This is a genomic window from Streptococcus sanguinis, from assembly GCF_026781265.1.
Lineage (GTDB): Bacteria > Bacillota > Bacilli > Lactobacillales > Streptococcaceae > Streptococcus > Streptococcus sanguinis_T.
On the sequence record NZ_JAKUVC010000009.1, the window covers coordinates 57510 to 115180 of the forward strand.

58 protein-coding genes (2 of these 58 cut by a window edge) are annotated in these 57671 nt (G+C 45.1%); 49 read left to right on the plus strand and 9 right to left on the minus strand.

Annotated features, from left to right (window positions below; genetic code table 11):
- From MK370_RS09465 to MK370_RS09490, 6 genes are all read left to right on the plus strand, one after another.
- On the plus strand, positions 1–25 hold the 3' end of the coding sequence (locus MK370_RS09465; protein WP_002898777.1) for a carbohydrate ABC transporter permease. Its footprint begins 860 nt before the window's first position; only the last 25 of its 885 coding nucleotides appear in the window; its start codon lies off the left edge, out of view; it ends in the stop codon at positions 23–25.
- Positions 25–858, plus strand: coding sequence for a carbohydrate ABC transporter permease (locus MK370_RS09470; RefSeq protein WP_002898776.1), 834 nt, complete (start codon positions 25–27; stop codon positions 856–858). The genes MK370_RS09465 and MK370_RS09470 overlap by 1 nt, the downstream gene beginning before the upstream one ends.
- Positions 859–930: 72 nt before the next feature.
- Positions 931–2034, plus strand: coding sequence for a Gfo/Idh/MocA family protein (locus MK370_RS09475; RefSeq protein ID WP_002894435.1), 1104 nt, complete (start codon positions 931–933; stop codon positions 2032–2034).
- Positions 2035–2096: 62 nt separating this feature from the next.
- Positions 2097–3014 carry an N-acetylneuraminate lyase gene (locus tag MK370_RS09480; RefSeq protein WP_268685064.1) on the plus strand — a complete coding sequence of 306 codons (918 nt, stop codon included), beginning with the start codon at positions 2097–2099 and terminating at the stop codon, positions 3012–3014.
- A 33-nt stretch (positions 3015–3047) separates the two neighbouring features.
- Positions 3048–3932, plus strand: coding sequence for an ROK family protein (locus tag MK370_RS09485; RefSeq protein ID WP_268685065.1), 885 nt, complete (start codon positions 3048–3050; stop codon positions 3930–3932).
- 45 nt (positions 3933–3977) lie between these two features.
- Positions 3978–4307, plus strand: a complete 330-nt coding sequence (locus tag MK370_RS09490; protein ID WP_002922726.1) for a hypothetical protein — start codon at positions 3978–3980, stop codon at positions 4305–4307.
- Between the two features lie 59 nt (positions 4308–4366).
- Here MK370_RS09490 and MK370_RS09495 read toward each other — a convergent pair whose 3' ends face one another.
- A complete protein-coding gene (locus MK370_RS09495; RefSeq protein WP_268685066.1) occupies positions 4367–5218 on the minus strand; it encodes a MurR/RpiR family transcriptional regulator in 852 nt (283 codons plus the stop codon).
- Between the two features lie 415 nt (positions 5219–5633).
- Here MK370_RS09495 and MK370_RS09500 point away from each other — a divergent pair, with 415 nt between their 5' ends.
- The 12 genes from MK370_RS09500 (at position 5634) to thrC (ending at position 18218) form a co-directional block, all read left to right on the plus strand.
- Positions 5634–5957, plus strand: a complete 324-nt coding sequence (locus MK370_RS09500) for a hypothetical protein (protein WP_002894440.1) — start codon at positions 5634–5636, stop codon at positions 5955–5957.
- A complete protein-coding gene (locus MK370_RS09505; RefSeq protein ID WP_268685067.1) occupies positions 5947–7902 on the plus strand; it encodes a V-type ATP synthase subunit I in 1956 nt (651 codons plus the stop codon). The genes MK370_RS09500 and MK370_RS09505 overlap by 11 nt, the downstream gene beginning before the upstream one ends.
- 133 nt (positions 7903–8035) lie before the next feature.
- The gene (locus tag MK370_RS09510) at positions 8036–8515 is read left to right on the plus strand and encodes a V-type ATP synthase subunit K (RefSeq protein ID WP_002898768.1); all 480 of its coding nucleotides are present in this window, start codon (positions 8036–8038) and stop codon (positions 8513–8515) included.
- 10 nt (positions 8516–8525) lie between these two features.
- Entirely contained in the window at positions 8526–9116 is a 591-nt protein-coding gene (locus MK370_RS09515; protein ID WP_268685068.1) for a hypothetical protein, read from the plus strand.
- 10 nt (positions 9117–9126) lie between these two features.
- The gene (locus MK370_RS09520) at positions 9127–10140 is read left to right on the plus strand and encodes a V-type ATPase subunit (RefSeq protein WP_268685069.1); all 1014 of its coding nucleotides are present in this window, start codon (positions 9127–9129) and stop codon (positions 10138–10140) included.
- The gene (locus MK370_RS09525; RefSeq protein ID WP_002898763.1) at positions 10127–10447 is read left to right on the plus strand and encodes a V-type ATP synthase subunit F; all 321 of its coding nucleotides are present in this window, start codon (positions 10127–10129) and stop codon (positions 10445–10447) included. The genes MK370_RS09520 and MK370_RS09525 overlap by 14 nt, the downstream gene beginning before the upstream one ends.
- A 7-nt stretch (positions 10448–10454) precedes the next feature.
- Positions 10455–11150 (plus strand): GNAT family N-acetyltransferase, encoded by a 696-nt coding sequence (locus MK370_RS09530; protein ID WP_268685070.1) that lies wholly within the window; start codon positions 10455–10457, stop codon positions 11148–11150.
- A 175-nt stretch (positions 11151–11325) separates the two neighbouring features.
- Positions 11326–13116, plus strand: a complete 1791-nt coding sequence (locus MK370_RS09535; protein WP_268685071.1) for a V-type ATP synthase subunit A — start codon at positions 11326–11328, stop codon at positions 13114–13116.
- A complete protein-coding gene (locus MK370_RS09540; protein WP_002894454.1) occupies positions 13103–14497 on the plus strand; it encodes a V-type ATP synthase subunit B in 1395 nt (464 codons plus the stop codon). Before MK370_RS09535 ends, MK370_RS09540 begins: the two co-directional genes overlap by 14 nt.
- Positions 14494–15117 (plus strand): V-type ATP synthase subunit D, encoded by a 624-nt coding sequence (locus MK370_RS09545; protein WP_268685072.1) that lies wholly within the window; start codon positions 14494–14496, stop codon positions 15115–15117. The genes MK370_RS09540 and MK370_RS09545 overlap by 4 nt, the downstream gene beginning before the upstream one ends.
- Positions 15118–15550: 433 nt before the next feature.
- Positions 15551–16621: a LysM peptidoglycan-binding domain-containing protein gene (locus MK370_RS09550; RefSeq protein WP_268685073.1), complete on the plus strand. Its 1071-nt coding sequence runs from the start codon at positions 15551–15553 to the stop codon at positions 16619–16621.
- A gap of 112 nt (positions 16622–16733) precedes the next feature.
- A complete protein-coding gene (thrC, locus tag MK370_RS09555) occupies positions 16734–18218 on the plus strand; it encodes a threonine synthase (protein ID WP_268685074.1) in 1485 nt (494 codons plus the stop codon).
- Positions 18219–18261: 43 nt separating this feature from the next.
- On the opposite strand, the gene pulA is transcribed toward thrC, so the two are convergent.
- Together pulA and MK370_RS09565 are read right to left on the minus strand one after the other, a co-directional pair.
- Entirely contained in the window at positions 18262–20337 is a 2076-nt protein-coding gene (gene pulA / locus MK370_RS09560) for a type I pullulanase (protein WP_268685075.1), read from the minus strand.
- Positions 20338–20460: 123 nt separating this feature from the next.
- A complete protein-coding gene (locus MK370_RS09565; protein WP_268685076.1) occupies positions 20461–21444 on the minus strand; it encodes a LacI family DNA-binding transcriptional regulator in 984 nt (327 codons plus the stop codon).
- A gap of 435 nt (positions 21445–21879) precedes the next feature.
- On the opposite strand from MK370_RS09565, the gene malQ reads away from it, so the two are divergent.
- The 4 genes from malQ to nrdI all read left to right on the plus strand — a co-directional run bounded on the left by malQ (position 21880) and on the right by nrdI (position 26932).
- Positions 21880–23391, plus strand: a complete 1512-nt coding sequence (malQ, locus tag MK370_RS09570) for a 4-alpha-glucanotransferase (protein ID WP_268685077.1) — start codon at positions 21880–21882, stop codon at positions 23389–23391.
- Between the two features lie 31 nt (positions 23392–23422).
- The gene (glgP, locus tag MK370_RS09575; RefSeq protein ID WP_268685078.1) at positions 23423–25684 is read left to right on the plus strand and encodes a glycogen/starch/alpha-glucan family phosphorylase; all 2262 of its coding nucleotides are present in this window, start codon (positions 23423–23425) and stop codon (positions 25682–25684) included.
- 178 nt (positions 25685–25862) lie between these two features.
- Entirely contained in the window at positions 25863–26381 is a 519-nt protein-coding gene (locus MK370_RS09580) for a lantibiotic ABC transporter permease (protein ID WP_268685079.1), read from the plus strand.
- Positions 26382–26443: 62 nt separating this feature from the next.
- The gene (nrdI, locus tag MK370_RS09585) at positions 26444–26932 is read left to right on the plus strand and encodes a class Ib ribonucleoside-diphosphate reductase assembly flavoprotein NrdI (protein WP_268685080.1); all 489 of its coding nucleotides are present in this window, start codon (positions 26444–26446) and stop codon (positions 26930–26932) included.
- A gap of 31 nt (positions 26933–26963) precedes the next feature.
- On the opposite strand, the gene argS is transcribed toward nrdI, so the two are convergent.
- On the minus strand, positions 26964–28652 hold the full coding sequence (gene argS / locus MK370_RS09590; RefSeq protein ID WP_268685081.1) for an arginine--tRNA ligase: 1689 nt from the start codon (positions 28650–28652) through the stop codon (positions 26964–26966).
- Between the two features lie 300 nt (positions 28653–28952).
- Here argS and argR point away from each other — a divergent pair, with 300 nt between their 5' ends.
- Complete coding sequence (gene argR, locus MK370_RS09595; RefSeq protein WP_268685082.1) at positions 28953–29390, plus strand: arginine repressor; 438 nt, start codon at positions 28953–28955, stop codon at positions 29388–29390.
- A 77-nt stretch (positions 29391–29467) separates the two neighbouring features.
- The gene (mutS, locus tag MK370_RS09600) at positions 29468–32017 is read left to right on the plus strand and encodes a DNA mismatch repair protein MutS (protein WP_268685083.1); all 2550 of its coding nucleotides are present in this window, start codon (positions 29468–29470) and stop codon (positions 32015–32017) included.
- 48 nt (positions 32018–32065) lie between these two features.
- On the opposite strand, the gene MK370_RS09605 is transcribed toward mutS, so the two are convergent.
- Together MK370_RS09605 and MK370_RS09610 are read right to left on the minus strand one after the other, a co-directional pair.
- The gene (locus tag MK370_RS09605; RefSeq protein WP_268685084.1) at positions 32066–32536 is read right to left on the minus strand and encodes a DUF3021 domain-containing protein; all 471 of its coding nucleotides are present in this window, start codon (positions 32534–32536) and stop codon (positions 32066–32068) included.
- Positions 32533–32973, minus strand: a complete 441-nt coding sequence (locus tag MK370_RS09610; RefSeq protein ID WP_268685085.1) for a LytTR family DNA-binding domain-containing protein — start codon at positions 32971–32973, stop codon at positions 32533–32535. Before MK370_RS09610 ends, MK370_RS09605 begins: the two co-directional genes overlap by 4 nt.
- 184 nt (positions 32974–33157) lie before the next feature.
- Between MK370_RS09610 and mutL the strand changes: the two genes are divergently transcribed.
- Positions 33158–35104 (plus strand): DNA mismatch repair endonuclease MutL, encoded by a 1947-nt coding sequence (gene mutL / locus MK370_RS09615; RefSeq protein WP_268685086.1) that lies wholly within the window; start codon positions 33158–33160, stop codon positions 35102–35104.
- Between the two features lie 35 nt (positions 35105–35139).
- Here mutL and MK370_RS09620 read toward each other — a convergent pair whose 3' ends face one another.
- Together MK370_RS09620 and MK370_RS09625 are read right to left on the minus strand one after the other, a co-directional pair.
- On the minus strand, positions 35140–35661 hold the full coding sequence (locus tag MK370_RS09620; RefSeq protein ID WP_268685087.1) for an RDD family protein: 522 nt from the start codon (positions 35659–35661) through the stop codon (positions 35140–35142).
- The gene (locus tag MK370_RS09625) at positions 35645–36148 is read right to left on the minus strand and encodes a helix-turn-helix domain-containing protein (RefSeq protein WP_268685088.1); all 504 of its coding nucleotides are present in this window, start codon (positions 36146–36148) and stop codon (positions 35645–35647) included. The genes MK370_RS09620 and MK370_RS09625 overlap by 17 nt, the downstream gene beginning before the upstream one ends.
- Before the next feature lie 169 nt (positions 36149–36317).
- Here MK370_RS09625 and ruvA point away from each other — a divergent pair, with 169 nt between their 5' ends.
- Together ruvA and MK370_RS09635 are read left to right on the plus strand one after the other, a co-directional pair.
- A complete protein-coding gene (gene ruvA / locus MK370_RS09630; protein ID WP_032908259.1) occupies positions 36318–36908 on the plus strand; it encodes a Holliday junction branch migration protein RuvA in 591 nt (196 codons plus the stop codon).
- 9 nt (positions 36909–36917) lie between these two features.
- The gene (locus MK370_RS09635; RefSeq protein WP_268685089.1) at positions 36918–37490 is read left to right on the plus strand and encodes a DNA-3-methyladenine glycosylase I; all 573 of its coding nucleotides are present in this window, start codon (positions 36918–36920) and stop codon (positions 37488–37490) included.
- Positions 37491–37499: 9 nt separating this feature from the next.
- On the opposite strand, the gene MK370_RS09640 is transcribed toward MK370_RS09635, so the two are convergent.
- The gene (locus MK370_RS09640) at positions 37500–38348 is read right to left on the minus strand and encodes a helix-turn-helix domain-containing protein (RefSeq protein WP_002917851.1); all 849 of its coding nucleotides are present in this window, start codon (positions 38346–38348) and stop codon (positions 37500–37502) included.
- A gap of 598 nt (positions 38349–38946) precedes the next feature.
- Between MK370_RS09640 and MK370_RS09645 the strand changes: the two genes are divergently transcribed.
- From MK370_RS09645 to MK370_RS09750, 22 genes are all read left to right on the plus strand, one after another.
- Positions 38947–39225: a bacteriocin immunity protein gene (locus tag MK370_RS09645; RefSeq protein WP_223310420.1), complete on the plus strand. Its 279-nt coding sequence runs from the start codon at positions 38947–38949 to the stop codon at positions 39223–39225.
- A 409-nt stretch (positions 39226–39634) separates the two neighbouring features.
- Positions 39635–40891 (plus strand): competence/damage-inducible protein A, encoded by a 1257-nt coding sequence (locus tag MK370_RS09650; RefSeq protein WP_268685090.1) that lies wholly within the window; start codon positions 39635–39637, stop codon positions 40889–40891.
- A gap of 57 nt (positions 40892–40948) precedes the next feature.
- Positions 40949–42097 (plus strand): recombinase RecA, encoded by a 1149-nt coding sequence (gene recA, locus MK370_RS09655; protein WP_002931868.1) that lies wholly within the window; start codon positions 40949–40951, stop codon positions 42095–42097.
- A gap of 85 nt (positions 42098–42182) precedes the next feature.
- Positions 42183–42581: a transcriptional regulator Spx gene (gene spx / locus MK370_RS09660; protein WP_002894078.1), complete on the plus strand. Its 399-nt coding sequence runs from the start codon at positions 42183–42185 to the stop codon at positions 42579–42581.
- Between the two features lie 135 nt (positions 42582–42716).
- Entirely contained in the window at positions 42717–43289 is a 573-nt protein-coding gene (locus MK370_RS09665) for an SP0191 family lipoprotein (protein ID WP_268685091.1), read from the plus strand.
- Positions 43290–43394: 105 nt separating this feature from the next.
- Complete coding sequence (locus tag MK370_RS09670; protein ID WP_268685092.1) at positions 43395–43937, plus strand: hypothetical protein; 543 nt, start codon at positions 43395–43397, stop codon at positions 43935–43937.
- Between the two features lie 177 nt (positions 43938–44114).
- A complete protein-coding gene (locus MK370_RS09675; protein ID WP_002894075.1) occupies positions 44115–44381 on the plus strand; it encodes an IreB family regulatory phosphoprotein in 267 nt (88 codons plus the stop codon).
- Entirely contained in the window at positions 44381–44800 is a 420-nt protein-coding gene (gene ruvX / locus MK370_RS09680; protein ID WP_268685093.1) for a Holliday junction resolvase RuvX, read from the plus strand. Before MK370_RS09675 ends, ruvX begins: the two co-directional genes overlap by 1 nt.
- A 24-nt stretch (positions 44801–44824) precedes the next feature.
- Positions 44825–45136 (plus strand): DUF1292 domain-containing protein, encoded by a 312-nt coding sequence (locus MK370_RS09685; protein ID WP_002894073.1) that lies wholly within the window; start codon positions 44825–44827, stop codon positions 45134–45136.
- Between the two features lie 181 nt (positions 45137–45317).
- Positions 45318–46550 (plus strand): bifunctional folylpolyglutamate synthase/dihydrofolate synthase, encoded by a 1233-nt coding sequence (locus MK370_RS09690; RefSeq protein WP_268685094.1) that lies wholly within the window; start codon positions 45318–45320, stop codon positions 46548–46550.
- A 56-nt stretch (positions 46551–46606) separates the two neighbouring features.
- Positions 46607–47086 (plus strand): SP_0198 family lipoprotein, encoded by a 480-nt coding sequence (locus tag MK370_RS09695; RefSeq protein ID WP_002920422.1) that lies wholly within the window; start codon positions 46607–46609, stop codon positions 47084–47086.
- Positions 47087–47278: 192 nt separating this feature from the next.
- Positions 47279–48814 (plus strand): cardiolipin synthase, encoded by a 1536-nt coding sequence (cls, locus tag MK370_RS09700; RefSeq protein ID WP_268685095.1) that lies wholly within the window; start codon positions 47279–47281, stop codon positions 48812–48814.
- A gap of 177 nt (positions 48815–48991) precedes the next feature.
- Positions 48992–49135 (plus strand): hypothetical protein, encoded by a 144-nt coding sequence (locus MK370_RS09705; RefSeq protein ID WP_268685096.1) that lies wholly within the window; start codon positions 48992–48994, stop codon positions 49133–49135.
- Positions 49136–49173: 38 nt separating this feature from the next.
- On the plus strand, positions 49174–50721 hold the full coding sequence (locus MK370_RS09710) for a heme transporter CcmD (protein WP_268685097.1): 1548 nt from the start codon (positions 49174–49176) through the stop codon (positions 50719–50721).
- A 221-nt stretch (positions 50722–50942) separates the two neighbouring features.
- Positions 50943–53138 (plus strand): anaerobic ribonucleoside-triphosphate reductase, encoded by a 2196-nt coding sequence (nrdD, locus tag MK370_RS09715; RefSeq protein WP_268685124.1) that lies wholly within the window; start codon positions 50943–50945, stop codon positions 53136–53138.
- A 1-nt stretch (position 53139) separates the two neighbouring features.
- Entirely contained in the window at positions 53140–53280 is a 141-nt protein-coding gene (locus MK370_RS09720; RefSeq protein WP_002894059.1) for a hypothetical protein, read from the plus strand.
- Between the two features lie 52 nt (positions 53281–53332).
- Positions 53333–53830, plus strand: coding sequence for a GNAT family N-acetyltransferase (locus MK370_RS09725; RefSeq protein WP_268685098.1), 498 nt, complete (start codon positions 53333–53335; stop codon positions 53828–53830).
- Positions 53831–53839: 9 nt separating this feature from the next.
- Positions 53840–54358 (plus strand): GNAT family N-acetyltransferase, encoded by a 519-nt coding sequence (locus MK370_RS09730; protein WP_268685099.1) that lies wholly within the window; start codon positions 53840–53842, stop codon positions 54356–54358.
- The gene (nrdG, locus tag MK370_RS09735) at positions 54355–54954 is read left to right on the plus strand and encodes an anaerobic ribonucleoside-triphosphate reductase activating protein (protein ID WP_268685100.1); all 600 of its coding nucleotides are present in this window, start codon (positions 54355–54357) and stop codon (positions 54952–54954) included. Before MK370_RS09730 ends, nrdG begins: the two co-directional genes overlap by 4 nt.
- A 203-nt stretch (positions 54955–55157) precedes the next feature.
- Entirely contained in the window at positions 55158–56666 is a 1509-nt protein-coding gene (locus tag MK370_RS09740; protein WP_268685101.1) for an LCP family protein, read from the plus strand.
- A complete protein-coding gene (cps4B, locus tag MK370_RS09745) occupies positions 56663–57394 on the plus strand; it encodes a capsular polysaccharide biosynthesis protein Cps4B (RefSeq protein WP_268685102.1) in 732 nt (243 codons plus the stop codon). The genes MK370_RS09740 and cps4B overlap by 4 nt, the downstream gene beginning before the upstream one ends.
- A gap of 7 nt (positions 57395–57401) precedes the next feature.
- Positions 57402–57671: the 5' end (the start) of a Wzz/FepE/Etk N-terminal domain-containing protein gene (locus tag MK370_RS09750; RefSeq protein ID WP_268685103.1), read on the plus strand. Its footprint extends 426 nt past the window's final position; the window shows 270 of its 696 coding nt (coding positions 1–270); its start codon is at positions 57402–57404; its stop codon lies off the right edge, out of view.

Consider the following 57671-nt stretch of genomic DNA (forward strand, 5'->3'; position numbering starts at 1 on the left):
ATGGGAAAAGGAGGGTAGAAAATAATGAAGAAAAAATCAAATTTCTACTTAGATATCGGAGCTCATTTGGTTTTGATAATTGCAACAATTGTTGCAATCTTCCCGCTTGTATGGATTATTATATCTTCAATTAAAGGAAAAGGGGAGTTGACACAATTTCCAACTCGCTTCTGGCCTCAGACTTTTACGCTAGACTACTTTACACATGTTATTAATGATTTGCATTTCGTTGATAATATCCGAAATAGTTTAGTAATTTCTTTGTCCACAACAGTTATTGCAACGATTATTTCTTCCATGGCTGCTTATGGTATTGTTCGTTTCTTCCCTAAACTAGGAGCAATAATGTCACGGCTTTTGGTAACAACTTATATTTTCCCACCTATTTTGCTAGCAATACCTTATTCTATTGCAATAGCAAAAGCAGGTTTGGGCAATAGCATCATTGGCCTTATCATCATTTATTTGTCATTTAGTGTACCTTATGCGGTATGGCTGCTGGTTGGCTTCTTCCAAACGGTTCCAATTGGGATTGAAGAGGCAGCCCGTATTGATGGAGCAAATAAATTTGTTACTTTTTATAAAGTGGTATTACCAATTGTTGCTCCAGGAATTGTTGCAACAGCGATTTATACCTTTATTAATGCGTGGAATGAATTCTTATATGCATTGATACTGATCAACGATACAAGTAAAATGACCGTTGCAGTAGCACTACGTTCATTGAATGGGTCAGAGGTGCTAGACTGGGGAGATATGATGGCGGCATCTGTGATTGTTGTATTGCCTTCTATCATCTTCTTCTCAATCATTCAAAATAAGATTGCAAGTGGTCTTTCAGAAGGATCTGTAAAATAGACATTTCGAAACAACATTAGTCAATATATAAGTTAAAAATAGCATATTGTATTAAACAACAGGAGAATAAAAATGGTTAAATATGGCGTTGTAGGAACAGGATATTTTGGAGCTGAATTGGCTCGTTATATGCAAAAAAATGATGGTGCAGAGATTACGATTGTTTATGATCCAGAAAACGCGGAAGCAGTAGCTGAAGAGTTAGGAGCGAAAGTTGCAGCTTCGATAGATGAATTAGTGGCTAGCGATGAAGTTGACTGTGTTATTGTAGCTTCTCCAAATAATCTTCATAAAGAGCCGGTTATCAAAGCAGCTCAGCATGGAAAAAATGTTTTTTGTGAAAAACCAATTGCTCTTTCCTATGAGGATTGTCGCGAAATGGTAGATGCTTGTAAAGAAAATAATGTGACCTTTATGGCGGGGCATATCATGAACTTCTTTAATGGTGTTCATCATGCCAAAGAATTAATCAATCAAGGTGTGATTGGGGACGTTCTGTATTGTCATACAGCTCGTAATGGATGGGAGGAGCAACAACCATCGGTATCTTGGAAGAAAATCCGCGAAAAATCTGGTGGTCACTTATATCACCATATCCATGAATTGGACTGTGTTCAATTTCTTATGGGCGGGATGCCTGAAACTGTTACAATGACTGGCGGCAATGTAGCTCATGAGGGAGAAAACTTTGGTGATGAAGATGACATGATTTTTGTTAATATGGAATTTTCAAATAAGCGTTTTGCTTTGCTAGAATGGGGTTCTGCTTATCGCTGGGGTGAACACTATGTCTTGATTCAAGGGACAAAAGGAGCGATTCGTCTGGACTTGTTCAACTGTAAAGGAACTCTCAAATTAGATGGCCAAGAAAGTTACTTCCTAATCCATGAGTCACAGGAAGAAGATGATGATCGTACTCGTATTTACCATAGTACCGAAATGGATGGAGCGATTGCTTACGGAAAACCTGGTAAACGTACCCCATTGTGGTTATCATCTGTTATTGACAAGGAAATGCGTTACCTTCATGAAATCATGCAGGGAGCACCGGTAACAGAAGAATTCAAAAAATTATTGACAGGAGAAGCAGCTCTGGAGGCTATTGCAACAGCAGATGCATGTACTCAGTCTATGTTTGAAGATCGTAAAGTTAAATTATCGGAAATTGTAAAATAAAAGATGTGGGGATGAAACAATGATTTTCGTCCCTCTCATTTCTAAAACATTAGGAGAAAACTATGTCAGATTTAAAAAAATATGAAGGTGTCATTCCTGCTTTCTATGCCTGCTATGACGAGGAAGGTGAAATCAGCTCGAAGCGGACTCGCGCTTTAGTGGAATATTTCATCGCCAAGGGCGTGCAAGGTCTTTATGTCAACGGTTCTTCGGGCGAGTGTATCTATCTGAGTGTAGAAGACCGAAAACGGGTTCTAGAAGAAGTGATGAAAGTTGCTAAGGGACGTCTGACTATCATTGCCCATGTAGCTTGCAACAATACCAAGGATAGTATAGAGCTGGCTCGTCATGCCGAAAGTTTGGGTGTGGATGCGATTGCGACTATTCCACCGATTTATTTCCGACTACCGGAGTATTCTGTAGCTCAGTATTGGAATGACATCAGTGCGGCAGCGCCTAATACAGATTTTGTGATTTACAATATTCCTCAGCTGGCTGGTGTAGCCTTGACTCCTAGCCTTTATAAGGAAATGCTCAAGAACGAACGTGTGATCGGTGTGAAGAACTCTTCAATGCCAGTGCAGGATATTCAGACCTTTGTAGCTCTTGGGGGAGAAGATCATGTAGTCTTTAATGGTCCAGATGAGCAATTCTTAGGTGGCCGACTCATGGGGGCTGCAGCTGGTATCGGTGGTACATACGGAGCTATGCCAGAGCTCTTCCTCCAACTCAATCAACTGATTGCTGACAAGGAATTGGAACGAGCTAAGGAATTGCAATATGCGATAAATGCGATTATAGGAAAATTAACCAGCGCCCGCGGCAATATGTACGCGGTTATTAAGGGTGTTTTGGAAATTAACGAAGGCTTGACCATCGGATCTGTCCGCTCTCCTCTGACACCGCTACAGGAAAGTGAACGGCCGATTGTGGAAGAAGCAGCTCAGTTGATTAGACAAACCAAGGAGCAATTTTTATAAGCAACAGGATAAACACTAGAGAGAAGGTGTGCTATGAAACACTATGTTGCTATTGATATTGGCGGTACCAATATCAAGTATGGCTTAATCAACGAGGTGGAAACCTTGGTGGAAGCACATGAAATGCCGACGGAGGCCCACAAAGGCGGTCCGGGAATTATGCAAAAGGTTGAAGGAATTGTTGCAGCCTATTTAGAAAAAGGACCTCTGGCTGGGATTTGTATTTCTTCGGCTGGTATGGTGGATCCAGACAAGGGTGAAATTTTCTATGCTGGGCCACAGATTCCTAATTACGCTGGGACCCAGTTCAAAAAAGTGCTGGAAGAAACATTCTCCCTGCCTTGTGAGATTGAAAATGATGTCAACTGTGCTGGTCTGGCGGAGGCTATGTCGGGTAGTGGCAAGGGAGCGAAGATTGCCCTTTGTTTGACAATCGGTACAGGTATTGGAGGCTGTCTGGTCGTAGATGGTCAGGTCTTCCATGGCTTTAGTAACTCTGCTTGTGAGGTCGGATACCTGCATCTACCAGACGGAGCTTTCCAAGATGTGGCATCTACAACAGCTCTGGTCAATTATGTGGCTGAGCTACATGGAGAAGACGCAGAGCATTGGAATGGCCGTCGGATTTTCAAAGAAGCAACTGAGGGCAATAAACTCTGTATCGAAGGCATCGATCGTATGGTTGGCTATCTGGGTCAAGGAATTGCTAATATCTGCTATGTTTTTAATCCGGAAGTTGTTATTTTAGGAGGCGGCATTATGGGCCAAGAAGCTATTCTTAGGCCGCGTATTCAGGTGGCTTTGCAGGATGCTTTGGTTCCAAGCATTGCTGACAAAACCAAACTGGCCTTTGCTCATCATCAAAATACTGCAGGTATGTTTGGAGCCTACTATCATTTCAAAAATAGACAAGTTTAACCTGAGATTTTTCTCAGGTTCCTTGTCTTTGAAGAGGAAAATCAAATGGCAGAAAGAAGTTTCATTCAGGAAGCTGCTCAGCTTCTAGGTTCTTTGATGGAAGATTTTCAAAAGAAGGCAATTCGGTCAAGAGATGAAATCCGCTTTTACGAGTGCTTAGCAGAAGTTTTAAGGAGCTTGGAGAAAACAAAGGCCCTGGATAACCGTCTTCTCATTGCTCTTGAAAGCTTCCATAAAAGTGCTAGTTTTTTAATTGGTCTTAGTAGCCTCAAACTGGATCAGCCTACTTATCAAAAGTGGCGTGCCTACGATGCCTTTCATATGGAAAAAGTTCAGCCCCAATTAGAAATCTATGGGCCAATCCTCCCCTTGTGAAAGAAAGAGGAAAAATTTAGACCAAAAAAGAAAACGAGTCAGAAAATCCTGATTCGTTTTTATCGTTTGTGGGTATTGCGGCGGTAGTAGCCATTTAGTTTTTGATTCTCCCAAAAGCTGTTAAAGATTCTTTCTTTCTTTTCACGGTTAATCTCTAGGAAAAAAGCATAGATGAGGTCAATCATGAGAATCATGGGGAATTGTGCGGAAATCCGCAAGATAAACTCAGGCTTGCTTTGAAGAGCAACAGGAACGACTTCAGTGAAGTCTTCTTGAATCTTTTCAGGTTGTCCAGTCACCAAGATGGTTTTTGCTCCCATATTTTTAGCGTCAATCAAGCTGTCAATGATGGACTGGGTCTGTCCGGATAGAGAAAATCCGATAACAAGGCAGTTCTTGTCCAGAATACTAGTTGTCCAAGCGAATCCATCTTGGTCAGTTAGGGCTTCACAAACGACTCCCAGCCTCATGAAGCGCAGCTTCATATCACGTGCTACTAAGCCCGAGCTACCTGTTCCAAAGAAATAAACTCGATCTGCCTCTTCTATGATTTGAGCCACTCGCTCCAGCTTTTCCTCCTCTATCAGTTCTTTTGTCTGCTGATGGATTTGGTTGTAGTTGTACAAGACATGACGGGATAAGCTGCTTTGCATATTATCCGACTCGGTTTGCGCCTTTTGTAGGTCCTGTAGATATTGAAAACTAAATTCCCGATAACCTTTAAAGCCGCATTTTTTGGCGAAACGGGTCAAGGCTGCTTGAGAAATGTGCAAGGTTTGGGCAACTTGCAAAGAGGATAAATCCTCTTGAATACTATTTGGATCCAAAAAATAGTGACCAATCCTCTGTTCCAAGTCGGTCATCTTGTCAAGATGGCTCTCAATGATGGCCAAGATATTCTGCTGACTCATAAAATCACTTTCTTCATGGGATAATGTTTAGTAAAAGTTTAAGGGCTGTTCTGGCTGGAAATTACATTTGAAGCCACTTTTACTTTTCTGATATTCTATATTTGTCTTAGAATTTGTTTATATTATAACATAGTTATAGACAAATAAACCGTTTGCAAGACTGAAACTTATCAAGAGTGTACAGCTGATACTGATTTGTAAGTATTGAAATGAATCAAATCTATATCGGCTTTTCCTATCAGTTGGAGATAGATGTTTAGCAATCTCTGACTGTTTTTCTGAAAATATGATATAATTTATGCAAGTACGAAGCTGTATTCCTGAAGATAACCTTGCCAGATGGTTGGCTAGTCAGCCAGGAATGCAGATTTTAAAATCCGTTTTCGAAGGTTTTTGAAAACGAGGGGGTGAATAGATGGCCAATGAAACACTTGAAAAAATGCAGGAAATTGAAACTGCTGCAGAAGAAGTTTTGATGGGCTACAGGACGCAGGCTCAGGAGCTGCGACAGCAGGTAGATGAAAATCTCAGACAGCTAGGTCTGACTTATGACGATGAAACGCAGAAGCTGGCTGAGGAATTAACCGCGACTTCTCAGCAAAAGTTGGTGCACCTGCAGCAAGATTTGGAGCAGACAACCCAGCAAAATGAGGACAAGGTTGCGGCTGCGCTGACAGACAAAAAAGCAGACTTGGCGCGAGCTATTGTAGAGAAGGTGGTAGAAGCCTATGGCCATTAGTCAAATGCGGCAGCTGTCTCTGCTTCTGCCCAAGGAACTGCTGGATCAGCTTCTCTTTTACCTACAGGGCTTAGAGTCGGTTCAGATTCATGACTTGCGGCAGGAAGAGGACTGGCAGGCAGCCTTTGAGCAGGCTTTAGTTGGCCGGCCAGATCGGCAGCTATCTCAGCAGGATTTGCTCAGACGCCAAGAAAAGCTCGAGAGACTGATTGCAGAGCTGGAACCCTTTATGCCCAAAAAGAAACTGCTGGAAGCCTTAAAAGAAGAACCTTTGGAGTTGTCCTTTACTGCTTTGGAGCAGGCGGGGAAAGCCTGGGATGAGATTGCGCTGTTAGAAGGAATCAGCAAGCAGCTCAACGTCTTGCAAGAGGCCAAGGATCAGATAGAAGCTGACCGCTTGGAAATGGCTGCGCTGGAAAAGTGGGAGTCGCTGGAGCTAACACCGCAAGCAGCTGCGACTTTCAGTCATCTGGGAGCGTTGATTGGGACGATTCCCAATACAGATGACGATGCTCTGCGCCTGACTCTGGGAGCACATCCTGACCTGAAGTTTCAGGAAGTCTTTACAGATGATACGGAGCACGGGATTCTTATTTTTTATAAGACAGGCTCTCTGGAAGCAGTTCGCAAAATCTTGAAAGAGTATGGCTTTAAGTCTTTTGAGTATGACTATGCGGAACTGCCTGCTGATCGGGTAGCCCAGCTCAAGGCCAATATTCGACAGCAAGAGGCTGTGGCAGAAGCTATGACAAAGAGTCTGGCAGCGTCTAAGAACGAGTTGGACCATCTCAAGGTTCAGCTGGACTATCTCTGCAATCTCTCCTCCCGCCAAGAAAGTAAGAATCAGTTAGCCAGCACGCAAAATCTAGCAGCCTTGGAAGGCTGGATCGAAAGCAATCAGGTTCAAGCTCTTGAGGCTTGTTTGAAGGAGCAGTTTGGTCAGAGCATTCTCATCCAGACCAGAGAGATTCGACAGGACGAGGAAGATAAGGTTCCGACCAAGCTTAAAAACAATGCCTTGGTGGAGCCCTTCGAGCTAGTGACAGAGATGTATTCCTTGCCTAAGTATGGTGATAAGGATCCAACCCCCGTCGTTTCCCTATTTTATTTTGTATTCTTTGGCATGATGGTTGCGGACATTGGCTACGGTCTTTTGCTCTTTGTGGGCACCAGTCTGGCGCTGCACTTCTTGCATGTCAAGTCGGGACTGGCTAAGAATCTTCGATTCTTCCGCCTGTTGGGCGTAGCAGTCATCATCTGGGGACTGGTTTATGGCTCTTTCTTTGGCTTTGAACTGCCCTTTGCACTGATAAGTACCAGCTCTGACGCCATGACGATTCTGGTTATTTCGGTCGTCTTTGGCTTCATTACAGTGCTGGCGGGCCTCTTCCTCAGCGGGCTGAAAAATGTCCGTCTCAAGGATTATGCGGAAGCTTATAATGCAGGCTTTGCTTGGGTGCTGATTTTGCTGGGGCTGCTACTCTTGGCCTTGGGAAATTTCTTCCCATCCTTGGCCTTTGCTTCAACGATTGGTCAGTGGCTGGCCATCATCAATGCTCTGGGTATACTGGCAGTATCCATTGTCAGTGCTAAAAGCTTGGCAGGATTGGGGTCAGGTCTCTTTAATCTCTACAATGTTAGCGGCTATGTAGGAGACCTTGTCAGCTTTACACGGCTGATGGCTCTGGGGCTTTCGGGGGCTAGCATTGGCTCGGCCTTTAACTTGATTGTCAGCCTCTTTCCACCTGTCGCTCGCTTTAGCATCGGCATTCTGCTCTTTATTGCCCTGCATTTGGTCAATATGTTTCTATCTTTTCTGTCCGGCTATGTGCACGGAGCGCGTTTGATTTTCGTGGAATTCTTCGGGAAATTCTACGATGGCGGCGGCAAGCCTTTCACTCCGCTCAAGCCTAGCGAAAAATACGTTCAGCAAAGCAAGAAATAGAGAGTAGGAAGTTGTACTCAACGAGGAGCGATTCATCTTTGGGAATACAGATTCTACAACATCAAAATAAGCAACATTCATTAAACTAGCTGTTGATTTTACGATGATTACAGCATTTTCATAGGAGTAAATCATGGAACATTTAGCATCATATTTTGGAACATACGGCGGCGCCTTTTTTGCAGGTCTGGGAGTAGCTTTGGCGGTTTTTCTCAGCGGAATGGGTTCAGCGCTGGGTGTTGGAAGCACGGGTCAGGCAGCGGCAGCCCTCTTGAAAGAACAGCCAGAAAAATTCGCTCAAGCTCTGATTCTGCAGCTTTTGCCAGGTACCCAAGGTCTCTACGGCTTTGTTATCGGGATTACCGTCTTCTTTAATATCAAGCCAGAATTGGCTCTGCAATCAGGCGTGGCTTATTTCCTAGCTGCTTTGCCAGTTGCGATTGTTGGTTACTTTTCAGCCAAGCATCAAGGACGAGTGGCGACAGCTGGTATTCAGATTTTGGCCAAGCGTCCAGAAGAGGTCATGAAAGGGGTTATCCTAGCGGCCATGGTTGAAACCTATGCCATCTTGGCCTTCGTTGTTTCCTTCATCATGGTTCTGAATGTGAAGTAAGGAGGCTTTTATGTCTGACATATCAGATCTCAAAGCTTCTGTCTTGGAGCAGGCTCACGAGAAGGGGCGTCTGCTTTTGGCCGAGGCTACTGAGAAAATAGAACAGGAAGCCAAGGAACGTGAGGCCCAGCTGGTTCGGCAAAAGCTTGGACAGCGGGAACAGCAGCTGAAAGAAATCAGCCGGCGCAGTCAGCGCGATATTCAGCAACTGGAAAATCAAAAACGTCAATCTACCTTGGTCATCAAGCAGCGGGTTCTCAGAGAGCTTTTTGAAGAGGCTTATGCTCAGATGGCGGCTTGGTCACCAGCTGAAGAAGAGCAGTTTCTAAAGAGTGTCCTGGCTAAATACCCAGAGGAAGAATTGACACTGGCTTTCGGGGCTCTATCAGCTGAGAAATTCAGCTCCAGCCAGTTAGAAGGCTTGAAAAAAGCCTTTCCGCAAGTGCATTTTTCAGACCAGTCCATAGCCGGCCAGGCAGGTTTTGTACTAAGCCAGGGACGGGTGGATGACAGCTATCTCTATCGTGACTTGCTGGACTCTGTCTGGCAGGAGGAAAGCTACCGTCTGGCTCAGGATATTTTCAAAGACCAGGCAGAATAGGAGGCGGACCATGAGTGAAACAAGCTTCTCTCAAGTCAATACAGCCATTAGTGCGCAGGAGGCTTCCTTTTTGACGCCCCAGCAATATGAACAGTTGCTGCAGGCCGAAAATGCTACCAGCCGTTCGGCTCTTCTGCAGGGAACGGTCTATGCCATGGATGCTGAAGCGATTAAGGATCTCAATGCCATTGAGCAGGTGCTGATGAAGCATTTGTATTCCGTTTATAATTGGGCGCTTGAGATTAGTCCAAGTAAGGAGCTGGTGGAGATTTTCACGCTCCGCTATACTTACCACAATCTCAAAGTTTTTCTCAAGGGCCGGGCGACAGGACAGTCCTTGGAGCATTTGCTGATGCCGGTGGGAACCTATTCGCTGGAGGTTTTGGAGCACCTGGTCATGGCCTTTTCGGCTGAGTATTGTCCAGATTTCATGCTGGACGAGGTGCTTGCGACCTGGCAGGAGTACCAGGATTATCAGGATGTGCGCGTGTTGGAGATTGGCATGGACATGGCTTATTTCCAGCATCTCAAGCGCCTGACACAGGAGTTGGAAGATGAGAGCCTGCTGCAGCTGGTGAATCTGACTATTGATTTTTACAATGCCATCACCGTCAAGCGGTCTGTTGGTTTGGGCAAACCGCGCAGCTTTATGAGGCAGCTCCTGTCTGATGAAGGAAGCCTTTCTGCTACCAACTGGATTGCCATGGCAGAGCAGGGAGATTTCTTGACTTGGTTTAGCCAGGTCAATCCCTGTGGTTACGATCTGGATTTGCGCTCCTATGAGGAAAAAATGCGGAACCAGACCTTGACGACAGTAGAGTTAGAATATCTGACGGACCTCTTGCAGGCTAAGTTGTTGGCGGCTGGTCAGTTTGAGACAGATGGCCCGCTCCCTCTGGCCCGCTATCTGCTGGGCAAGGAACTGGAAGTCAAGAATTTGCGGTTGATTTTGACCGGTATGGACCATCAGCTGCCAGTAGAGCTTATCAGAGAAAGGATGCGACCGATTTATGGACAAGACTAGCTACAAGATTGCGGTCGTGGGGAATCGCGATACCATTCTCCCTTTTAAGCTAATTGGTTTTCAGACCTTTCCAGTGAAGGAAGCTCAGGAGACGATCAATACCCTGCGTCGGCTAGCCCGTGAAGATTTCGGCATTATCTATCTGACGGAGGATATGGCTGCTGATATTCCAGAAACCCTGGCCTACTATGACCAGCTGGAGATTCCTGCTCTTGTGCTCATTCCTACCCATAAGGGGAGCACGGGACTGGCTCTTTCGCGGATTCATGAAAATGTCGAAAAGGCTGTCGGACAGGATATATTGTGAGGTTTTTATGCGAATCAATCAACTAGGTCAGCCCATTGGGGATGCTCTGCCGGATTTTCAGCTGGGGGACTTGCCTAACCTGGAGCGAATCGAAGGCCAGTATGTTATTATCGATCGTTTGTCCAAGGACAAGCATGGGGCGGATTTGTATGAAGTGTATGGCCCGGATTCTCCTGCGGATATGTGGACCTACCTCTTTCAAAATCCTGCCCAAAGTCAGGAAGAGTGGTCCAAGTTGCTAGAACAGATGCTGGCAGTACAGGATCGTTTTCACTATGCCATTGTAGACAAGGAGAGCGATAAGGCTCTAGGAACTTTTGCCTTGATGAGGATTGACCGAAATAACCGCGTCATTGAAGTGGGCTCTGTGACCTATTCGCCCAAGCTGAAGCGCACCAGACTGGCTACGGAAGCCCAGTACTTACTGGCACGCTATGTCTTTGAAGGGCTGGAGTATCGCCGCTATGAATGGAAATGCGATGCCCTCAATCAGCCTTCAAGGCGGACAGCAGAGCGGCTTGGTTTCACCTACGAAGGCAGGTTTCGTCAGGCTCTTGTCTATAAGGGGCGCAACCGAGACACTGACTGGCTATCTATGATTGACAAGGATTGGCCGACCGTCAAGAGCCGTCTAGAAAAATGGCTAAGCCCAGACAATTTCGACGAAAAGGGTCAGCAAATAAAAGCCTTATCTGATTTTTAAATTAAAAAAGTAACAATCCTTGCCCTAGAGTTAGCCAAGAAAGATTTCAAACTCGCGGCAAGAATCAAAAAATACTCTTTGGAAATTAAATTCAAATTAGGTCCGTATCTAACTTAGTTTGAGTTTTGATTTTCATTGAGAAGTAACAAAAATCTCCCAAGAATGGAGGAAGATTGTGAGTCAAGGAAAGATTATCAAAGTTTCTGGTCCACTGGTGCTGGCATCAGGGATGCAGGAAGCGAATATTCAGGATATCTGCCGGGTTGGCGATTTGGGGCTAATCGGTGAAATTATCGAAATGCGGCGGGACCAAGCATCTATCCAGGTTTATGAGGAAACTTCTGGCTTGGGGCCGGGAGAGCCGGTTATCACGACTGGAAGTCCTCTTTCTGTTGAACTGGGGCCAGGTCTGATTTCTCAGATGTTTGACGGGATTCAGCGGCCTTTGGAGCGTTTCCAAACCATCACGGAGAGCGACTTCCTCGTCCGCGGTGTCCAATTGCCAAATCTAGACCGAGAGGCTAAGTGGGATTTTGTTCCAAGTCTGTCTGTCGGTGATGCGGTTGAGGCTGGCGATATTCTGGGAACAGTGCAGGAGACCAATCTGGTGGAGCACCGCATCATGGTGCCAGTCGGAGTTAGTGGACGTTTGACCAATATCTCGGCTGGCAGTTTCACTGTTGAAGAGACTGTTTACGAGATTGAGCAGGCGGACGGGTCTACTTTTAAAGGGACTCTCATGCAAAAATGGCCGGTCCGTCGTGGGCGTCCTTTTGCTCAGAAGCTGATTCCAGTTGAGCCTTTGGTGACAGGTCAGCGGGTCATCGATACCTTCTTCCCAGTGACCAAGGGTGGAGCAGCTGCCGTACCAGGACCATTCGGGGCTGGTAAGACTGTGGTTCAGCATCAAGTGGCCAAGTTTGCCAATGTTGACATCGTTATCTATGTCGGCTGCGGTGAGCGTGGCAATGAGATGACCGACGTACTTAATGAATTCCCAGAACTAATTGACCCATCAACTGGCCAGTCTATTATGCAACGGACAGTGCTGATTGCCAATACCTCTAATATGCCAGTAGCGGCCCGGGAAGCATCGATTTACACAGGGATTACTATTGCAGAATACTTCCGTGACATGGGTTATTCCGTGGCCATCATGGCGGATTCTACTTCGCGTTGGGCAGAAGCCCTGCGGGAAATGTCTGGCCGTCTGGAAGAAATGCCGGGTGACGAAGGCTATCCTGCCTATCTTGGCAGTCGGATTGCTGAGTATTACGAGCGGGCTGGCCGGGTCAAAACACTCGGTTCGACTGCGCGTGAAGGCTCTATTACTGCTATCGGGGCCGTATCACCTCCGGGTGGAGATATTTCTGAGCCGGTGACGCAAAATACCCTGCGGATTGTCAAGGTTTTCTGGGGCTTAGATGCCCAGCTGGCTCAACGCCGGCATTTCCCAGCTATCAACTGGCTGAGCTCTTACTCGCTCTATCTAGACGAAGTGGGAGCATATATCGACCAGCATGAGAAGATTGCTTGGGCTGAGAAAGTCACCAAGGCCATGAATATCCTGCAAAAGGAAAGCGAACTGCAGGAAATCGTGCGTTTGGTGGGCTTGGATTCCTTGTCTGAAAAGGACCGGCTGACTATGAATGCAGCCAAGATGATTCGCGAGGACTATCTGCAACAGAATGCCTTTGATGATGTGGACACCTATACTTCTTTCAAAAAGCAGGTGGCTTTATTGAGCAATATCCTGACCTTCGATGCGGAGGCCAATCGGGCCTTAGAGCTGGGGGCTTATTTCCGGGAAATCATGGAAGGAACGGTGGAGTTGCGTGACCGAATTGCCCGCAGCAAGTTTATCCATGAAGACCAACTGGAAAAAATTCAGGCTCTCAGTCAGACTATCGAGGAAACCCTGCACCAGATTCTTGCCCAAGGAGGACTAGACAATGAGCGTCATTAAAGAATACCGCACCGTCAGTGAAGTTGTCGGCCCTCTGATGATTGTCGACCAAGTTGCTGGTGTGCATTTCAATGAATTGGTAGAAATCCAGCTGCATGACGGCAGCAAGCGTCAGGGCCAGGTTTTGGAAGTTCAGGAAGACAAGGCTATGGTCCAGCTTTTTGAGGGATCTAGCGGTATCAATCTGGAAAAAGCCAAGGTTCGCTTTACCGGCCGTCCGCTAGAGCTGCCAGTGTCAGAAGACATGGTGGGACGGATTTTCAATGGCATGGGCAAGCCAATTGACGGTGGCCCAGCTATCTTGCCAGAAAAATATCTGGATATTGACGGTCAAGCTATCAATCCAGTAGCTCGCGACTATCCGGATGAATTTATCCAGACCGGTATTTCGGCCATCGACCACCTCAATACCTTGGTTCGGGGACAAAAATTGCCAGTATTTTCTGGCTCTGGTCTGCCCCACAAGGAATTAGCCGCTCAAATCGCCCGTCAGGCGACCGTGCTTAACTCCGATGAGAACTTCGCCGTGGTCTTTGCAGCCATGGGTATTACCTTTGAAGAAGCCGAGTTCTTCATGAATGACCTCCGGGAGACGGGAGCCATTGACCGCTCGGTGCTCTTTATCAATCTGGCTAATGATCCGGCTATCGAGCGGATTGCGACGCCGCGTATTGCCCTGACAGCAGCCGAGTACCTGGCTTATGAAAAGGACATGCACGTTCTGGTCATCATGACCGACATGACCAACTATTGTGAAGCCCTGCGTGAAGTTTCCGCAGCTCGTCGTGAGGTGCCGGGCCGTCGTGGGTATCCGGGCTACCTCTATACTAACCTGTCCACTCTTTATGAGCGGGCTGGACGTCTGGTAGGAAAGAAAGGCTCAGTGACGCAGATTCCGATCCTGTCCATGCCAGAGGATGACATTACCCATCCGATTCCAGACTTGACGGGTTATATTACGGAGGGACAGATTATCCTTTCACGCGACCTTTACAACAGCGGCTATCGTCCACCCATCAATGTCCTGCCATCTCTGTCTCGTCTCAAGGACAAGGGATCGGGTGAGGGCAAGACCAGAGGTGACCATGCCGCAACTATGAACCAGCTATTTGCCGCCTATGCGCAAGGCAAGCAGGCCAAGGAGCTGGCTGTCGTTCTGGGGGAATCTGCCCTGTCCGAAACGGACAAGCTCTATGTGCGCTTTACTGACCGCTTCGAGCAGGACTACATCAATCAAGGTTTCCAGACCAACCGAACTATCGAGGAAAGCTTGGATCTGGGCTGGGAACTCCTATCCATCTTACCTAGAACGGAGCTTAAGCGGATCAAGGACGATATGATTGACCAATACCTGCCGCAAACCAAGGAGGAAGAAAGATGACGCGACTCAATGTCAAGCCGACTCGGATGGAGCTGAATAACTTAAAAGCCCGTCTCAAAACGGCTGTCCGTGGGCATAAATTGCTCAAGGACAAGCGGGATGAGCTGATGCGGCGCTTCATTGAGTCTGTCCGTGAGAACAATCAGCTTCGCCAAAAGGTCGAATCCGCTCTGGTTGGCCACCTGCAGGACTTTGTCATGGCCAAGGCGCTGGAGAGCGATCTCATGGTCAAGGAGATTTTCGCTGTACCCATGCGAGAAGTCAATCTAAATGTGGAGACTGAGAATATCATGAGTGTGCGTGTGCCCAAGATGCACGCCCATATTGACAATCCGCATAGTGATGACGAGGGAGACGTGGTGTATAGCTATGTGGCCTCTAACAGTCAGATGGATGAAACCATTGAAAGCATGAGCGATCTGCTTTCTGACTTGCTGGGATTGGCTGAAATTGAGAAAAGCTGCCAGCTCATGGCGGATGAAATCGAGAAAACCCGCCGTCGGGTCAACGGACTAGAGTATGCTACCATCCCTGACCTCAAAGAAACCATCTACTACATCGAAATGAAGCTGGAAGAAGCCGAACGGGCCAGCCTCGTCCGAATGATGAAGGTGAAGTAAGATGTGGAGGCGTTAAAAAACGACTGAAAAATAGGAACTGGACGATGGATTCGATGAATCCGAGCCAGTTCTCTTTTTTCCGAGTTTTTAGCCGTAGCTCGATTTAGCTGAGCTAACCCAGAGTGAATAGATATATTCACAGCAAAAATAGACGAAGAAGCGACAATTTCTAGGAGATCTTCTCTTTTTTGTCCAGACCTTAGGTCAGTTTTAGTTTAGCTGAATACCAAGAGTTTAAATAAGTCCAAAAGAAACAGAACCCCATTTAGAGGGGTTCTTTTGCTTGCTACCAGTTTTTATATGTTACAAACAAATCTCCATATTACAGGGGGCAGACAGTTTTGTTAAATAGGTCGAAAAAAGCTTTTTTCTTAGAAGATTTATGGTAAGATGGATTTCGTATCATGAATGATTAGGAAGGTGCAATTTGCATATGAAAATGAATAAGAAATTACTTTTGGCTTCAACTGTTGCTTTGTCAGCATTGCCTTTGTTTACAACAAAAGCTGAGGAGCAGCCACAAAACTGGACTGCCAGAACAGTTGAGCAAATTAAAGCGGATATTACGAGCAATGAAAACCAACAAACATACACTGTTCAATATGGAGATACTTTAGGAAATATCGCTCAAGCGATGAATATTGACCTTGTTGAATTGGCTAAAATCAATCAAATTGCCAATGCGGACTTGATTTTCCCAGGTACTGTTTTGACCGTTACAACAAATGGACAAAATGAAATTGCCTCTGTAGAAATCCAAAGCTACCAAGCAGGAAATAACGCAGGATATGTAACAGAAAGTTATACAGCTGACGAAATTTTTGGTACTGAGCAAGCAGCACCCACAACTCCTGCTCAACCAGCAGCAACTCCAGCTCCAGTAGACCAAGCACCAGTACCTGCTGAAGAAGCTCCTGCCCCAGTAGCAGAAGTTGCAAGTGAAGCAGCCCCAGCTGCGGAAGAAAATGCAGCAGCTCCTGTAGAAGCAGCGCCACAGCCAGCAGTAGCTGCAAGTCCAGAAGCGCCAGCAGAGGCAGCTCCAGAAGTGACTGAATTAGGCCAAGACCAAGTCAGTCAAGCAACTGCTGCAGTTGAACCTACAACTTACAACGCTCCAGCTGTAACAGACGCTGCTAGCGTGACAACTAACAATCCTGCTAATGAAGGTCTTCAGCCACAGACTGCAGCTCTGAAAGAAGAGATAGCAGCTAAATATGGAATTACAGAATTTAGTCTCTACCGCCCAGGTGATAGTGGTGACCATGGTAAGGGCTTGGCAGCTGACTTTATCGTTGGTGAGAATACTGAATTAGGAAATCAGGTCGCAGCCGATGTTACTTCTAACATGACTGAAAGAGGAATCTCTTACGTTATCTGGCAGCAACAATTCTATGCACCATTTGAAAGCATTTATGGACCAGCTAATACTTGGAACCAAATGCCGGACCGTGGCAGCGTAACTGAAAACCACTACGACCACGTTCACGTATCTATGAATGAATAAGATGGATACAAGCCCAGAAATGGGCTTTTTCTTATATTCTCTGTGAAAAAGCGAGAATTTTCTGATAAATTTTGGTATAATAAAGCGAACTACAGATAAAGGATGAGAGAGAATGACCTTAGTTTATCAATCAACACGCGACGAAAAGAATAAAGTAACAGCTAGTCAGGCGATTCTGCAAGGCTTGGCGACAGATGGCGGTCTCTTTACGCCCATTACCTATCCGCAGGTCGATTTGGACTTTGCTAAGCTCAAAGACGCTTCCTATCAGGAAGTAGCCAAGCTGGTTTTGTCTGCTTTTTTGGATGATTTTTCTGAAGCGGAGCTGGACCACTGTATCAACCATGCCTACGACAGCAAGTTTGATGATGCAGCGATTGCTCCCTTGGTCAAGCTGGATGGTCAGTATAATCTAGAGCTTTTCCATGGGGCGACCATTGCCTTCAAGGATATGGCTTTGTCTATCCTGCCTCACTTGATGACAACCGCAGCCAAAAAGCACGGCTTGGAAAACAAAATTGTCATTTTAACGGCAACTTCTGGTGACACAGGTAAGGCGGCTATGGCAGGCTTTGCGGATGTTCCTGGGACTGAGATTATCGTCTTTTATCCGAAAGATGGTGTCAGCAAGGTCCAAGAGCTGCAAATGACGACGCAGACAGGTGCCAATACGCATGTTGTTGCTATTAATGGTAACTTTGACGATGCCCAGACCAATGTCAAGCATATGTTTAACGACACAGACCTACGGGCTCGTCTCTTGGAGCACAAACTGCAGTTTTCATCCGCCAACTCCATGAATATCGGCCGTTTGGTGCCTCAGATTGTTTACTATGTCTATGCTTATGCTCAGCTAGTAAAGACGGGAGAAATAACAGCAGGAGACAAGGTCAACTTTACCGTTCCGACTGGTAATTTTGGTAATATCCTGGCGGCCTACTATGCCAAGCAAATTGGTCTGCCAGTTGGCAAGCTGATCTGCGCATCGAATGAAAACAATGTCCTGACTGACTTCTTCAAGACCCAGCTTTATGACAAGAAGCGGAGCTTCAAGGTGACATCTAGTCCGTCCATGGATATTCTGGTGTCATCTAACTTGGAGCGTTTGATTTTCCATCTGTCTGGTAACAGCGCAGAAAAAACAGCTGCCCTGATGGCGGCTCTCAATGAGCATGGACAGTATGAACTGACGGACTTTGATGCTGAGATTTTAGAGCTCTTTGCGGCTGACTATGCAACAGAGCAAGAAACAGCAGCTGAAATCAAGCGGGTCTATCAAGCGTCTGACTACATCGAAGACCCTCATACTGCCGTTGCGTCCGCTGTCTATCAAAAGTACTTGGCAGAGACAGGTGATCAGCACAAGACTGTTATTGCGTCTACCGCTAGTCCTTATAAATTCCCAGTTGTAGCCGTTGAAGCTGTGACCGGTCAGACAGGACTCAGTGACTTCGAGGCTTTGGACCAACTGCACGAACTTTCTGGCGTAGCCCTTCCACCAGCTGTGGACGGCTTAGAAACTGCCCCCGTTCGCCACAAAACGACGGTCGCTGCAGACCAAATGCAGGCAGCAGTCGAGGATTATTTGGGATTGTAAAAAATAAAAACATCAGCTTATTCATTGGCTGATGTTTTATAATCTATTTCAACACAATCAACTGCTTGCCAGCTAGGCTGTAACTGTCAGCTAGCGGCGCGATTGGTTTTTGGGCATCAATGGCTGGGTATTGGAGATGCAATCTTTGCTTGTTTTTGTTTTCGTAGACAGCCTCTTGGTTGCCAAAGTTGATGACGATTGTCATACTTTCTTTGCTGTCTTGAATCTTGTACTCCAATAAACTGTCTGTCAGCCAGTTGACCTGACAGGCTTGCTTGATGGCGGTGCTGGTCTTTAGATGCAGCAGCGGATGTGCCCTGCGAAAGGCAATCAGCTTTTTAACAAAAGCAATGTCCTCTGTGTAATGTAGGGAGCGCAGCCAGTCTAGTTTATTGATCTCATCGGGCATATTGTAGGTGTTGTCAATCAGATTTTTAGTCCGGAAAAATTCCTGACCGCTATGGATAAAGGGCACACCCTGAGCCAGCAGGACGAGATGGAGAGCCAGCCGCGAATTGGCCAGCCGATCCCGCAAGGTGATAGCAGGATTAACGATATCAAAATAATCAAAAACTGTTGCATTGTCATGGCACTCGACATAATTAATATCCTGCTGGGGCGCTATGAAATGAGCCTCGCCTTTTAGACCGACATTGGCTGTCAGGACGTTTTCAAGCTGACTTGCAGTATTCTTGCTCTCAATTTGCCGACCTTGGGCGATGGTCTGCTTGAGACTGTCACGGAAATGATCGCTGAAAAACCCATAATCTGGCAGTTGGGCAGCATTATACTGATGGGCCAATCGTTCACTTGCAAGCCCAGTGTCCATCTGCCAGCCTTCGCCATAGAGATAGATGTTAGGATAGAGTGCCTTGAGCTCGTCGGCTATCTGCTGCATGGTTTGGATATCTAAAATCCCCATTAGATCAAAGCGGAAACCGTCAAAGCCATAGAGACTGACCCATTGCTTGACCGATTGCTTGATATAACGGCGGACCATGATTTTCTCACTGGCTACATCATTACCACAGAAGGTTCCGTTGGTCCGGTAGCCCATGTCATTGAGTCGGAAAAAATAGCCGGGCACTATTTTTTCAAAAGCATAGCTATTGGCATCATAGACATGATTGTAGACCACATCCATGATGACGCTGATATCAGCATTGTGGTAAGCAGTAATGGCTGCCTGCAGCTCTAAGATACGAGCATAGGGGTCTCGTGGGTCGCTGGTAAAACTGCCGTCTGGGACATTGTACTGGACAGGATCGTAGCCCCAGTTGTAGACGAGCTCAGGATGCTTTTCATCAACGCTGCCAAAATCGTAGACAGGCAGAAGCTGCACGTGGCTGATACCTAGCTCTTTCAGATAGTCCAGACCAAACTTCTGACCGTGAACGACTGGAGATTCGCTCAGCGAGGCAAACTTCCCAGGATAGGAGAAACCAGCTTCTTTCTGCATAGAGAAATCGCGGACGCTCATTTCATAAATGACGGCTTCTGTCGGATTCAGCTGTGTTTTTGCTCGTTTGATAGGCTTTTTAATCTTGTCTAGATCGATGACATAGCTGTTTCCCGAATTGACATCTGAGGATAGGGCGTAGGGATCGTGGACTTCCACCCACTTGCCATTGATCTTATGGAGATAAGAATAGGAGGCTCCCTCTAAATCTCCCTCGATTCGGGTATGCCAGACTCCCTTATCCAGACGTTTGAGGTGATGAACCTGGTCTTTCAGATGCAGGAGGACTTTTTCGGAAATAGGTGCCCAGAGTCTGAAGTCGGTGGCTTGGGGACTGTACTGAGCTCCTAAATCGTCGCCTGCATAGTCAAAAATCTCATCAAAAATAGGCTTTTTCACAATATGGCGGTACTGCAGGTCGGTATGGTTTCGGTCTTGGTCATAGACCTTGTAGGACTGCGTCAGGTCAATGGGCTCATTAGCCGACACGGTGTAGATAATCCGCTCTTCCTGATTATTGATATTTTTGATAGTTAAAGGGCTGGAGCTGTGCTTGTCTTCCAGTGTAAAGTGGATGGAGTAGGCATCAAAGCTCTTTTCCAGTTCGATAGTGATGATGTTTTCGTCATCTAAATAGGCTTGAAAAATACGAAAGACCATGTTTTCCTCTTTCTATTTCTATGTCAGTTTCTCTTCGGGTAATTGCTTTTAAGTTCAGGCTCTGCCCTAGGTTGGGACAAGGCCGTTCTGTGAAGCGTTGATAAATGAGCAAAAGCACTCGGATTAGCGAGTGCTGATGCTATGCGGAATCAGCTGGCGATAGCAGATCTGCTTGTCTTCTTTATTGTCCTTGATGATTTGGAGGAGGGTCCGGAAAGACTCTTTCCCAAGCTCGAGAGCATTGATATCAATATAGGCATCCACATCAATGCGCGGTTTGATAGAGTCAAAGGTGATAATGGGAATCTGGTAGTCCTGATCTTTGAGATAGTGCAGGGCTCCTTCTGCTACCAAGGTATCAGAGGTTACAATAGCTTCAATCTCATCCAGCGGCAGCTCCTCCATAATCTTGTAACTATTGTCTTCCAGAAGGAAACCGAAGGCGAATTTGATAATGCGTTCATCTAAAGGCCGGTCTGCTTCATTTAGGGCTTGCTTGTAGCCTGTGTAACGATCCTGAGAAACGACCAGCTCCTTATTCCCAGCTAGAAAGGCAATTTTTCGATAGCCCTTGTCTAAGAAATATCTGGTCGCATCATAGCCAGCCTTGATATTGTCGTTGTCCACTAGAGAGATGAAAGGTGAGACAGCTTTCCCAAGGATAAGGAAGGGGAAGTTGTTTCTGACTGCAAAGTCGACCAAAGGATCGTCCTGCTTAGAATAAAGGAAGATCAGTCCGTCTACTCGCTTGCCCAAAATCATCTGCTTCATATTTTCCAAGCGGTGCTCTTCATCTTGCCCGGTGCTGATCTGGATGGCATAGTCATAGTCAGAAGCAATCTGAGAAATCCCCCGCAATACAGTTGGGAAGAAAGGGTTTTGATAGAAGACATCTGAGTCGTCTGGCAGGACTAAGCCGATGACCTGGCTGGATTGGCTGACCAGACTTCTGGCATTGAGGTTGGGATGATAGTCCAGCTCCTTCATAGCAGCACGGACCCGTTTTTTGGTTTCTTCACTGATGGTTGATTTGTTTTGTACGACGCGGGTCACGGTAGAGGGTGATACGCCTGCTAGTTTTGCGACTTCTTTGATAGTAACTCGCATAAAAACCTCCTAAAGGCCTGCATTTGCTGGAAATCCTTACGATAACATGAACTATTTTAAATCTACTATTAGAAGCACTTGCTTTCTAAGAGTCATGCAAACCTGTGCCCAAAATAGCTAGTAGGGTCAGTAATTTTGCCTGACTATTGTGATCAAAAAAGCAAGTATGAAGCAGTTTCTCCGCAAACGCAAACGTTTTCTGTTTGTAAGAACATTTTAACACAAAAAGAGAACGCTTGCAAGAAGAGAAAAACGGTAAACAATTGGGGCAGTAGGAGAGTCCTAAAAGAGCATTATATCCATTAACCAATAAATTGAAAAAAATCTCAAAAACCCCTTGCACTAAAAAAAAAAATAGGTTATAATCAAGTCGACGCAAACGTTTGCATTAAGTAAAAATGAAAAGGCGTAGAGGAAAAATAACGAGGTGACAAAATGAAAAAACGTCAAAGCGGCGTGCTCATGCACATTTCATCCCTTCCGGGCAAGTACGGTATCGGATCTTTTGGCCAAAGTGCTTATGATTTTGTAGACTTCTTGGTTCGCACCAAGCAGCGCTATTGGCAGATTTTGCCACTGGGAACTACCAGTTATGGTGATTCTCCTTATCAGTCTTTCTCTGCTTTTGCGGGGAATACCTACTTTATCGATTTTGATATTCTGATAGAAGAAGGTTTGCTGAACGAGGCAGATGTCAAGGGAGCTGATTTTGGAGATGATCCTAGAAAAGTGGATTATGCAAAGATTTTCGATGCTCGCCGTCCAATCATGGAAAAAGCAGTAGCTCGCTTCTTGAAAGCAGAGGATCTGTCTGACTATGAGAGCTTTGTAGAGCAAAATGCAGCTTGGTTGGAAGTTTTCGCTGAATACATGGCCATCAAAGAGCATTTTGATAATCTAGCTTGGACAGAGTGGCCGGATGAAGCTATCCGTCGCCGTGAGGCTGCTAGCCTCGCTTCTTATCGTGAGAAGCTGGCTGACAAGCTGACCTATCATCGTGTGACCCAGTATCTCTTCTTTAAGCAGTGGTTAAGATTAAAAGTCTATGCTAATGAACATCACATCGAGATTGTCGGTGATATGCCAATCTATGTGGCAGCTGATAGTGCTGATGTCTGGGCACAGCCGCACTTCTTTAAAACAGATGCTGTTGGCAAGCCAACTTGTGTGGCAGGCTGTCCGCCAGATGAATTTTCAGAAACTGGCCAGCTTTGGGGCAATCCTATCTATGACTGGGAAGCGATGGATAAGGATGGTTATGCTTGGTGGATTGAGCGTCTGCGTGAAAGCTTCAAGATTTACGACATTGTCCGTATCGACCACTTCCGCGGCTTTGAGTCTTACTGGGAAGTACCAGCTGGCTCAGAAACATCTGCTTCTGGTAAGTGGGTCAAAGGTCCAGACTACAAGCTCTTTGCAGCAGTTAAGGAAGCTTTGGGTGATTTGAATATCATCGCAGAAGACCTAGGCTTTATGACGGATGAAGTGATCGAGCTGCGCGAGCGCACTGGTTTCCCAGGAATGAAGATCTTGCAATTTGCCTTCAATCCTGATGATGAAAGCATCGACAGTCCGCATCTAGCGCCAAACAACTCAGTCATGTATACAGGAACCCATGATAACAATACTGTTCTGGGCTGGTACAAGGATGAGATTGACGACGCCACTCGCCAGTACATGGCTCAGTACACCAACCGCAAGGAGTACGAAACAGTACCTCATGCAATGCTGCGCACAATCTTTGCTTCAGTCAGCTTTATGGCCGTTGCGACCATGCAAGACCTGCTGGAATTAGACAGTGCAGCACGGATGAACTATCCATCCACAATTGGTGGGAACTGGACTTGGCGGATGACAGCTGAAGAGCTGAATCCAATCGTCGAAGGTGAGCTTTATAGCTTGACTAAGACTTACCGTCGTATGAATACCGATTTAATTAACAAATAAAGATAGCTAACTGGACTTGAAAGGAGTAATCATGTCAAACTTACAAACTTATATCAAAAATACTTATTCAAAAAATCTTGCTGATTGCAGCAATGAAGAACTCTATCTGGCTCTTTTGAACTACACTAAATTAGCCAGCGCTCAAAAGCCAGTTAATACTGGTAAGAAAAAACTCTACTATATTTCAGCAGAGTTCCTGATTGGTAAACTTTTGTCTAACAACTTGATCAACCTTGGACTTTACGATGATGTGAAGCAAGAATTGGCAGATGCTGGCAAGGACTTGATCGAGGTAGAAGAAGTTGAGTTGGAGCCGTCTCTGGGTAACGGAGGCTTGGGCCGTTTGGCTGCCTGCTTCCTGGACTCTATTGCGACACTTGGTCTCAATGGTGATGGTGTAGGACTGAACTACCACTTTGGTCTTTTCCAACAGGTTTTGAAAAACAACGAACAGACGACTATTCCTAACTTCTGGCTGACTGAGCAAAACTGGTTGGTTCGCTCTAGCCGCAGCTACCAAGTGCCATTTGCTCACTTCACTCTGACATCTACTCTTTATGATATTGATGTGCCAGGTTACAAGACAGAAACTAAGAACCGTCTTCGTCTCTTTGATTTGGACTCAGTGGATGCGGATATCATCACAGACGGTATTGACTTCGATAAGACAGATATCGCTCGCAACTTGACCCTCTTCCTCTATCCAGATGATAGTGACAAGCAAGGTGAGCTGCTCCGTATCTTCCAGCAGTACTTCATGGTTTCAAATGGTGCTCAGCTGATTATTGACGAAGCGATTGAAAAAGGCAGCAACCTGCACGATTTGGCAGACTATGCTGTCATCCAAATCAATGATACTCACCCATCTCTGGTTATCCCAGAAATGATTCGTCTCTTGACTGAACGTGGTTTGGATCTGGATGAAGCAATTGCCATCGTACAGAAGATGACTGCTTATACGAACCACACGATTCTGGCAGAAGCTCTTGAAAAATGGCCTTTGGAATTCTTGAAAGAAGTAGTACCGCATCTGGTGCCAATCATCAAAGAGCTTGACAAGCGCGTGAAAGCTAAATACGCAGATCCAGCAGTGCAAATCATTGATGAGGACAACCGTGTGCACATGGCTCACATGGATATCCACTACGGATACAGTGTTAATGGGGTTGCTGCTCTGCATACAGAAATCCTGAAAAACTCTGAGCTCAAGGCCTTCTACGATATCTACCCTGAAAAATTCAATAACAAGACCAACGGTATTACTTTCCGCCGCTGGCTCATGCATGCCAACCCACGTCTGTCTCATTATCTAGATGAGTTGCTGGGCCGCGACTGGCACCATGACGCAACTAAGCTCGAAGGCTTGTTGGAATTCACTGGCGCTGCAAATGTTAAAGAAAAATTGGAAGGTATCAAGGCTCACAACAAGCGTAAATTGGCTCGTCACTTGAAGGAAGCACAAGGCGTGGAAATCAATCCAGAATCTATCTTTGATATCCAAATCAAGCGTCTTCATGAGTACAAGCGCCAACAAATGAACGCTCTGTATGTTATCCACAAGTATCTGGACATCAAGGCTGGTAACATCCCTGCTCGTCCAATCACTGTCTTCTTCGGTGGTAAGGCTGCTCCTGCTTACACTATTGCACAGGACATCATCCACCTCATCCTTTGCTTGTCAGAAGTGATTGCTAATGATCCTCAAGTGGCTCCACACCTGCAAGTAGTTATGGTAGAAAACTACAATGTTACAGCGTCTAGCTTCTTGATTGCGGCTGGTGATATTTCTGAGCAGATTTCCTTGGCCTCTAAGGAAGCATCTGGTACTGGTAACATGAAGTTCATGCTTAACGGTGCTTTGACTCTTGGTACTATGGACGGAGCCAATGTTGAGATTGCAGAGCTGGTCGGCGAAGACAACATCTACATCTTCGGTGAAGATTCTGAGACTGTTATTGACCTCTATGCAAAATCTGCTTACAAGTCTAGTCAGTACTATGCGCGCGAAGCTATCAAGCCGTTGGTTGACTTTATCGTTAGCGATGAAGTATTGGCAGTTGGTAAAGCTGAACGCTTGGAACGTCTTTACAATGAACTGATCAGCAAGGACTGGTTCATGACCCTGCTGGATCTAGAAGACTATATCCAAGTGAAAGAGCGCATGCTGGCGGACTATGAAGACCGCGATGCTTGGATGGACAAAGTCATCGTCAATATCGCCAAAGCTGGCTTCTTCTCATCTGACCGTACTATCGCTCAATACGAAGAAGAAGTATGGCACTTGAACAGCTAATATTCTTTGAATCAAAAAAGCCGAGGCAGCAGTGTTTCGGCTTTGATTTTTGAATAAAATATGTGAATAGGGAATTAGCTATTGTGTGGGCTTCTGAAAAGGCGAAAGCCTCTTGGTCTTGTCAGCTTTTTCTTTTCGGTGTATAATAAGTGAAAATATTTCTTTACAGGAGGCGTTCATGAAAAAGAAACCAATTTATCTTTATGTTTTGCTGGGATTGTCAACCGTGGGAACCTTGTGGGGGCTTTTGGGCAAGTTCACTTCTTCTGATGCTGGAGTGAAAAGCATTCTTAAGCAGATAGAAGAACCAGCAAAATCCCAGTATGCCACTTATTTTAGCAAGAGTGCAGAAGTGGCGAATTCGCTAGCCAATAATTTCTTTTTTTACGGGCACATCGTTCTCTTAATAGTGGCTCTTTTCTTCCTTTTTAGGAAAGATATATTTAAGGCCAATCTTATCTACATTGCCGATGTTCTTGTGGGCTTGATTTCAACAGCCTATGCTTATGTGGTATCAAAGGGAATTATAGCTTCTTCTTTCTCGGACTCAACTCTTCTTTCGGCACAGATGACGGGGCTGAATTTCTCCATCCTCCTTTCAGTAGTCATTAGCCTAATCTTCCTTTCCATCGTCATCTTTAAGCTAATTCAGCAGCAAAAAGAGGCTGAAAAAGCGGAACTAGCTGCAAAGGAATAAAATTTGACAAATAACAGATAAGTGCTTACAATTTTAAGAAGCAATATCTGTTATTTTTTAGAATGGAGAATACAATGACAAAGGTTTCCTTGGTTTACATCAGCTTGAGCGGCAATACAGAGAGTTTCGTCCGTAGGCTGACAGACTATTTGCTGGAGCAGCATCCAAGCCTAGAGGTGGAGAAGATTCATATCAAAGACATGGTAAAGGAAGGGCAGCCATTTTTTGAAATGGACAATCCTTTTATCGCTTTTCTGCCGACTTATCTGGAGGGCGGCAATGGTGTGGACAATGGCGATGTAGAAATTCTGACAACCGATGTGGGGGACTTTATCGCCTATGGTCAGAATGCCAGCAAGTGTCTGGGCGTCATTGGCAGCGGCAATCGAAACTTTAATAACCAATACTGTCTGACAGCAAAGCAATACTCAGAGCGCTTCGGATTTCCGGTTTTGGCCGATTTTGAAATGCGTGGCATGTTGGGAGATATTAAGAAGGTTGCAGGGATTATTGAGGAGCTCTATCATATTGAAAAAAACGAAAACCAGTGAGGTTTTCGTTTTTTGATGTTCTAAATAAAGCTTACATCTTTTCTGGCGCTTCTACTCCTAGCAGACGTAGAGCTTCTTTGAGGACAACAGCTGTTGAGTAGCTGAGAGCCAGACGGCTGTCGCGCTCAGGGCTTTCATCCAGAATCCGTGTGTGCGCATAGTATTTGTTAAAGGCTTGGGCCAAGCTGATAGCGTATTTGGCAATCAGAGATGGCTCATAGTTATCAGCAGCACGCTTGACAACACGACCGAAATCTTGGAGCAGCTTGATAATTTCCCAGCTTTCTGGATCGTTCAGGCTGTATGTAGCCTCTGCATCTGGCTGGAAGTTCGCCTTGCGCAGGATAGACTGGATACGAGCATAGGCATACTGGATGTAAGGGCCTGTTTCTCCCTCGAAGGAAACCATAGCTTCCAGATCAAAGTCGTAACCATTGCGGCGGTCAGTTTTGAGGTCGTAGAACTTAACTGCTCCAACTCCAACTGCACGAGCAACAGCTTCCTTGTTTTCCAAATCTGGGTTTTTAGCTTCAATCTGACTCTTAGCCCGGCTGATAGCTTCCAGCAGAGTTGGTTCGAGGAGGATGATGTTTCCTTTACGTGTAGACAGTTTTTGACGGTTCTTAGTCACCAGACCAAAGTCAACGTGAATCATGTCATCGCTCCAGTCAAAGCCCATCTTTTTCAGAACGGCCTTGAGCTGTCTGAAGTGGTTGGCCTGCTCTTGACCTACAACATAGACATTTTTTACAAAGTTGTAAGTGCGAGCCCGGTAGATGGCTGTTGCGATATCACGTGTGATGTAGAGAGTAGCACCGTCTGATTTTTTAATCATAGCAGGCGGAAGGTTGAAGTCTTCCAAGTCTACAATGTTAGCTCCTTTGGATTCTTGTAGGAGACCTTTTTCTTCAAGGATTTGAATCCCTTCGTCCATCTTATCGTTGTAGAAGGCTTCGCCGTTTAGGCTGTCAAACTCAACACCTAGGAGTTCGTATATACGGTTGAATTCTGTCAGACTTTCGTCGCGGAACCATTGCCAGAGCTCGGTTGCTTCTGGGTCGCCATCTTCCAGCTTCTTGAACCAAAGGCGGCCTTCTTCATCCAGAGATGGGTCGTTTTCAATCTCGGCATTGATACGCACGTAGAGTTTGAGGAGCTCGTCGATAGGGTTGGCTTCAACAGCTTCCTGGCTTCCCCACTTCTTATAAGCTACCATGAGGAGACCGAACTGTTTGCCCCAGTCTCCCAAGTGGTTGATTTTGATGGTATTGTAGCCTATTTTGCGGAAGATGTTGGAAAGAGCGTCACCAATAACAGTAGAGCGCAAGTGGCCGACTGAGAAAGGCTTAGCAATGTTTGGGCTGGATAGGTCGATGGTGACATTTTCCCCATTTCCTTCGTTCTGCTGGCCGTAGTCAGCTCCGTCTTTGATGACTTCTTTGATAACTTGGCCAGAAATTTCAGCCTTGCTGAGGAAAAAGTTGACATAAGGACCAGTCGCAACGACTTTATCAAAATGCGCTGTATCAATCTTTTCAGCAATGTCAGCAGCGATGATTTGAGGAGCTTTGCGCTCAGTCTTTGCCAGAGAAAAGGCTGGGAAGGCGATATCACCAAGTTCAGAGCTCTTTGGCTGCTCCAATAAATTTAAAATAGCGTCTTGATCAAGGCTGTCAATAACCTTGGCCAATTCGCCGGCAATCAACTGTTTGTTATCCATATTTGCTCCTTTGTGTCTTTTGTTATTATTTTATCACATTTTTCAAGGAATCTTCAATTTTTTTGGGAATAATTTTTGGGCTAATAGGAATTTTTCTGATATAATAAGAGGGATAAGAACCTGTATTTATAGATGAGTTTCCCATCTAAAAGCTTCCTTCCCTGACACTCTTGGTTAAAGTTTTTTGTTTATTCTCAGTATTCCTGCAAATCTTTGCCTAGATTGATGGAGAAGCAGCCTTTGATCGGATGAAGTGCCCTTCATGAATACAGCTTCTAATTATTCAATAATGAGGTAAAAATGAGAAAGAATGACCGTCATCAGTTAGTCAAAACGATGATTAAGGAAGAAAAGCTAGGAACGCAAAAGGAGATTCAGGATCGTCTGGAAGCGCAAGGGATTTATGTAACGCAGACTACCCTGTCGCGTGACCTCCGTGAAATTGGCCTGACCAAGGTTAAGAAGAAGGGGCTGACTTATTATGTTTTGGCGCATGAGACTGAAGAGATTGATTTGATAGAGTTTTTAGCCAAGCATGTGGAGAGTGTAGCCAGAGCCGAGTTTAGTCTGGTTCTTCGTACTGAGCTGGGCGAGGCAACAGTGCTGGCCAATGTCGTGGATAGCTCGCTGGATAGCCGTATTTTGGGAACCGTTGCAGGTGCTAATACTCTTTTAGTGGTTTGCCGGGATCAGGTAGCTGCTCAGGAGATTGAGGAGCAAATACAGGAAGTAATGTAAGAATCACAGTTTTTTAGGAAAAATGGAGAGGTTTGAGACGGATGTCCTGACCTCGTTTGTTTTTAGAAAGGATAGAGATGGCAGTAGAAAAGTTATCGCCAGGCATGCAGCAGTATTTGGATATCAAAAAGGACTATCCAGATGCTTTCTTGCTCTTTCGGATGGGGGATTTCTATGAGTTGTTTTATGATGATGCGGTCAATGCCGCCCAGATTTTAGAGATTTCCCTCACCAGCCGCAATAAAAATGCAGAAAATCCTATTCCCATGGCTGGAGTTCCCTATCATTCGGCACAGCAGTATATTGATGTTTTGGTCGAATCAGGCTATAAGGTAGCAATTGCGGAGCAGATGGAAGACCCCAAAGAAGCCAAGGGAGTTGTTAAGCGGGAGGTCGTTCAGGTTATCACACCGGGAACGGTGGTGGATTCCAGTAAGCCGGACTCTGCTAATAACTTTCTGGTGGCTCTGGATTACTCAGACGGCCTCTATGGTCTGGCTTATATGGACTTGGTGACCGGTGAGTTTCAGGTGACCAGTCTAGAGGACTTTGCCTTGGCCTGCGGGGAAATCCGCAATTTGAAAGCTAGGGAAGTGGTGCTGGGCTATGCCTTGCCAGAAGCTGAGGAGCAGATTCTAGCTGGACAGATGAATCTTTTACTGTCCTATGTGCAGACGGCCTTGGACGATGTCCAGCTGCTGGGCGAGGATCTGTCTCCTATGGAACGTCAGGCAGCGGGGAAACTGCTGGAGTATGTGAACCGGACCCAGATGAGGGAGCTCAGCCATTTGAAGAAGGCTCAGCATTATGAAATCAAGGACTTTCTGCAAATGGACTATGCCACCAAGGCGAGTCTGGATTTGACAGAAAATGCTCGTTCAGGCAAGAAGCACGGCAGTCTTTATTGGCTGATGGACGAGACGAAGACGGCCATGGGGGGCCGTATGCTGCGCTCTTGGATTCAGCGTCCGCTGATTGATGAAGCGCGAATTAGCCAGCGACAGAATGTCGTCGAGGTTTTTCTGGATCATTTCTTTGAGCGGAGTGATTTGACGGAGAGCCTCAAGGGAGTCTATGATATCGAGCGGCTGGCTAGTCGGGTTTCTTTTGGCAAGACCAATCCCAAGGATCTGCTGCAGCTGGCAGCTACATTGGGCAATGTGCCTCAGATTAAGGCTATCTTGCAAGGAATCGGCAGCCCGCATCTAGCTCGTTTGATTGAGGGATTGGATCCTATTCCAGAGTTGGCGGGCTTGATTAGCTCGGCTATTTCCCCGGATGCGCCCCATATCATCACCGAGGGAAATATCATTCGGACCGGTTTTGATGAGACCTTGGATCAGTATCGGCTTGTGCTGAGGGAGGGGACTGGCTGGATTGCAGAGCTGGAAGTTAAAGAACGTGCCAACAGCGGCATCAGCAATCTGAAGATTGATTATAATAAAAAAGATGGTTACTATTTCCACGTGACCAATTCCCAGCTGGCTCATGTGCCTGGTCATTTCTTCCGCAAGGCGACCCTGAAAAATTCGGAGCGTTTCGGAACGGAGGAGCTGGCTCGGATTGAGGGAGAGATGCTGGAGGCGCGTGAAAAATCTGCTAATTTGGAATACGAAATTTTCATGCGGATTCGCGAGGAAGCTGGCAAATACATCCAGCGCTTGCAGGCCTTGGCACAAACGCTGGCAGCTGTAGATGTCCTGCAGAGCTTTGCTGCAGTAGCAGAACAACTGCATTTGGTGCGCCCTGTCTTTACTGCGGAGCGCCGTCTGCAGATTGAAAAAGGTCGGCATGCTGTTGTGGAAAAGGTCATGGGTGCCCAAAGCTACATTCCAAATAGTATTTTGCTAGATACAGAGACGGATATTCAGCTGATTACCGGGCCTAATATGAGCGGGAAATCAACTTATATGCGCCAGTTGGCTATCATCGTCATTATGGCACAGATGGGCTCTTATGTGCCTGCTCAGTCTGCAAGTTTGCCACTATTCGATGCGATTTTCACTCGCATCGGTGCGGCAGATGATTTGGTGTCCGGCCAGTCCACCTTTATGGTGGAGATGATGGAGGCCAATCGAGCCATCCGACAGGCCAGCGAGCGCTCGCTCATTCTTTTTGATGAGCTGGGCCGTGGGACGGCGACTTACGATGGGATGGCCTTGGCTCAGGCTATTATCGAGCACATTCATCACTATACTGGGGCCAAAACCCTCTTTGCCACTCACTATCATGAGCTGACAGCCTTAGAGGGCAGTTTGGAGCATTTGGAAAATGTCCATGTGGCAACCTTGGAAAAGGACGGGCAGGTGACTTTCCTGCATAAGATTGAGCCGGGTCCGGCTGACAAGTCCTACGGGATTCACGTGGCGAAGATTGCCGGACTTCCTGATAAATTGCTGGAGCGGGCGGATAGCATTTTGAGTCATTTGGAGAGTCAGGATACAGGACTAGGCTCAGATCTTCCTGCTACATCCAGACTGAAGCAGTCACGAGTAGCTGAGCAGAAGTCTCTTTTTGCAGAAGGAAGGGAACATCCAGTCCTGACTGAACTCCGAGACTTGGACATCTATAATATGACTCCCCTGGAAGTCATGGCGGCGGTAGCTGAGCTCAAGAAGAAGTTGTAAAAATAAAGAACAGACTTGTTAATGCTTCAAGTCTGTTCTTTTTATTTCTCACGATTTGCCAGACAAACCGCTATTGATTTTTTGAATGTTGCGATAGGTGTGGTAATAGATGGCGCCTGAAATAATTAGATAGATAAGGGTGAATTCCCCGACGGCAGTCAGTGTTAGGCTAAGTATTTTTTCTCTTGGGAAAAATCCAGCTAGATTAACCAATAGTGCAAAGGTCAGAATCATCACGCCATAGTGGCTAACGATGGAGCGCAGGATGCTCCATTCTCTTTGGAAGAAGCTTCCACTCCATCTGAAAACAGCTCCCATGATAAACCAGATAAGCAGGCAGTAGAGCATGATGAGGGAAACATGGACATGGTGGCTCAAAAAGAAGTGGCCGATAGGAGAGCGAGGGTGCAGCGGTAGATAAGCTGGATTGTAAAAATAAGAAACAATCATGGAGAAGAAGAGACCGATGAAAATCCCTACAATCCCTCCGAAAAAGAGTTCTTTAAGACGAGTTTTCATAATTGCAACCTTTCTTTGATAGATTTGAGATAACGGCGGGACGAGTATATCTGATCGCCGTTTTTCAGAAATATTTGAATCAGACCATTTGGAGTCAGCTTGAGGTGGCTGATTTGCCGGCTATTGATAATCTCCGACTGAGAAATCTGCAGGAAATAGTCCGGTAGGACCTGCATCAATTGATAAAGAGCTTGTTGAGCTCGATAGCTGTCTTTTGCTGTTCGGACCCGAACCCGACGATTTTCTGTATAGACTCGGTGGATTTCCTTAGCATCCAGCAGATAGATTTCGTCTTCTTTCTTGACATGAATCTTGTCCTCTTTGCTTAGATGTTGAGCAAAATGGACCAATTCCTGAATACTTTCTGTCATGAGACGAGCCTCAATGCTAACGGAGTCTTCGGTAATTTGAGAATCGATTCTTAGCTTAACTTTCATAACTTCCTCCTTTCACCTTTATTAAACCGCAACTTGGCAGCGAAAACAAGCCCTTTTGACCATGTGGCAGTTATTTGTGTCTATCTGGTTTGTCTTGTGAACAGAGTGGTTGAGAAAAGGCTGCTTTCTGATAGAAAGAGCCCAATGTGTTATAATAGATAGCAGAACAAATACGGAGAAAAAGATGTCAAAAATTATCGAACTTCCAGAAATTCTAGCCAATCAGATTGCGGCCGGCGAGGTCATTGAGCGGCCTAGCAGTGTGGTCAAGGAGCTAGTGGAAAATTCAATTGATGCGGGTGCAAGCCAGATTACCATCGAAATCGAGGAGGCTGGACTCAAGAGCATTCAGGTGACGGATAATGGTGAGGGCATAGACCACGAAGATGTCCCTCTGGCTCTTCGACGCCATGCTACCAGTAAAATCAAGAAGCAGGCGGATCTCTTTCGGATTCGGACGCTGGGGTTTCGTGGTGAGGCCATTCCTTCCATTGCTTCTGTCTCGCGTTTTACCATTGAAACAGCGACCGAATCTGGCCAACACGGGACTCTACTGGTTGCCCAGGGTGGCGAGATCGAAGAGCATGAGCCTACTAGCAGTCCGGTAGGAACGAAAATCAAGATAGAAGATCTCTTCTTTAATACTCCAGCTCGGCTCAAGTATATGAAGAGCCAGCAGGCAGAGCTATCCCATATCGTTGATGTGATTAATCGGCTTAGTCTGGCTCATCCAGAAGTGGCTTTCACCCTTATCAGTGACGGCCGCGAAATGACACGGACTGCCGGCAGTGGCAATCTGCGTCAGGCTATTGCAGGAATCTATGGTCTGGCAACAGCCAAGAAAATGGTGGAAATTTCTTCTTCAGATCTGGACTTTGAGGTGAGCGGCTATGTCAGCTTGCCTGAGCTGACTCGCGCCAATCGGAATTATATTACGATCCTCATTAATGGCCGCTATATTAAGAATTTCCTGCTCAATCGTGCTATTTTGGATGGCTACGGCAGCAAGCTGATGGTAGGACGCTTTCCACTCGCGGTCATCAATATTCAGATTGATCCCTATCTGGCTGATGTCAATGTCCATCCGACCAAGCAAGAGGTGCGGATTTCTAAAGAACGGGAACTCATGGCCTTGATTTCGCAAGCCATTGCGACCAGTCTCAAGGTGCAAGACCTTATCCCGGATGCTTTGGAAAATCTAGCCAAATCAACTGTTAAACGTGCCAATAAGCCTGAACAGACCAGTCTTCCGCTGAAAGAAAATCGCCTCTATTACGATAAGGAGAAGAATGATTTCTTCCTCAAGCCACAGGTGGCCGAGCAGCAGCTATCCTTTGAAGAATCAGCGGAACCTGTTCATGAAGCGACAGATGAAAAAGCAGAACCGCCACAACCGACTTCAGTCAAATTTGCAGAGAGAAAGCTGGCCAGCTATAACCAACTAGACCATCCAGAGCTGGATCAAGCCAGTCTGGAGCGGGCTGTGGATAAGTTGGAACAGGAAGAGAAGTCAAGCTTCCCAGAGTTAGAATATTTCGGCCAGATGCATGGCACTTATCTATTTGCTCAGGGCAAGGGAGGTCTTTACATTATTGACCAGCATGCTGCTCAAGAGCGGGTCAAGTATGAGTATTATCGGGAGAAGATTGGGGATGTGGACAATAGCCAGCAGCAGCTCTTGGTGCCTTATATCTTTGAATTTCCAGCGGACGAAATGCTGCGAATCAAGCAGCGGATGGAGCTGTTAGAAGACGCTGGCATCTTTTTAGAAGAGTACGGAGCCAACCAGTTTATCCTCCGTGAACATCCCATTTGGTTCAAAGAAGAGGAGATTGAGGCCGGCATCTATGAAATGTGTGATATGCTTCTCCTGACCAAGGAAGTTTCCATTAAGAAATATCGAGCAGAGCTAGCCATTATGATGAGCTGCAAACGCTCCATCAAGGCCAATCACAGTCTGGATGACTACTCTGCACGTGACTTACTCTTTCAGCTGTCCCAGTGTGACAATCCTTACAACTGCCCACACGGTCGGCCGGTCTTGGTCAACTTTACCAAGTCAGATATGGAAAAAATGTTCCGCCGCATTCAGGAAAATCATACTAGCTTGCGGGAGTTAGGAAAATACTAAACTGTATAGAAGATCAAACAGCCCTAGTTATAGAACTAGAGCTGTTTTAAATTTTTGAGCTGAAGCTGTGTTCCAGTAAGCAAATCAGCTGGATGTCGTTTGTCCTTGCGAAGCAATCCCATCAGCAGAAAGGTCAAGAAGAGAATCCCTGCTGAAGTTGACAAGAAAATTGACAGGGTGTCTGCTTGATAAGCACTTCGGATAGCTCCCATATGTCCCAACTGCCAAGGAAAAAATTTGATAGCTGAGCGCAAAAGACTGTGGGAAAGGCTCCTATGTTTGTAAACCAACTGTAAACCTGCCCAACGTTTTCCAAAACTGCCTTTTCTATAGTCTAGCCAAGCAAAGATAATAGTTAGAGGCAGGACGGAGCTAGAAAAAGCCAAAAACTGGCTCTGGGCTTCAGTGAATGCAGGAATGCCCCCTAGAACCAGATTGTAAAATCCCATAGCTAGTAAAAAAAGAAAAATGAGGTAGCCTGAGATGAAGAGCCAGTCGCCAAAGAGTTCTTTCAGACGAGTTTTGACTGGTATGGGATTGTCAGTTTTTAGTTTCATCTTTAGCACCTTCTTTCTTAAAATCATCAAGGCCTATAACCTTGTCCAAGTACTTTTCTTTAATCTTAAGAGCCTTGCTAATAGCCATTGCTGATGCGATTAAGAGGAAAAAGCTCAACCAGACCAGGGCAGTGAATTTTGCTGGAAAGCTAGAACCTGCGAAAAAGAGAAAGATAGCCAGAGCTGATACAAAAATATATAGAACCTGCCAGAAGCCATAAGATTTTACTTCCTTGTAGTAGCGATTTTTTTCGTCTTCTGAGAGGACGGGTTTTATTTCCGGCTTATCGCTGTCTTCTAAAAGCAAATAATCTGTCGTCACTTGGAAAATCTTGCTCAGCTCTACAATTTTTTCGAGCTCTGGCAGCGCTTGGCCAGACTCCCACTTGGAAATGCTCTGGCGAGAGACATTGATCTGTTCAGCTAGCTTTTCTTGTGACCAGCCTTTTTCTTTTCTTAGTTCAAATAATTTATCAGCGAGTTTCATCGTGACAGCCTCCTTTTCTTTGCTAACTCTATCCTAACAGCTTTTAGTTATCTTGAGAATACAGCTTCCTGTACATTTTGTCAACCGCTGGTTGCACTTCTGTTTGCAGTTTCTAGACAGAAAATATGATATACTAGATAGGCAAAATGATACAAAAAGAAGGAAGATTATGTACGAATATTTTAAAGGAATCATCAGCAAGATTACAGCCAAATACATTGTGTTGGAAGTCAACTCTATCGGCTATATTCTTCATGTAGCCAACCCCTATGCTTACTCAGGACATCTTCATCAGGAAGCCAAGGTTTATGTGCACCAGGTGGTGAGAGAAGATGCGGAGCTCCTGTACGGTTTTGCGACTGAGGAGGAGAAGCAACTCTTTCTCAGCTTGATTTCAGTCTCAGGTATCGGCCCAGTGTCTGCCCTGGCAATTATCGCGGCGGATGATAATGCTGGCTTAGTGCAAGCCATTGAGCAGAAAAACATCACCTACCTGACCAAGTTTCCTAAGATTGGCAAGAAAACAGCTCAGCAGATGGTGCTGGACTTGGAAGGCAAGGTAGTGGCGGCGGATGGTCTGGCAGAAAGCAAGGCACCTGTCCAGACTGTGGATAATCAGGAGCTGGAAGAAGCCATGGAAGCCATGCTGGCTCTGGGCTACAAAGCTGCTGAGCTCAAGAAAATCAAGAAATTCTTTGAAGGAACGACGGATACAGCAGAAAACTATATCAAGTCTGCTCTCAAGATGTTGGTGAAATAGGAGAAAGCTATGACCAAACGCTGCGGCTGGGTAAAAATGAACAACCCCTTGTATGTAGCCTATCATGATGAGGAGTGGGGCAAGCCCCTCCATGATGAACAGAAGTTATTTGAACTACTTTGCATGGAGACCTATCAGGCTGGACTTTCTTGGGAGACCATTCTGAATAAACGCCAGGCTTTTCGGGAAGCTTTTCATTTCTATGATGCTCAGAAAATTGCTCAGATGACAGATGCAGATCTAGATGGTTTGTTAGGCAATCCTGACATCATCCGTAACAAGATGAAAATTTATGCGACCAGGGCTAATGCCCAAGCTTTTTTGGCTGTTCAAAAGCAGTTTGGCTCTTTTAATGACTATATCTGGTCTTTTGTAGACTTCAAAACGATTGACAATCAAATTTTAAACTACAAGGAAGCTCCGACTAAAACAGAGCTATCAGAAACTATGTCCAAGGCGCTGAAAAAGCATGGCTTCAAGTTTGTCGGTCCTGTTTGTGTCTATTCATTCCTAGAAGCCGCTGGCCTCATCAATGACCATGAAAATGATTGTGACTTCAATCCACATAAAAATACCGTTTGAGAAAAACTCTCAACGGTATTTTTCAATTTCTTCTTTTAGCGATTTTACTAGCTCTTTTTCATCGGCAAGTTGTAGTAGAGCAATCCCTTTTTTTATTAATTCGTTATCATTTTTGCAAATTCCAAGTCGAATCTGTGAAAGCCCGAGGGAATCATAACGTTTTTCTTTTTTTGACAAATCGTAAATGTACTTAGTAATTTCAGCGCATTCTCTCTTTAATCCATTATAAAGATAGATGGTAGAAAGGTTGACTAAAAGACCGATTTGTACATTATTCCCATAGCGAAATGATTGGTATTTCTTTATACTATTTAAAATCTTTTGGGTAAATTGTTTGATATTTTCTAAAGGGAAGAAATAAAGGATAGTAGAAAGAAGTCGAAAATCACTTTCATACCAAGTGTCCTGTTTTTCTAAATACGCCCAAATTTTATTGGTAGTAGCATTAATTTCTTTTGTCTCAGAAATTCCATTTTGTCTCAGATGAATAGTAATATTGATGATATCTAAAGCATGTTTAATCGGAATATCGGAATGTTTACATAGATATGCCTCGCATTCTCTCTTTAATTGTAACAAACCTTTCGTCCCTACAATAGTCTCACCTTGGTTATAAAGAGAATTTAAAATTTTCTGTCTCTGACTAGGTTGATAATAATCACAAATGTATTTAAATTCTTCTAGTGTCATATCTATCTGGCGAAGTAAAAAAATCATGGTATCGAACTTTGGCACGACTTGTCCACTTTCAATTCGTGCCAAAGTTGAGCGAGCTAAAAAATCCCCACAAATTTCTTCTTGAGTCAGCCCTTTTGATTTTCTAATTTCTTTATAGATTTTTCCATAATCCCAGCGCATAAGAACCCTCTTTGAAAATGTTACTAAAAGCTACGTTTTGAAAAAATGTTTTAAAATAGTATATCATGAAATAGAAAGGAGGGCAAAGGTGGGAAAAACAAAGCGCAAATTTATTTTGCTAGTAATGATTATTGTTAATGTATTTCCATGGTGGTGGCCTTGGGAATAGGTCTAAATATGAAAGAGAGGAGGGTGAGCCCAAAAGGCTAAATAAGACTTTACATTAAATTATATTACCTTTGAAAACAAGTAGTCAGTGAGGTACTAAAAATGAGGAAAAGCAGAATAAAATGGTTTTATTCCGTTGTTTTGTTGGTATTTGTTTTATTTGCACCTGTAGCAAGTATCAGAGCTGATATAGTGAACAGCGGAGAGGTAAAAATACAAGGAGAGGTTCCACGATATACTGACCCGGCCAATCAGTTTTACTATAGATATACAGCGAAACCTTATGATTTTTATTATAATCCTTATACAGGTGAGTGGAAAATGGTTCAAGTAATACCCACTTTACAGCACATGGTAAATGTTATGTTTGATGGTTGGGCTAGATACGGACCGTGGGTACCGCGTGTTTATAGATAAGGAGATAGCTGCTGTGAGAAAAGCTAAAGAAAAAGAGCTTTTACATCTATTGCAAGAAGTATACCATTTAGATACGACTAAAAAGGATGAGAAATTTTCACAGCTAATCTTATCTACTGTTTATAAGATTGAAAATGGTAAGAATGCTTCAATTGAGTGTGTCCGTCTAATCCCTTTTTTAAATCAGTATCTATTGTCTGCCCCTTCAAAAGAATTAGTAGACTTACAGACCTTCTTGCAAAGGGAAAGTAATTTTTACAGGGGCTGGATTAGTTTTTTTAGCTGGTTTTAGTTGTATTTAAAAGAACCTGGGACAAAAGTCCAACCTCAAATATAAAAAGCGAACAAAACTAGTTTTCTGGTAATCAGAATTCTGCTTTGTTCGCTTTTCGTATTTAATTATAGATTTGAAGGGCTTAATAATTAAGATTTTTAAAAATTGAAATCTTTTTGTCCCAAACTCTTTTTATTGGAATTTATCTCTCCATTATAAAAAGATTCAAACCATTTGCCAATAGCATTTTCCTAACAATCTAGTTATTCTGCATAACACCAGTCATTCTTAAAAGTTTTCCACAGCATGTTGACAAGTTTGTAAAGGAACTTGACAGCTCTTTTTATTTCCTGGAATGAAAATCAACTTTTTTAAGATTTTTTGTGATAAAATAAAGCCAATTCCGAATAGTAAGGTAGGAGGTTCTATGAAAGCAGAAATTATTGCTGTGGGCACTGAGATTCTGACCGGTCAGATTGTCAATACCAATGCCCAATTTTTATCTGAAAAACTGGCGAGTCTGGGGATTGATGTCTATTTTCAGACAGCAGTAGGGGACAATGAAAATCGTCTCCTCTCTGTTTTGGAAATTGCTCAAGGACGCAGTAATCTAATTATCCTGACAGGAGGCTTGGGCCCAACAGAGGATGATTTGACCAAGCAAACCTTGGCTAAATTCTTAGAGCGCGAGCTCATTTTTGATCCTCAGGCTGTGGAAAAGCTGGATCGCTTTTTTGCTAGCCGGCCGGATTATGCTCGAACGCCCAATAATGAGCGTCAGGCCCAGCTGGTCGAAGGCTCAACTCCGTTGTCAAATGCGACCGGCTTAGCTGTCGGAGGATTGTTAGAAGCAGACGGAGTGACCTATGTAGTCCTGCCTGGCCCGCCTAGTGAGCTCAAGCCCATGGTCAATAACGAGCTGGTTCCCCTCTTATCCACAGGTCAGAAATTGTATTCACGGGTGCTGCGCTTCTTTGGTATCGGCGAGAGTCAGCTAGTGACTATTTTGGCAGAAATGATTGAACAGCAGAACGACCCCACCATTGCTCCTTATGCAAAGACAGGGGAAGTTACCCTGCGACTGTCCACCAAGGCTCTGAGTCAGGCAGAAGCTGACACCAAGTTTGAGGCTGTGGAAAAGGAAATTTTGGAACATAAGACTTTTGAGGGACAGCCCTTGTCAGAGATTTTCTATGGTTACGGGGATGACAATTCCTTGGCACAGGTGGCTTTTGAGTTGCTGAAGAGTCAAGGGAAGACGATTTCGGCGGCGGAGAGTCTGACAGCAGGCCTCTTTCAAGCGACCTTGGCTGATTTTGCTGGAGCCTCTTCCATTTTTTCAGGTGGCTTTGTCACCTACAGCATGGAGGAAAAGAGCCGGATGCTGGATATTCCGTTGGGAGACTTGGAGGAGCATGGAGTTGTTTCAGCTTTTACGGCAGGGAAAATGGCAGAGCAGGCTAGAAAGCTGACCGAAAGCGACTTAGCTGTCAGTTTGACAGGTGTGGCAGGCCCAGATTCACTGGAAGATCATCCTGCAGGGACCGTTTTTATCGGTTTAGCTAGTGCTTCAGGAACGGAAACTATTAAGGTTAATATTGCTGGACGCAGTCGTCGTGATGTGCGGAAAATTGCTGTTCTGCACGCCTTCAACCTAGTACGAAAAACTTTATTAAATAGCTGAATTTTGGTATAATTAACAGATGGCCAAAAGACATTTTAGAAAAAACAGGAGAAATAAATGGCAAAGAAACAAAAAAAATTAGACGAAATCTCAAAGAAATTCGGCGATGAGCGCCAAAAAGCCTTGGATAATGCCCTGAAAAACATTGAAAAGGACTTCGGTAAGGGAGCCATTATGCGTCTTGGCGAGCGGGCAGAGCAAAAGGTTCAAGTTATGAGTTCAGGCTCTTTGGCCTTGGATATTGCCCTTGGTGCTGGTGGTTACCCTAAGGGACGGATTATTGAAATCTATGGTCCAGAGTCTTCTGGTAAGACAACCGTTGCTCTTCACGCAGTTGCTCAAGCGCAAAAAGAAGGTGGTATCGCAGCCTTTATCGATGCTGAGCATGCTTTGGATCCGTCATATGCGGCTGCTCTAGGTGTTAATATTGATGAGTTGCTGTTGTCTCAACCGGATTCTGGAGAACAGGGACTGGAAATTGCCGGTAAGCTGATTGACTCAGGTGCGGTGGACTTGGTGGTTGTGGACTCCGTTGCAGCCCTGGTACCACGTGCAGAAATTGATGGCGATATTGGTGACAGCCATGTCGGCTTGCAGGCTCGGATGATGAGCCAGGCTATGCGCAAACTGTCTGCTTCTATCAACAAAACGAAGACGATTGCGATTTTCATTAACCAGCTGCGTGAAAAAGTTGGCGTTATGTTTGGCAATCCTGAAACAACACCAGGTGGTCGTGCACTGAAGTTCTATGCTTCTGTCCGTTTGGATGTCCGTGGTAATACTCAAATCAAGGGAACTGGTGATGAGAAGGATACTAATGTTGGTAAAGAAACCAAGATCAAGGTCGTTAAAAATAAGGTAGCTCCGCCATTCAAAGAAGCCTTCGTGGAAATCATGTATGGAGAAGGTATTTCTAAGACAGGTGAGTTGATTAAGATTGCGACTGATTTGGATATCATCAAAAAAGCTGGTGCTTGGTACTCCTACAATGATGAAAAAATCGGCCAAGGTTCTGAAAATGCTAAGAAGTACTTGGCTGATCATCCAGAAGTCTTTGATGAAATTGACCGCCAGGTCCGTGTACGCTATGGTTTGATTGAAGGCGATGACTTGGCAGAAGCAGTTGGCAGCAAGGCTGACAGCCCTGTGGAAACGATGGAAGAAGTGACTCTGGATTTGGACGATGCTATCGAAATTGAAGAGTAATTTTGCAAAATAGGTCGCAAGACCGATGGTTTTTGTGATATAATAGACTACGATATTAGTATCGTGTAGCGAAAGGAGTACTTACATGATAACAATCTATACTGTCTCAAGTTGTACTAGTTGTAAAAAAGCAAAAACCTGGCTAAACGCTCATCAATTAACTTATAAAGAACAAAATTTAGGCAAAGAAGGCATCACCAAAGAAGAACTTCTGGATATTTTAACCAAAACAGAAAATGGTATCGCGAGCATTGTTTCATCGAAAAATCGCTATGCTAAGGGTTTGGGTGTTGACATTGAAGAGTTGAGTGTCAACGAAGTTCTTGACATCATCATGGAGACCCCGCGTATTTTGAAAAGTCCTATCTTAGTGGATGATAAACGTCTCCAAGTTGGTTACAAAGAAGATGATATCCGTGCTTTTCTGCCACGTTCTGTTCGCAATGTTGAAAATGCAGAAGCTCGTCTGCGGGCAGCTCTCTAATCTTTGAAAATAACTGAAAGAGTCGGGAAGAGAATCTCGGCTCTTCTTTTTGTTCGGGTTGACAGAGGGCTTTGGCGACTGGATGGATTGACAAGGAGCAGAACTGTGATACAATATCTCTGAGGAGGATGGAAGATGAAGAAAATTTTAGTAGGACTGGGATTGAGTGTGGCACTGTTAGCAGGCTGTGGACATAAAAAAACAGAGACGAATTCGAATGCGGCTGACAAGAAAGAAATCAGCAATAATCTGCCTATCATTGATAATGCCAAGCAGCAGGAAGTGATTACTCGAACGCTTGTTTTTCCAAAGGATGAACGAGGAAATCAGCAGAGTCAGACAGTGACTTATCAGGGAGAGCATTTCAAACGCTTGGTCGTTGAAAGGCTGACTGCGACTGATGATGAGATGAAAGAAGCCATCAAGCAAATGGGGCTGGAGGAAGCGCAGAAGTCGCTCAATGAGTCACTGGAGCAGGATGCAGACTATGTGCAGGCTCGTGGACTTCAAGGCTTTAGCGGCTCAGTCACTATTTTGAATGAGAACGAACTGAAAATGACTTCTACCTATGACTTTGAGAGTTTGGATATTGAAAAAGCAGCGTCTATGCCTTATTTTCAAAATCTCAAGCTCAAAGAAATGATTAAGCTGACGCCAGAAGAATATATCAACAATCTCCTGATGAATGGAGCAGAAGAGCAGAAATAAACTGCTCTTTTTTATTACATTTTAATGACAGAGTGACAATCAGTTTGACAGCGCCGTTTTTATAATGATATGATAAAATCAGCTCAATATTGAAGGAGATAAGACATGAGAAAATTAATTGTCTTTTTGCTGGCAGCTTTGGCAATCTTAACAGCCTGCAGTCAGCAGTCAAATAACAGTTCATCCTCACAGGGAGGGGCTGAAAAAGGAGATATTGTCACTAAGTCCTATAAAACTGAGAAGCAATTAGAACATGGAAAAGAAACCAGAATCTTAACCGTCAGCTACAGCGGACAGAAGTATGAGAAGGTTATCCTGCATGTCAGCAAGGCTATTCCTGACAACATCAAGGAAGCTCTGTCAAAACAGGATGTTTCCACCGTAAAGAAGGAAATGCTGTCTTTGATCGAGGAAGCACTGGGGCTGAAAGAGGCGGTGAATATCACCGGTCTTGACTTGAAAACAGATATGACAGCGGAAGAGATTTCTCTGGAGATGACTATCGATCCTGAGAACCTAGACTACGAAGCAGCCAAAAAGCTTCCAAACTACGCGCAGCTGTTTGAGCAAATCGAGACCCTGACTCCGGAAGAATTGCTGAACAAGTTTAAGGGAAGCGACGGTGTGGAAGTGCCGTCTTCAAAATAGGAAGTTTCCATCCAGTTCTTTGAAGAGAGCTGGATTTTTGCTGGATTTCAGAGCCAGACTTCGGATAAATATTAGCTAAAGCTTATTGAAAAATTAGGAGAATTCGGGTGAATTAAATTTGTGAAAAGCCTATAATTATGCTATAATAGGGATATTCTAAAGAAAGAGGGTGTAATTGTGGGATTTACAGATGAAACAGTACGTTTTAATCTCGATGATTCAAATAAAAAGGAAATTAGCGAGACTTTGACCGATGTCTACAAGTCGCTCAATGAAAAAGGATACAATCCAATCAATCAAATCGTGGGATACGTACTCAGTGGCGATCCTGCGTACGTACCTCGCTATAACAACGCTCGCAATCAAATCCGCAAATACGAGCGCGATGAGATTGTTGAGGAGTTGGTTCGTTATTATTTGAAAGGACAAGGCGTCGATCTCTAATGAGAATTATGGGATTAGATGTGGGCTCAAAAACGGTTGGGGTTGCCATTAGTGATCCTCTTGGTTTTACGGCTCAAGGACTGGAGATTATTCCGATTCATGAAGAAAAGGGCGAATTTGGCCTAGAGCGCTTGGGCGAGCTGGTTAAAGAATATAAGGTTGATAAGTTTGTTATTGGCCTGCCTAAGAATATGAACAATACCAGCGGACCTCGAGTGGAGGCCAGTCAGGCTTATGGTCAGCGGATTGCTGAGCTATTTGTTCTGCCGGTTGACTATCAGGATGAGCGCCTGACGACGGTGGCTGCCGAGCGCATGCTGGTGGAGCAGGCGGACATTAGCCGCAGCAAGCGTAAGAAAGTTATTGATAAGCTGGCGGCGCAGCTGATTTTGCAGAATTATCTGGATCGAAATTTTTAGAAAAGAAATGAAGGAGACACTAGTATGACACATGATCATAACCATGACCACGAGCATGAAGAGCGTGAATTAATCACCTTGGTTGACGAGCAAGGAAACGAAACTTTATTTGAAATTCTTTTGACCATTGACGGTAAGGAAGAGTTTGGCAAGAATTATGTTCTTTTGATTCCGGCTAATGCGGAAGAAGATGAGAACGGTGAAGTAGAGATTCAAGCTTATTCCTTTACCGAAAATGAAGATGGTACAGAAGGCGATCTGCAGCCAATCCCAGAAGACTCAGATGCTGAATGGGATATGATTGAAGAAGTCTTCAACAGCTTTATGGAGGAGTAAGACTAGCCTAGTCTCATTTCCAGAAATGGACAAGTGCGGGTGAAAAGCTAGCTAAACTTGACAGAAGAAGGAAGTAGCCAAGACTCGGCTATTTTCTATCTCGTATCATAAAGATTAGAAAGAGGAGCGAGTTGCAATTCAGATTTGAGTTCTGCTTCGCTGCTCTTTTTTGGGTAAGAAAATGAATGAAATTGAAGAATGGCTGAACAGCCGAATTGGTCTAAACTTTCGTTCGGGACTAGGGCGAATGCAGCAGGCAGTGACTCTTTTGGGAAATCCTGAGCGGAGCTATCCAACGATTCATGTAACTGGTACAAATGGCAAAGGTTCTACTATTGCTTTTATGCGTCAGCTGTTTGCGGGGCATGGTCGAAAGACAGGGAGTTTTACTTCGCCTCACATGATTAGTATTCATGATCGGATTTGTATCAACGGTCAACCGATTGCTTCAGCTGATTTTATCCGTCTGGGTCAGCAGGTGCAAAAGATGGAGCAAGAACTGCTCAAAAGCCATGACCAGCTGTCCTATTTTGAAATTCTGACCTTGATTGCTTTTCTCTATTTCAAGGAGCAGGGAGTGGATTTGGCCTTGATTGAGGTGGGGATTGGCGGACTCTTGGACACGACCAATGTCATTACAGGAGATATTGCGGTCATTAGCTCTGTGGGCTTGGACCATCAGGAGACTCTGGGAAGGAGCTTAACGGCGATTGCGGAGCAAAAGGCAGGGATTTTCAAGCCGGGGCGGCCAGCGGTCATCGGACCACTGCCAGAGGAGGCGCGATTGGTTTGTGAGCAGCGAGCTGAGGAGCTGGGAATAGAACTTTATCAGTATGATCGCGATTTTTCTCTGACGAATCAGTCTTTTTCCAATTCGACTATGACCCTACCCAATCTTGAACTGGGACTTAAGGGAGGCTATCAGGAGGAAAATGCAGGGCTGGCTCTGCAGGCATTCTTGCTCTTCATGCAGCAGCAGGGCTGGGAAATAGATTCTGCTAAGATTCGGACAGCCTTGCAGGAGACTCGATGGGCAGGGCGTTTGGAAGAAGCCAGTCCAGGTATTTATCTTGATGGAGCCCATAATCTTCCTGCACTGGAAAGGTTAGTAGAGTTTATCCAAAGCCAGAATGACAAAGAGTGCCTGCTTCTTTTCGGTGCTCTCAAGCGTAAGGACTATAGCGCTATGCTGGTTTATCTGCGAGAGGCTCTGCCAGATGTTCAGTTGACGGTTACTTCCTTTTCTGATGGAGATTCCGTTGGCTCAGCAGAAGCAGAGGGCTTTCTATACGAAAAGGATTATCGGCAGCTTATTCAGAATTTTCGGGAGAGGCAAAACGATAATCAGCTGCTTTTCATTACGGGATCTCTCTATTTTATTGCAGAAGTCAGATCTTATTTGACAAGTTTATAAATTGACCGCAAGGTTCCGCTTTGGTACAATAAAGACAGAAGAAAAAGGAGAATACTATGGCAATTTCTAAAAAGTTAATGTTTTCAGGTCTAACTGCTGCGGCTGTTTTGGCCTTGGCAGCTTGCGGTTCTAATCAGAACCAGACGGCACCTTCCTCTCAGTCTCAGTCAGTCGCTTCCAGCAAGCCAGCAGAGTCTTCGTCGATAGCTAGCACGTCTAGTGCTGCCAATAGTAGCTCATCTGCTTCAGCATCCTCTTCTGAGCAAGCAGCCAGTGGCGAGCTGGATGGCAGCTATCAGACAAGTCATGAAGGCGATCAGCTGACCTTACAGATTTCAGGAACTACTGGCCAGCTGACCAAGGTCGAGGCGGATGGTGATCAGGAAATTGAACAGGTTCAGATTGATGCTACCAACCAGACTATGGTCATTGGAGATGATGTCAAGCGCTATCGCATTGAGGGCAATCAGCTGACTATCGAGGACCTTTCCCAAGAGCCTTATGACGATGACACACTGGTCTTTACCAAACAATGATGAAAGAGTCCTGTCTTTATGGGCTTTTCCTTTTATCACTTACAATCTTGCAGTGAAATTCTTAGGATAGTAGTATTCAAAATCTGTGTTTAGATTTTCATCGGTTAGAAATATAATTTGCATTGATATAAACGTTGTTTTAAGGCAGTTTTACTGCTATACTAGAATATATGCAATGAGATAGGAGAGTGTATGACTTTCAGGAAATTCCGCTTATTAATGTCAAAATACGGTTTCAGCATTATTATTATGCTGCTGGAGCTGGTCTTTGTCTTTGTGGCGTTTTTCTATTTAAATGAGATTGCGCCCAACTGGCTGTCAGTAGTCATGATTGTGTTCTTGTATATCGGAACCATTTTAGCCATTGTCAACCGCAATATGCCGCCGGAGAACAAGGTGACCTGGCTCCTGATTGCTGTCGTGCCGGTCTTTGGCTTCCTGCTTTATCTAATGTTTGGTGAGCGGCGGCTGTCTAAAAAAGAAATGATTCAGCTGGAAAATATGGACTCTATGAAATTTCGAGAGGACAATAGTTATGAGCTTCGTGTCCAGCTGAAACAGGAAAACAAGTCGGCTTATGGTATTATCAAGTCGCTGTTGAGTATGGACAATAATGCGGATGTCTATGATGGTACAGCTTCTCGCTATTTTCCCATCGGAGAGGAGATGTTTGAGGCCATGCTGGCTGATCTGCGAACTGCTGAGAAATTCATTTTTCTGGAATATTATACCATCGATGAAGGGCTAATGTGGGACAGTATTCTGGAAATCTTGGTTGAAAAAGCTGCTCAGGGCGTTGAAGTCAAGCTGCTCTATGATGATATTGGCTGCATGGCTACTTTGCCGGGTGATTATACACGTAAGCTGCGCAAGATGGGTATCGAAGCTTATAAGTTTAACAAGGTGATTCCGCGAATGACGGTATCCTACAACAACCGTGACCACCGCAAGATCTTGGTGATTGACGGCCAGGTTGGCTATACTGGCGGCATCAATCTGGCTGACGAGTATATCAATCATATCGTTCGTTTTGGCCACTGGAAAGATGGCGGTGTGCGCTTGGAAGGTCGGGCGGTTAAGGCTCTGACACGGCTTTTTCTCATGAACTGGTATATCAACCGCGGTGAAATCACAGACTTTGACAGATACCATCTGGAAAATAAAGCTGTCGAAGGCAAAGGGCTTTACATTCCCTATGGAAGCGGTCCTAAGCCTATTTATAAGGGTCAGGTTGGCAAAACGGTCTATCAAAATATCATCAGTCAGGCTACGGACTATGTCTACATTACCACGCCTTATCTGATTATTGACTATGACCTGACGGAGGATATTAAGAATGCTGCTATGCGGGGAGTGGATGTCCGCATCGTGACTCCTTTCATTCCGGACAAGAAGCTGATTCAGATTGTTACTCGCGGTTCCTACTCGGATCTGATGGAAGCAGGGGTTAAGATTTTTGAGTATACACCAGGTTTTATCCACAGTAAGAACGTGTTGGCCGATGATGAATTTGCTGTGGTAGGGACGATTAACTTTGACTACCGCAGTCTGGTACACCACTATGAAAATGCAGTTCTGATGTACCAAACAGAGAATCTCTCAGCTATTAAGGAAAATTTTGAAGCCATTTTTAAGGCTTCTGAGGAGATTCTTCCTGAAAACCTCCATAGCACTTGGTATCGACGCTTTATCAAAGAAATCATGCAGCTCTTTGCACCCATGCTCTAATGCAAGAGGTGGGCAAGTTCTGCAGTAATATACAGAAAATCTGAGGCGGAAGTCTCAGATTTTTTGCATGTACTTTTACTAATCGTGCTGAGATGTGTTCTTGTCATTTTTTCTTTTATAGGGGGGCGGATTTTTGCTCTGTTTTTACGAATGTAAAAAATAAAGGAATTTTTTAAGATGACAATGGAGAAAATTTCCAGTCAGCCGCTTGCTTATGAAACGAGAGAGTATCGCTGTTTTCGGGAATTGGAGGAACTGGCTAGGAACTATAATGCTCAGAAGAAGGGTCAAGAGAAAGCTGACAGGAGGACAGGAATTTGATATACTAGATGGGACTGATATCAAGGAGAATATTTTATATGCATGATACAACGGAAGAAAAAGTTTTAGAGGTTTCAGAGGAGCAGCTAACTAGGGCTGAAAGGTCTGAGCAAAAAATTACCAAGCCAGAGCCAACGCCCTATTTTTTGACCCTCTTGTGCAGTTTGGCTATCAGCCTACTGAGTGTGGTCAATCCTTTTTTGACCAATCTAGCAACGAATTTACAAAGCCAGAATCTCTATACCGGTTGGGCCATGGCTCAGGGGCAGGTGCCTTATTCGCAAATATATGGAACCAGTGGCCTGCTTTACTATCTGATGGCTTGGACCAGCAGCCTGGCTTTTGGCCAGCTTTTGTGGATTGTCTTTCAGACGCTGGCTCTGTGGCTAGCTGGACTTTTCCTGCACAAGACCTTGGTGCTCTTACAGCCTAAACAGGATTTATCGCGCAGCCTCCTGCTGCTCTTTTACCTGCTAGTCTTTGCTCTTGGATTTGGCGGTCTTTATTCTAGTATTTTTGTTCTGCCCTTTATTTTTTGGAATCTATCTTTTTTGGTGCGCTATCTGCAGGATTCAATCAAGGATGAAAAGTTCATTATCTATGGAGCTTTTGGAGCTCTTGCTTTTATGATTGATCCGGTTTCCAGCCTAGTCTTCTACTCTTTGACTGCTCTGGTACTTGTGGTCTACAATATCGCAGCCAAGCGTGCGGCTCGAGGCTTCTATCAGCTTTTAGCTGGTCTCTTTGGCTTCTCAGTGATTTTTTATCCTATCGGCTACTTTACTGTTGCCAATCAAACCTTTGGCCAGGCAATCAGTCAGGTGACCTATGCTTGGGATTCCATCAGCTTGATTGGCAGTCATAGTATTTCTAATTTGGTTTATTATGGCTTGCTGACGGTCGGTCTAGGTTTTATTTCTGCTTTGGGTGCCAATCTCTTTTCAAGAGAAAAGGGGCAAGCAACCAGCCTGCGCGTCTTGCGCTTTATCGGTCTGCTAGGGCTCTTCATTACTGTCTTTGCGGCTTTTATCCTGCCAGATCAAGGCAGTTATCAACTGCTTCCGGCCCTGCCTTTTGCTATGATTCTTTTTGCTTTGTGGTTCAATAAAGGCAAGCAGCAGGTACCGGGGCGTCACCGCCGGGATCGCCGTCGTCCTACGATGTGGACTTCCTATCTCTCAGGCCAGTTCTTTCTGCCGCTCCTAGCCATCTTTTATCTGATTGGCTATCCTTTGGTGAATGAGTATATCCTTTCCAGCGGTGTATCTGCTGAAAGAAGTGAAGCGGCTCAGTATATTAAGGAAAAGACTAAGGATGGGGATACTATCTATGCCTGGGATACCTCGGCTAGTCTGTATCAGAAGAGCAGCCGCCTATCTGCTGTCTCTCTCTTGACTCCAACTTTGTATGTGGGAACGGCTGAAAATCGTTTGGGTCTTCAGAAGGGACTTGAAAACAGCCAGCCCAAGTATATTTTGGTTAACAATGATGTCAAATTGCTGTCAGATGTGAAGCAGCTAATTTCCCAAAATTACAAGGAAGCTGACCTCAAACTCGACCATTTCAAGCTTTATCAACTCAAGTAGTAAAAAATCAATATGTTGTGTCTAAAGTTAAAAATTAACTTTTTTGCCACAATATATTGATTTTTAATTTTAACGTGCTATAATGAGTCTTGTATCGACTTATTTAAAAAATACTGTTCTTTGGATGAAGAGCTATCGGAGAATTCCTAGAAATACCTCCCTAGCTATCTGGTCTGAAGAGGCTTTATTTGTCCTAAGGGCAGGAAAAGGAAGTGTTCATGATGATTTTAAGGGAAGAGAAGTTTGAAACTGCTCCAGCGATTTATGTGGAGAAGCGGGATGGCCGCAGGGTGGCTTTTGATGTGTCAAAGATCTATAAGGCTATGGTGCGGGCAGCTCAGGAAGTCGGTCCGCTGAATCCGATGCTGGAAGCCAAGCTAGAAGCTATCACAGACCGCATTGTTGCAGAAATTAGCAGTCGCTTCGCTAAGTATGTCAAAATATATGAGATTCAGAATATCGTTGAGCATGAGCTTTTAAATGCCAAGGAATATGCCATTGCGGAGAACTACATCACTTACCGCACCCAACGGGATTTTGAGCGCTCAAAAGCGACAGACATCAACTTTACTATTGACAAGCTCCTTAACAAAGATCGTACGGTGGTTAACGAGAATGCCAATAAGGACAGTGATGTTTTCAATACCCAACGGGATTTGACAGCCGGGATTGTCGGCAAATCCATTGGGCTTAAGATGCTGCCGCCTCATGTGGCCAACGCCCACCAGAAGGGGGACATCCACTACCATGATTTGGACTACAGCCCTTATACACCGATGACGAACTGCTGTCTGATTGACTTTGACGGCATGCTGAAAAATGGCTTCAAGATTGGGAATGCAGAAGTAGAGAGTCCCAAGTCTATCCAGACTGCGACAGCGCAAATCTCACAGATTATTGCCAATGTAGCTTCCAGCCAGTATGGAGGTTGCTCAGCGGACCGAATTGACGAAGTCTTGGCGCCCTATGCTAAGCTTAATCACCAAAAGCATCTCAAGGATGCGGAGCAATGGGTTTTGCCGGATAAGCAGGAAGAATACGCCTGGGCGAAGACCAAGAAAGACATCTACGATGCCATGCAGTCGCTGGAGTATGAGATTAATACCCTCTTTACCTCTAATGGTCAGACTCCTTTTACTTCGCTGGGCTTTGGTCTGGGCACCAATCGTTTTGAGCGGGAAATTCAGAAGGCCATTCTCAATATCCGTATCAAGGGACTGGGAAGCGAGCACCGCACAGCAATTTTCCCTAAGCTGATTTTCACCCTGAAGCGTGGGCTCAATCTCGAGCCGGGAACGCCGAACTACGATATCAAAGAACTGGCTCTGGAGTGTGCCACTAAGCGCATGTATCCAGATGTCCTTTCCTATGACAAGATTATCGACTTGACTGGATCGTTCAAGGTGCCGATGGGCTGCCGTTCTTTCCTGCAAGGCTGGAAGGATGAAAATGGCCAGGAAGTCAACTCTGGCCGTATTAATCTGGGTGTCGTTACTGTCAATCTGCCGCGGATTGCGCTTGAGTCCGAGGGGGATTTAGATAAATTCTGGGAACTTTTTAACGAGCGGATGAATATCGCTGAAGATGCTTTGGTCTACCGGGTGGAGCGGACCAAAGAAGCCAGTCCAGCCAATGCGCCGATTCTTTATCAGTATGGGGCTTTTGGCCAACGCTTGGGCAAGTATGATCAGGTAGACCAGCTCTTTACTCACCGTCGTGCAACGGTTTCCCTAGGTTATATCGGTCTGTATGAAGTGGCAGCAGTCTTTTACGGCGGCGACTGGGAGACCAATCCTGAAGCCAAGGACTTTACGGTTGCTATTGTCAAAGATATGAAGCGCCGGGTGCAAGAGTGGTCAGATCAGTATGATTATCATTTTTCTGTCTACTCGACGCCATCTGAAAGTCTGACCGACCGTTTCTGTCGCTTGGATACAGAGAAGTTTGGGGTTGTTCCGGATATTACTGACAAGGAATACTATACTAACTCCTTCCACTACGATGTGCGCAAGAATCCAACGCCATTTGAAAAGCTGGACTTTGAGAAGATTTATCCTGAAGTGGGTGCTTCAGGCGGCTTTATTCACTACTGTGAATATCCTGTGCTGCAGCAAAATCCAAAGGCACTGGAAGCAGTTTGGGACTATGCCTATGATCGGGTCGGCTATCTGGGAACCAATACACCGATTGACCGCTGTTACAAGTGTAACTTTGAGGGGGACTTCACGCCGACCGAGCGGGGCTTTACCTGTCCAAACTGCGGCAACAGCGATCCCAAGACGGTCGATGTGGTCAAGCGGACCTGCGGTTACTTAGGAAATCCTCAAGCCCGTCCGATGGTCAATGGCCGACACAAGGAAATATCAGCTCGGGTCAAGCACATGAATGGCTCGACTATTAAGTACGAAGGGAATTAAGATGGGAAAGTATCAATTGGACGACAAAGGAAAGGCTCAGGTGCAGCGTTTCCATGAAAAACATTCGCAGGGAGGCAGCGGCAAAAAAGAACGATTGGCCAAACTGCGTCAGCAATTTTTAGAAAAGAACAAGAAACAATAGAAGTCAGAGTGGGGCGCAAGGCGGTCTCACTCTCTTCGTATCAGGAGGAAGTATGGAACTGAGACGACCGAAGCTAGAAGAAAAGGAAAAGATTTTAGAGATGCTGGCTGACTTTGAAGCAGCTGGCAGCCGGCAGGACGGCTTCTTTGGCGGAGCGGATTTTGCCTATGAGGACTGGCTGGAGACGATTCAGCTAGCTGAGGCAGGTCTAGGCTTGCCGCAAGGTTTTGTGCCTTACATCCAACTAATCTCTTTTGCTGCGGATGGTCAGGCTGTGGGTTTTCTCAATCTGCGCTTGCGGCTCAATGACTATTTGCTCCAAGAAGGCGGGCATATCGGTTACAGTATTCGTCCGTCTGCGCGTGGGCAAGGATTGGCCAAAGAGCAGCTGCGACAAGGCTTGCAAGTAGCCAAAAGTAAAAATATTAGACAAGTCCTAGTGACTTGCGATAGTGACAATGCTGCCAGTCGAGCAGTGATTCTGGCTAATGGCGGAGCTTTAGAGGATGTTCGAGGCGGGAAAGAGCGTTATTGGATTGATATAGATTGAGGAAAGCCTATGAAGTTACGACGACCAACTTTGGAAAATAAAGACGCGATTTTAGAGGTGATTGCGGAGTTCGATGCAGCAAAATCCTATATGCACGGTGGCATGGGCTCCACTTGGAAACGAGCAAAGGATTATGAGGATTGGTTAAAAATTGTAGAGCAGCAGGAGGATGCTGCTAATTTGCCAGCAGGCTGGGTTGCTGCCATTCAATTTTTATCCTTTGATGAGACCGGCTTGCCTCTGGGCTTTTTAGCTCTGCGCTTGTCTTTGAATGACAAATTATTTGTGGAGGGCGGGCATATTGGCTATTCCATCCGCCCCAGTCAACGCAGAAAGGGCTTGGCTAAGTTGCAGCTAAAGCTAGGGCTAGCAGAAGCTAGAAAGCAAGGATTAGAACGAGTGCTGATTACCTGCGATGAAGACAACGAAGCCAGCCGCCGCACCATTCTCTCTGCTGGCGGTGTTTATGAAAATACAATCGACAGAAGTCAGCGCTACTGGATAGAGCTAGATGGGGAGGTGTCATGAACAATCCCAAACCTCAAGAATGGAAAAGTGAGGAGCTGAGTAAAGGGCGAATCATTGACTATAAGGCCTTTAACTTTGTGGATGGCGAAGGTGTACGCAACTCCCTCTATGTCAGTGGCTGTATGTTTCACTGTGAGGGCTGCTATAATGCAGCAACCTGGTCCTTCAACGCTGGCATTCCCTATACCCAAGAGTTGGAGGAGCAGATTATGAAAGACTTGGCGGAGCCTTATGTGCAGGGACTGACCCTCCTAGGCGGCGAGCCTTTTATCAATACAGGTATTCTCCTGCCCTTGGTCAAGCGGATTCGGAGAGAGTTGCCGGACAAGGATATCTGGTCTTGGACGGGCTACACCTGGGAGGAGATGATGCTGGAAACGGAGGATAAGCTGGAGCTGCTGAGTTTGATTGACATTCTAGTGGACGGTCGTTTTGACCTTACCAAGAAGAATCTCATGCTACAGTTCCGCGGCTCTTCTAATCAACGCATCATTGATGTGCAGAAGTCCCTTGAGGCAGGCCAGGTAGTCATCTGGGACAAGCTTAATGATGGCCTCCAGGCCTATGAGCAAGTTGACAGAGATAAGATGCTTTAAAAAACAAGCAAAATACTGATATAAAAGAGGCTTCACCTCTTTTTCTGTTGCCAAAAACAGTATAAAATATCGGTTTTTCGAGAAGGGAGAAGGAATTTACTGAAAATTAATACAGACTGTCCTTTTTTGTCAACAAAATTTGAAAAAAACTAAAATATTTTTAAATATTTTAGTGTATCATAATGCATTTATGATATAATAAAATGTATTTATATCTCAGGGGAGAAAAAGGGAGAATTATGAATCATCATAGGAGAAATGTGCCTGCTTCTAAAAAGGGGAAGAAGCTTAGGCTCTTTAATGTAGCTTTACTGACATTGGTAAGCTTGGTTTCAGGTTTGCTTGTTTTTTCTATATTTAAAAATAATGTTCTGGCGTTTCATCACCTGAACCTTATTTTGTCTGCTCTTTTGGCGGCTGTTATTTTACTGGCAGCCTTCTTTATATGGAAAAATAAGTTCAAAGTCCTGACAACCTTACTTTTGCTTGTGACCTTACTGGTATCCTCAGGAGCTATGTACGGGGTCAAGGAGCTGATGGACTTGTCTAGAGGTGTGAACTCCACTTCAAATTACTCTGAAATTGAAATGGCAGTTTATGTCCGGGCAGACAGCGATAAATCAGATGTGACGCAACTGAAGAAGCTGACAGCTCCGACTGAAAATGGAGACAAGGACAATGTAACGGCTCTTCTGGACCACATCAAGAAGACTAAAAAGACAGAACTCACTGTAGAAAACAGCTCGTCTTATATCGCAGCCTACAATGCCCTCACCAATCAAGAGACCGAGGCCATTGCCCTCAATAGCTCGTTTGGAGACATGCTGGCTTCTCACGATGCTGATTATGCTTCAAAGATAAAGAAAATCTATACTTATAAAATCACTCGTCAAGTAGAGACCGGCAAGCGCAGGGATGATGCCAATGCGGATGTCTTCAATATCTATGTCAGTGGTATTGACACTTATGGGTCTATCTCATCTGTCTCACGCTCAGATGTCAATATCATCATGACAGTTAATCGCAAGACCAAGAAAGTCCTCTTGACTACAACTCCTCGTGATTCTTATGTGGCGATTGCAGATGGAGGAGGCGGACAGATGGACAAGCTGACCCATGCTGGGATTTACGGAGTGGATGCTTCTGTCCACACGCTGGAAAATCTTTACGGCATTGGCATTGACTACTATGTTCGTCTGAACTTCACTTCCTTCCTCAAGCTAGTAGACCTGCTGGGTGGGATTGATGTTGAAAATGACCAAGAATTTACCAGCCGACATGGTAATCATCATTTTCCAGTGGGGAAAGTCCATATGAACTCAGATCAGGCACTTGGCTTTGTTCGCGAGCGTTACTCCCTTCAGGGGGGCGACAATGACCGCGGGAAAAATCAAGAAAAGGTTATCGAAGCAGTCATTAAAAAGCTGACTTCAACCAGTGCTTTGAAGAACTACAATAAGATTATTTCCGGCTTGCAGGACTCTATCCAGACCAACATGGAGTTGCCTGTTCTTATGAATCTGGTCAATACCCAGCTGGAGTCAGGTGGAAGCTATCAAGTTCAGTCACAAGCCATCAGCGGAAACGGCCGTATGGATCTACCATCTTATGCTATGCCAGATTCCAATCTTTACATGATGGAAATCCAGCCAGAAAGCCTTGATAATGCTAAGGCAGCGATTCAGCAGGTAATGGAAGGAAAAACACCATGATTGACATCCATTCTCATATTATCTTTGATGTGGACGATGGTCCTAAGACCTTTGAGGATTCCAAAAAACTGCTGGAAGAAAGTTATCGACAGGGAGTTCGGACCATCATTTCTACCTCTCATCGCAGAAAGGGCATGTTTGAAACGCCTGAGGAGACCATTAGCGCTAACTTTAAAATGGTAAAAGAACTGGCAGAGCTTGTAGCGCCTGACTTGACGGTTCTCTATGGGGCAGAGATTTACTATACCAGTGATGTGGCGGATAAGTTGGAAAAGGGGATTGTCCCCAGTCTAGCTGGTACACGCTATGTGCTGATTGAGTTTAGCATGGCAACGCCTTATAAAGACATCCATACAGGTCTAGCTCAGATTTTGCGGCTTGGCTTGACACCAGTCGTGGCTCATATTGAGCGCTATCACTGCCTGGAAAATGATGAAAAGAAGGTGCAGGAACTCATTAATATGGGCTGCTATACTCAGATTAATAGCTCCAGTGTTCTGAAGCCTAAGCTGCTTGGAGACTCGCATAAATTTATGAAAAAACGGGCTCAGTTCTTTTTGGAGAGGGACTTGGTCCACTTTGTTGCCAGCGACATGCACAATCTAAGCCAGAGACCGCCCTTTATGAAAGAGGCCTTTTACATCGTCGCTAAGAAATACGGTTCCCGCCGGGCAGAAGCCCTCTTTGGCGGCAACCAAGCATTATTATTGAAAAATGAATTGATTTAGGGGAAAAATGGAAAAACAAGAAAAGCAAATCGTAGAAATCGATATTCTGTCCTTGCTGAGAGCCTTATGGTTGAAAAAGTTCACCATCGTATTGGGAGCTGTACTCTTTTCTTTGCTGGCTTTTGGCTACAGCGTCTTTATTGCTAAGAAAATGTATCAGAGCACCACACGCATCTATGTGGTTAGCCGTCAGAACGAAACGCAGGCAGCTTTGACCAATCAGGACCTGCAGGCGGGGGCTTACCTCGTTAAGGACTTTAAGGAAATTATTCTGTCA

Bases quoted from the DNA above. Each gene is read 5' to 3' on its own strand.
- glgP (WP_268685078.1), top strand. From the start codon at position 23,423: ATGTCAAACTTACAAACTTATATCAAAAATACTTATTCAAAAAATCTT.
- MK370_RS09740 (WP_268685101.1), top strand. From the start codon at position 55,158: ATGTATTTATATCTCAGGGGAGAAAAAGGGAGAATTATGAATCATCAT.
- pulA (WP_268685075.1), bottom strand. From the start codon at position 20,337: ATGGTCTTTCGTATTTTTCAAGCCTATTTAGATGACGAAAACATCATC.
- MK370_RS09525 (WP_002898763.1), top strand. From the start codon at position 10,127: ATGGACAAGACTAGCTACAAGATTGCGGTCGTGGGGAATCGCGATACC.
- MK370_RS09725 (WP_268685098.1), top strand. From the start codon at position 53,333: ATGGAACTGAGACGACCGAAGCTAGAAGAAAAGGAAAAGATTTTAGAG.
- MK370_RS09695 (WP_002920422.1), top strand. From the start codon at position 46,607: ATGGCAATTTCTAAAAAGTTAATGTTTTCAGGTCTAACTGCTGCGGCT.
- MK370_RS09635 (WP_268685089.1), top strand. From the start codon at position 36,918: ATGACCAAACGCTGCGGCTGGGTAAAAATGAACAACCCCTTGTATGTA.
- argR (WP_268685082.1), top strand. From the start codon at position 28,953: ATGAGAAAGAATGACCGTCATCAGTTAGTCAAAACGATGATTAAGGAA.
- MK370_RS09685 (WP_002894073.1), top strand. From the start codon at position 44,825: ATGACACATGATCATAACCATGACCACGAGCATGAAGAGCGTGAATTA.
- MK370_RS09480 (WP_268685064.1), top strand. From the start codon at position 2,097: ATGTCAGATTTAAAAAAATATGAAGGTGTCATTCCTGCTTTCTATGCC.
- MK370_RS09495 (WP_268685066.1), bottom strand. From the start codon at position 5,218: ATGAGTCAGCAGAATATCTTGGCCATCATTGAGAGCCATCTTGACAAG.
- spx (WP_002894078.1), top strand. From the start codon at position 42,183: ATGATAACAATCTATACTGTCTCAAGTTGTACTAGTTGTAAAAAAGCA.
- MK370_RS09730 (WP_268685099.1), top strand. From the start codon at position 53,840: ATGAAGTTACGACGACCAACTTTGGAAAATAAAGACGCGATTTTAGAG.
- MK370_RS09565 (WP_268685076.1), bottom strand. From the start codon at position 21,444: ATGCGAGTTACTATCAAAGAAGTCGCAAAACTAGCAGGCGTATCACCC.
- argS (WP_268685081.1), bottom strand. From the start codon at position 28,652: ATGGATAACAAACAGTTGATTGCCGGCGAATTGGCCAAGGTTATTGAC.
- MK370_RS09485 (WP_268685065.1), top strand. From the start codon at position 3,048: ATGAAACACTATGTTGCTATTGATATTGGCGGTACCAATATCAAGTAT.
- mutS (WP_268685083.1), top strand. From the start codon at position 29,468: ATGGCAGTAGAAAAGTTATCGCCAGGCATGCAGCAGTATTTGGATATC.
- malQ (WP_268685077.1), top strand. From the start codon at position 21,880: ATGAAAAAACGTCAAAGCGGCGTGCTCATGCACATTTCATCCCTTCCG.
- MK370_RS09710 (WP_268685097.1), top strand. From the start codon at position 49,174: ATGCATGATACAACGGAAGAAAAAGTTTTAGAGGTTTCAGAGGAGCAG.
- nrdG (WP_268685100.1), top strand. From the start codon at position 54,355: ATGAACAATCCCAAACCTCAAGAATGGAAAAGTGAGGAGCTGAGTAAA.
- MK370_RS09540 (WP_002894454.1), top strand. From the start codon at position 13,103: ATGAGCGTCATTAAAGAATACCGCACCGTCAGTGAAGTTGTCGGCCCT.
- recA (WP_002931868.1), top strand. From the start codon at position 40,949: ATGGCAAAGAAACAAAAAAAATTAGACGAAATCTCAAAGAAATTCGGC.
- MK370_RS09475 (WP_002894435.1), top strand. From the start codon at position 931: ATGGTTAAATATGGCGTTGTAGGAACAGGATATTTTGGAGCTGAATTG.
- MK370_RS09520 (WP_268685069.1), top strand. From the start codon at position 9,127: ATGAGTGAAACAAGCTTCTCTCAAGTCAATACAGCCATTAGTGCGCAG.
- MK370_RS09690 (WP_268685094.1), top strand. From the start codon at position 45,318: ATGAATGAAATTGAAGAATGGCTGAACAGCCGAATTGGTCTAAACTTT.
- MK370_RS09500 (WP_002894440.1), top strand. From the start codon at position 5,634: ATGGCCAATGAAACACTTGAAAAAATGCAGGAAATTGAAACTGCTGCA.
- nrdI (WP_268685080.1), top strand. From the start codon at position 26,444: ATGGAGAATACAATGACAAAGGTTTCCTTGGTTTACATCAGCTTGAGC.
- MK370_RS09605 (WP_268685084.1), bottom strand. From the start codon at position 32,536: ATGAAAACTCGTCTTAAAGAACTCTTTTTCGGAGGGATTGTAGGGATT.
- thrC (WP_268685074.1), top strand. From the start codon at position 16,734: ATGACCTTAGTTTATCAATCAACACGCGACGAAAAGAATAAAGTAACA.
- MK370_RS09625 (WP_268685088.1), bottom strand. From the start codon at position 36,148: ATGAAACTCGCTGATAAATTATTTGAACTAAGAAAAGAAAAAGGCTGG.
- MK370_RS09650 (WP_268685090.1), top strand. From the start codon at position 39,635: ATGAAAGCAGAAATTATTGCTGTGGGCACTGAGATTCTGACCGGTCAG.
- MK370_RS09550 (WP_268685073.1), top strand. From the start codon at position 15,551: ATGAAAATGAATAAGAAATTACTTTTGGCTTCAACTGTTGCTTTGTCA.
- ruvX (WP_268685093.1), top strand. From the start codon at position 44,381: ATGAGAATTATGGGATTAGATGTGGGCTCAAAAACGGTTGGGGTTGCC.
- MK370_RS09665 (WP_268685091.1), top strand. From the start codon at position 42,717: ATGAAGAAAATTTTAGTAGGACTGGGATTGAGTGTGGCACTGTTAGCA.
- MK370_RS09490 (WP_002922726.1), top strand. From the start codon at position 3,978: ATGGCAGAAAGAAGTTTCATTCAGGAAGCTGCTCAGCTTCTAGGTTCT.
- nrdD (WP_268685124.1), top strand. From the start codon at position 50,943: ATGATTTTAAGGGAAGAGAAGTTTGAAACTGCTCCAGCGATTTATGTG.
- cps4B (WP_268685102.1), top strand. From the start codon at position 56,663: ATGATTGACATCCATTCTCATATTATCTTTGATGTGGACGATGGTCCT.
- MK370_RS09470 (WP_002898776.1), top strand. From the start codon at position 25: ATGAAGAAAAAATCAAATTTCTACTTAGATATCGGAGCTCATTTGGTT.
- MK370_RS09705 (WP_268685096.1), top strand. From the start codon at position 48,992: ATGACAATGGAGAAAATTTCCAGTCAGCCGCTTGCTTATGAAACGAGA.
- MK370_RS09545 (WP_268685072.1), top strand. From the start codon at position 14,494: ATGACGCGACTCAATGTCAAGCCGACTCGGATGGAGCTGAATAACTTA.
- MK370_RS09620 (WP_268685087.1), bottom strand. From the start codon at position 35,661: ATGAAACTAAAAACTGACAATCCCATACCAGTCAAAACTCGTCTGAAA.
- MK370_RS09670 (WP_268685092.1), top strand. From the start codon at position 43,395: ATGAGAAAATTAATTGTCTTTTTGCTGGCAGCTTTGGCAATCTTAACA.
- cls (WP_268685095.1), top strand. From the start codon at position 47,279: ATGACTTTCAGGAAATTCCGCTTATTAATGTCAAAATACGGTTTCAGC.
- MK370_RS09505 (WP_268685067.1), top strand. From the start codon at position 5,947: ATGGCCATTAGTCAAATGCGGCAGCTGTCTCTGCTTCTGCCCAAGGAA.
- mutL (WP_268685086.1), top strand. From the start codon at position 33,158: ATGTCAAAAATTATCGAACTTCCAGAAATTCTAGCCAATCAGATTGCG.
- MK370_RS09720 (WP_002894059.1), top strand. From the start codon at position 53,140: ATGGGAAAGTATCAATTGGACGACAAAGGAAAGGCTCAGGTGCAGCGT.
- ruvA (WP_032908259.1), top strand. From the start codon at position 36,318: ATGTACGAATATTTTAAAGGAATCATCAGCAAGATTACAGCCAAATAC.
- MK370_RS09580 (WP_268685079.1), top strand. From the start codon at position 25,863: ATGAAAAAGAAACCAATTTATCTTTATGTTTTGCTGGGATTGTCAACC.
- MK370_RS09610 (WP_268685085.1), bottom strand. From the start codon at position 32,973: ATGAAAGTTAAGCTAAGAATCGATTCTCAAATTACCGAAGACTCCGTT.
- MK370_RS09515 (WP_268685068.1), top strand. From the start codon at position 8,526: ATGTCTGACATATCAGATCTCAAAGCTTCTGTCTTGGAGCAGGCTCAC.
- MK370_RS09510 (WP_002898768.1), top strand. From the start codon at position 8,036: ATGGAACATTTAGCATCATATTTTGGAACATACGGCGGCGCCTTTTTT.
- MK370_RS09640 (WP_002917851.1), bottom strand. From the start codon at position 38,348: ATGCGCTGGGATTATGGAAAAATCTATAAAGAAATTAGAAAATCAAAA.
- MK370_RS09530 (WP_268685070.1), top strand. From the start codon at position 10,455: ATGCGAATCAATCAACTAGGTCAGCCCATTGGGGATGCTCTGCCGGAT.